The organism is Natronolimnohabitans innermongolicus JCM 12255 (assembly GCF_000337215.1).
GTDB classification, from domain to species: domain Archaea; phylum Halobacteriota; class Halobacteria; order Halobacteriales; family Natrialbaceae; genus Natronolimnohabitans; species Natronolimnohabitans innermongolicus.
Map to the genome: position 1 here is coordinate 1 of NZ_AOHZ01000086.1, position 57,671 is coordinate 57,671.

Genomic DNA, 57,671 nt, shown 5'->3' on the forward strand with positions numbered 1-57,671 from the left:
CCTCGAGTCCGACGGAACCCGCTCTACGGACGAGAGCGCGATCTTCTGTGGCATGTGTATACATTACATGGTGTGGGTTCCGGCCGCTTGTATGTTTCCTCTGCAGTAAAACGCGTTTGCGGTCCCCGTTCTTTCCCACGTCGTTACCGTCTCCACCAGCGAGTGGTCCCGAGCGTCGGTCGAGAACGAAAGTATTAGCTGTTCGACAAACTCGAACGATCCAGCTTTGTGAGCGTCGGCTGTCAGCACGATCAATAACGGGCTAAGGGTGTTATCAGGCTGGGTGGTGACAAAGTATGCTCGTGATAACCAAACACAATGAATGCTTGTTACAAATTATCATAGGGCTGCGTTTCCCCTTTCGTTCACCCAACTGCTGTCCGATCCGGCGCGTACCGGGCCGGTGACAAAACCTATTACGGCCACGGTTGTAACTAGCACCCGTGTCAATGAAAGACGCACTAATCGTCGATGCGGTACGGACACCGTTCGGTAAACGAGACGGATCGTTTCGCGACACACACCCGCAGGACCTCGCTGCAGAGCCGCTGAAAGCCCTTCGAGAGCGCAACGGCTTCGAGCCGGAGACGATCGAAGACGTCATCTACGGCTGCGTATCGCCGGTCGACGAGCAGGGGCTGAACGTGGGTCGACTCGCTCCCATGGTCGCCGGCTGGGGTGACATCGTGCCGGGCGTCCAGCTCAATCGGATGTGTGGCTCCGGTCAGCAGGCGACGAACTTCGCCGCGGCGAACGTAATGGCTGGCCAGCACGACGTCCTGATCGCCGGCGGCGTCGAGCACATGACCCGCGTGCCGATGGGCTCCGACGGGGACGACGAAAACCCACTCACGGACACCTATTTCGAGCACTTCGACGAGCGAACGCACCAGGGCGAAGGCGCCGAGCGCATCGCCGAGGAGTACGACCTCTCGCGGGACGAACTGGACGAACTCGCCGTCGACTCCCAGCAGCGCTGGGGCGAAGCCTGGGAAGACGGTCGGTACGACGACCAGGTCGTTCCCGTCGAGACCGAACTCGACGGCGAGACGGTCACCGTCGAGGAGGACGAACACCCCCGACCAGGGACCGACCTCGAGACGCTCTCGAGCCTGCCGCTTGCGTTCCGCGAGGAGGGCGACGGGTTCCACCACCCCGGTAACTCCTCGGGCATCGTCGACGGCTCGTCGGCGCTTCTGCTCGCCAGCGAGGACGCCGTCGAGGAACACGACTGGGAGCCGATGGCCCGCATCGTCCAGACCGAAGTCGTTGGCGTCGATCCCGTGACGATGCTCAAAGGCCCCATCCCGGCGACCGAGCAGGTTCTCGAGAAGGCCGACCTCGAACTCGAGGACATCGACCTCTTCGAGGTCAACGAAGCGTTCGCCTCCGTCGTCGCCGCCTGGCTCGAGGAGACCGGCGCCTCNGGCGCCTCCTGGGAGGATACGAACGTCAACGGCGGCGCCATCGCCCACGGTCACCCGCTGGGCGCGACCGGCGCGATGTTGCTGACGAAACTCGCTCACGAACTCGAGCGAACGGGCAAGGACCGGGCGCTGTCGACGATGTGCATCGGCTTCGGGCAGGGCGTCGCGACGATCATCGAGCGCGTCTGAACGGCCGTCGGGACCCGCTCGAATCGAATCGATTTTTCGCGGTCGTCAGTCACACGCTGCTCGAAACGCCGTCTGGCGAGCAGCTGTACGGTGGCGGTCGGTGGCGACTCTCACAACGGCTGGCACCCCGTCGTCGCTCTCGTTTCGGCGGCGTCGCGGAGGCTTCCGCCCGTTCGCCTCCGACCGTCCGACTTCGACTGTTCGTTTCCGACCGTCAGGGCTCGACGACGAGCTTGCCGACCGCGTTCCGATCGTCCATGTCGGCGAACGCGCGGTCGGCGTCCTCGAGCGAATAGCGTTCGTACACGACCGGCTCGAGTCGCCTGTCGGCGACGAGGTCGACGAGGCGCTCGAGATCCCGCTGGGTTCCCATCGTGCTCCCGATGACTCGCTTGTGGTTCAAGAAGAGATCGCCCATGGTGAGCGTCGAGGTCGGGCCGGCCGTCTGTCCGCAGATCGCCATCCGTCCGCCGCGTCGCAACACGTTCAGCCCCACCTCGGAGTACGGACCGCCGAGGTGGTTGATCGTCACGTCCACGCGGCCGATCTCGGTGACCGCCTCACGGATCTCGTCGGGATCGCCCGACTCGACGACGTGGTCGGCGCCGAGCGTCTCGAGGCGATCGAGTTTCTCCCGCGACGTCGACGTCCCGATCGTGCGGGCGCCGAGGACGTCGGCGAGCTGGATCGCGGCGACGCCGACGCCGCCGGTCGCGCCCGGGACGAACACGAGGTCTCCGGGACCGACCTCGGCTTCCTCGAGCATGCGAAACGCCGTCATGTACGCGACGGGAATCGCCGCCGCGGCCGCCGGCTCGACGCCGTCGGGGAGCGCAATGAGTCGATCGGCTTCCACCGCCGCGTACTCCGCGAGGCCGCCGTGGTAGAGGTCGAACCGTTCGCAGAGATTCTCCGGTCCCTCGCGACAGTACCGACAGGACCCGCAGGTCTGATTCGGACACAGGAGCACCTCGTCGCCGGGCTCGACGCCGTCGACGTCGTCGCCGATCGCCGAAACCGTGCCGGCGACGTCCATCCCCGCGACGTACGGCAACTCGTCCTCGTCGATCCGGAAGCCGTCGCGGAGGATCCACAGGTCGTGGTGGTTGATCGAGCAGGCCTCGACCTCGAGGACCGCCTCGCCGGGGCCCGGCTCGGGGTCGGGGAACGATTCGACGTCGACGTGCTCCGGACTACCGATTCCGGTGAACGCTGCGGCGCGCATGCCAGCTTCGTTTCACAGCCGACTGTATATAGCTGCCGTTCACCGACGGTTTCGGCGGCGCTATGCCCCGGAACGATCGGTGACGCCTTCTCGAACTGAGCGGCAAAGACGGCGTTTCACGGGGCGTCGACTCCGGTCAGTCTTCCTCACGGAGCCTGTACTTCTGGATCTTTCCGCTGGGGTTTCGCGGAAGTTCGTCGCGGAACTCGTATCCTCGAGGTCGCTTGAACGCCGCGAGGTCGTCGCTCTCGCGACAGAACTCGTCGAGTTCGTTCGCGGTCAACTCGCCGTCCGGAACGACGTAGGCGACGACGCGCTCGCCCCAGTCCTCGTCGTCCTCGCCGATCACCGCGACCTCGACGACGCCGTCGTGTCGGTAGAGGACGTTCTCGACGTCGGTTGGGTAGATGTTCTCGCCGCCGCTGATGATCATGTCGTCGATCCGGTCGACCAGGAAAAGATAGCCGTCCTCGTCGAGGTAGCCCGCGTCGCCGGTGAAGAACCAGCCGTCGCGGATCGCGTCTGCCGTCTTCTCCGGGGCGTTCCAGTACTCCTCCATCATCGGTGGTCCCTGCAGGATGATCTCGCCCGTCTCGCCGGTTTCGACGGTGTCCTCCGGTCCGACGGGATCGTTCGGATCCTCGTCCTCGGTCGGTTCGACGATACGGACCTCGTGGTTCGGCGCGGCGCGGCCGACGCTCTCGATGTGTTCGCGGACCTCGAAGGGGAGGATGAACGTCGCACACGGCCCCATTTCGGTCATCCCGTAGGCCGTGGCGTAGTCCTCCGTGAACGTCTCGATGCACTCCTCGAGCAGCGACGGCGGCATCGGCGCCGCGCCGTAGACGCCGAGCTCGAGCGAGGCGCCGTCGAACGAGTCGAGGTCCCGCGAGGTCTCGAGGAGCTGCCGCCAGATCCGAGAGGCCACGAAGAGGTGGGTCGCGCGCTCCTCGTCGACGACCTCGAGGGTTCGCCGGGGGTCGAAGTCGTGGAGGATCACCGTCTTCGCGCCGAGGTTGATCCGCGCGAGGAGCCCGCAGTTGAGTTCGGCGTTGTGATACAGCGGCATCGCCGAGATTCCGACGTCCGTGAAATCGAGTCCCATCTGGCCGGCGTAGAGCATGTTGTGATAGGTCGCGTCCCGGTGGGAGTGGACGACCCCCTTCGGCCGACCGGTCGTCCCGCTCGTGTACATGATCGCGTACTGGTCCGTCGGCTCGACCGTCACGGACGGCGCGCCGGCATCTGCGTTCTCGAGGAGGTCGTGGAAGCCGGCGGCGTACTCGGGAGCGTCTTCGACGTCGTCGTCGACGTACACGTAGTCCTCGACCGTCGAGAACTCGTCGCGCCCGTTCTCGACCGTCTCTCGCGTCTCCGCTTCGAAGAGGAGGGTCGTCGACTCGGAATCGTCCAGGATGTACGCGACTTCGCTGGGCGCGAGGCGGTAGTTGATGGGGTTGAACACGGCTCCGGCGCGCAGCAGTCCGAACAGTGCGACCGCGAACTCGGCGGAGTTGTGAAGCAACAGCGAGACGCGGTCGCCCGGCTCGACGCCGCGGTCTCGCAGCGCGTTCGCGAACCGATCGACGCGCTCGTCGAACTCGGCGTAGGTCAGCCGAACGTCTTTTCGGGGGTAGACGACGGCCTCTCGGTCCGGGTACTTTTGCGTCGTCCGCGACAGCGTCTCCGGTAGCGTGGGGAGATAGCCCATACCACTACGTTCCGGGATCGGCGTGTTAGCTTTTACGTCGATTCCCCAGCCCTCCGTCGGATCGCAGCGTGCCGAGAACGGGTGACTGACGGACGAGCGGCGTCGCGGGCCTGTACGTTTATCACTGATCGACTGGAATTACGAGTGATGTCTCGGTCACAACCGACGTTCAGTGGCGGTGTTTTCGGATGAACGCCGCTCTCGATCTGGTCGTGATGACAGGCGACCACGACTCGCACGGATCGATCGTCGACCGGGCTCGTCGGGCCGAAGAACTCGGATACAGTCGCGTCTCGATGGGTGAAGCGACGGGGTGGAGTATCGTCCCCACGCTCTCACTGATCGCGAGCCGGACCGACGAAATCGGGATTTCGAACGACGTCTTCTCGCCGTACGGCCGGTCGCCGGCGGTCCTCGCTCAGACGACCCTCGCTCTTTACGACCTCTCCGGCAGTCGGTATCGGCTCGGGCTCGGTCCGAGTTCGCCGGCGCTGACCGAGCAGTGGCACGGCGCGTCGTTCGATCGACCGTTGCGACGCCTTCGCGAAACGCTCGAGTTGATCCGGACGATCTGTACCGACGGAACGTCGGCCTACGAGGGCGAGATATTCGACCTCGACGGCCTGTCTTACGACCGGGAACGTCCCGAGACGCCCCCGAGCATCGACCTCGCGACGCTCGGGCCGAAAGCGACGGAGCTAACCGGCCGATTCGCGGACGGATGGGTTCCGCAACTGTTCTCGACGACCGGGCTCGAAGAACGGCTGGACGATCTCGAACGGGGGCTCGAACTCGGGGGGCGCGACTCGAGTGACGTCCGCGTCAGTCCGATCCTGCGGTGTATCGCGAGCGAAGACCGCGAACGGGCCCGCGCCAAGGCGCGATCGATGCTGGCGTTTCTGATCGGCGCCTACGGTCCGTACTACGGTGATTCGGTGGCTTCGCAGGGGTACGAGGACGCCGTCGACGCGGTGCGAGCGGCGTGGAACGACGGCGATACCGCGGGGATGGCCGACGCGCTTCCGGAGGCGGTCGTAGACGAGTTCGCAGCCGCGGGGACGCCGGACGAGGTTCGATCGCAGGTGACGCGATACGCCGATGTCGACGGCGTCGACGCGGTTCGGGTCGGCTTCGTCGGCGGCATGACCGACGCCGAAAAGGAGACGACGATGACGGCGCTGGCAGAGTTGCTGTAGGTTCCGCCGATCTCCGACATCTTTCCAACCGCCTCTTTCCGGCTGTCGCCGCTGTCGCCGCTGTCGACCTATCCGGTGATCTACTCTGCGACCTCGCTTGCCAGGAAGATGACGGTGTTAGCGATAGCCTCGAGTCGATTCGACCGTCCGTACGCGTGGGTCCTGAAGCGCTAACGCTACACCGGGACACCTGGCTGGACGCCGTCTCGGAGTAGCCTGCGTATGTACTGACCGGTTCTAGACCGGCCTGGGGGCTGGTCCATCAGACGTGGTCGTTCGTTTTTCACTTCACATACCTCTTTTCAGTATGTTTCAGCACTTACCCGGTCCACTTTACTCGTGACTCGCAATTTACCGACGTATCCCGCAATACTCGATACTACCTATGGAAAACGCTTCGCTCTTGAGTCTAATTGTCGCTCGCTAAGCAACAATACGGAGTATCTGAATAATAAAAACACCAACAAAAATTTCAAGTGGTATCTGAGAGAACGAGTGAGTATGGTTAACAATAATCACTGTGTGAGCCGGCGAACCTATCTGACTGTCGCGGGAGCAAGCGTAGTCGGGTTGGCTGGTTGTGTGGGCGAAGAGGATCCCGACGGAAACGGCGACGGTCCAGCGGCAGATGAAGAGGAACTAATCTGGACCTGTACATCTGAAGGCAGTTCGACTACGATTTCGATACAGGGGATCGCACCGGTCGTCAACGACACCACCGACGGTATCTATATGGAAGGACGGCCGAGTGAGGGAACAGGTGCAAACATGGGTCGTCTCAACCGAGACGAAGCACAGGTTGCGTACACACAGAACTTCGACGCCGCACGCGTCACCAACGAGATGGAGCCGTTCCACGATCTGGACTTCGAACTCAACGAGGTCATGCACTGGTTGACGACACCCTGGCTCTTCATTACGACTGATGAGGATCTAGAATCCGTAGCGGATATCGAACCGGATCATCGAGTGTCCGCCACCCAGACTGGTGCGGGAACGAGGGACAATCTCGAGCATGCACTCGACTACGTTGTCGACGATTACGACGACGTGAGCGTCGACTTTACCGATCAATCCGGTCCATTCCAAGAGGGAACGTTAGATGTCGGCGTCGTCCCGATCATGAATTTCGAGGTCGAAGGAGCATACGCAGAAGAGCAAAAGAGCATCGTCGACCTCCACGTTCTCGAGTGGCCCGACGACCCGGTCGCTGAACTCGAGGACGATCCGATGGTCGAGATGATGGAAATCGACGCGAGCGAGTTGGAGGGCTATGCCTCAGTTCCCGACGATCAGCCGATGATGACGCCCGGAAACGCGTACAACTTCGTCACTCGAAACGACGTCGACTACGACGTGCTATACGATACATTACACGCGATGTGGGATCACCGTGACGAATACGGTGATATACACGATCTAATGACATACCACGAAGATCCCGAGATGTGGACAGACTGGTCGTATCCAGACGTTCCTTACCATCCCGCTGCAGCTGATTTCCTCGAGGATATCGGTGCCTGGGACGGTGCTGAAGGCGGTCGAGCGGACGAGTAGACGCCGAGCAGTTATAGGAAAATCAACACCAAAAATGAGTGTTTCCCAGCCCCTCTCTCCCAGTTCGGTTACACCACGAGCAGTATTGCGCGGCAGTATTTTCGTCATCGGCGCCTCGATGACGCTATTTACGCTATACTTCGCATGGCAAATACCGATGGACCAACTCAGGTATTCGAACATCTTCCTGGGGCTGGGGTTGTCGTTATTTTACTTGGTCGAAGCACGAAAGCACCTTTATCCAGACGTTGATAGCGATCCCGTACCGGATACAACCGGCGATACCGTAACGGAAACCGACAAATCATCGCCGATCGGTGGTCGGTTTTCAGCAGTTGCTAGACCGTATCGGAAGACGGTGAGTGCTGCGTATCAACGGGCCACTCCTGCGATCTGTCTGGCACTCGCTATCCTCGCTGTTATCGCGACCGGCTACGTCGAGTTCCACTTCGATCGGCTACTGCACGAAGCTCGGATGGTCGGGNGTCTGGCACTCGCTATCCTCGCTGTTATCGCGACCGGCTACGTCGAGTTCCACTTCGATCGGCTACTGCACGAAGCTCGGATGGTCGGGTGGACGCAGACTGATCTTTTAGTCGGACTCCTTATCATCGGACTCGTAACCGAGGCGACCGGACGAGCCTACGGGAAAACGATCGCGGCAGTCGTACTCGGCTCGGTGCTGTATGCGACGACTCTCGTCGGTACGAACATGCCGGGGCTGTTTCGACACACCGGAATGGACTGGCAACAAATCAGCCGCGAGGGGGCGATCTCGCTGACTGGAACGTACGGGTTTATTTTCGAAGTCGGAGCAACGTGGGTCGCGATCTTCATCATGTTCGCCGGGATGGCCAAGGTGTACGGTTTGATGGATTTCATCATCGAAACCTCCCAAGAAGTTCTCAAAGTCCTCGAGAGCGGCGTCGTCCATATCGCGATTATCAGTAGCATGGTCATGGGATCGATCACGGGTAGTGCTGCGGCTAACACCGCCACGACCGGTAGCTTCACGATTCCGATGATGCAAAATCAGGGTATTCGTGATGATTTCGCTGCGGCAATCGAGAGCGTCGCCTCCACCGGTGGACAGATGTTGCCGCCGGTAATGGGCGTCGCGGCGTTCCTGATGGCGGATATCTTGGGTGTCTCGTACCTCAGGATCATCCAGGCCGGCATCGTTCCCGCGCTCTTGTTCTACTTCAGCGTCATGGTCGCGACGCACCTCCTCGTGATTCGTCACGATTGGAAGGCGACCGAAACTGGATCATTTGACCGCAGTGTCCTGTTGAAAGGTGCTCATTTCGCAGTCCCGCTTGCCGTCCTCATCTACACGCTCGTGATAATGCGCCTGACCCCGCTCGGTGCCGGTTTCTACACGATACTTTCTCTCGTCGGAACGATGTACGTGCGAAACGCCATCGTCGACGGCATCTCGATTGGGACGGTCCTCGAGACGACGAAACAGACTCTCCTCGGCTTACGTCAAGGGGCCGTCGAAATGGCGCCGCTGGTCGGTATTCTGGCGTCGCTTGGCGTCGTCATCAACATGCTACAACAGACAGGACTCACACAGAAGATTAGCGCCCAGATGATCGGACTGTCCGGTGGTGTGTTCGTTATCTTACTCCTGCTCGCAATGATCGCGAGTATTCTCTTCGGACTCGGCATGCCAACGCCGGCGGCGTACATTCTGGTCGTAGTACTCGTCGCGCCTGCGATGATCCAGTACGGCGTTGCGGAGATCACGTCTCACATGTTCGTTTTCTACTTCGCGATGCTCTCGGCGATCACCCCACCGGTTGCAATCGCGGTGGCGATCGGCTCTCAAATATCCGGAAGCGGATTCCTGATTGCGTGTAAACAAGCGTTGCGCATCGGTGCACCGGGATTCATTATTCCGTTCTCGTTCGTCGCGAACGAGAGTCTGATCTACTGGTCGTTCCCGAACACGGTGATTTCGCTCGTGCTCGTACTCGCCGGTATCGTCGCGTTGATCGTAGCGATGGTTGGGTTCAACGGAAAGGAAGTGCTGTCTCGTCCCAAGCAGGGAGTCTACTTAGTGTTGGCACTAGTGGCGATGGTCGCTCCGACCGCAGCCCAGGTCGGAGCCGTCGTCCTTATCGGCCTACTACTCGCGAGCGTACACCTTCGGTCAACTCCCAAACTCCAGCCGGTAGCTGACGACTAGGCCGTCGATTTGTTCGCTTTCGGCGCGACGATGTGCATTCCTGGGGCCATACCGTCATCTGCTCTCGGGTTACTCCCGCGGTTTACGCGATCTGAGTACCGGAGTGTTATTGTAGTCCCTCAGCTATCGATTATGTCGGACGATGTCTGCTGCAACTTCAGAGCCGCCCACGACCGACCGTCTTCTGTCGGGGTACTCCGGTCGACTAATGGCGCTGATAGCGCTCGGCTCTGTCGCATCACAGATCGGGTGGCTCGTTCTCCCCCCGTTGCTTCCCTCGATCATCGACGACCTCGGTATCTCCGCTGTACAGGCCGGTGTCGCGCTGACGCTGCTGACACTATTTGCGGCTGGTGGGCGCTACCCCGGCGGTCGAATCGCCGATCAACTCTCCCGAAAAACGGCGCTTGGAATCTGCTTTCTGGCCTGGATAATCGGGTTTTCGATACTCGCGGTGGCGACGACGTATCCGCTCTTTCTTCTCGGCGTCTCGGTCGCCGGAGTCGGAATCGGCATGTACGTTCCAGCGGCCTTCGCACAGCTTTCCGATCTCTTCGTTCGGAAACGCGGGCAGGCATTCGGGGTGAACAACGCTGCGTACAACCTCGCCGGTACCGCAGCGCCCGGTCTCGCGTTCGTCGTTCTCCTCGTCGGCCCGTGGCGGCTGTCGTTTGCGTTACTGGTCGGGTTGTTGCTTGTCCTTGCATTCCTGGTTCACTCGCTACACGAGGAGGAGTACGTCGTTCGCCGACTCGAGTTCGGGTTTACAGCGACCGTCGCACGTACCGTCTTCGATCCGCAGGTCCGCCTCGTGTTGATCGCCGCGTCGCTGGTCTCGTTCGTCTGGAACGGATCGATCAGCTTTCTCCCGATCTTCCTCGAGACCGAACGGGGGGTATCGACTCAGATGGCCGGCGTAGCGTTTGCGGGGCTATTTCTCGTCGGCGTCGCCACGACGCCGACGACCGGGTGGGTCGGCGACCGCATCGGGCCGCTGCCGACGATCCTCGGCACGCTCTGTGCCGCAAGTATCGGACTGGTAGCGATGACGGTATCGACGTCGACCGCGGGCATCATGCTCGGCGTCGGGGCATTCGCCGTCGGGTTGCTCGGATTCTGGCCGGTGATGACCGCGTATATGATGGCGATCGTCCCCGAAGAAAGCAAGGGCGGCGATTACGGTGCTATCGGGACGGTGTACGCCGGCGTCGGGAGCCTCGGGCCGACGTTCGCCGGAACGATGGGACAGTACGGCTCTTATACCACGGCCTACGTCGGATTCGTCGGCTGTCTCGTCGTCTGCCTGGCAATCGTTCTCTACGCACGGGCGACGTGATGGCGATACGATGAGAGCGGCTCGGTTTTCTTCCCCCCCAACTACTTGATCGAACGGGACCACACTACCGAGTAATGCGTTACTACGAGGACATCGAGATCGGTGAAACGAAGGAGTTCGGCGAGTTTCACGGTACCGAAGCGGAGATCGTCGAATTCGCCGAACAGTACGACCCACAACCGTTTCACACTGACGAGGACGCGGCCAAAGAGTCGGCATTCGGCGAACTGGTCGCCTCCGGCTGGCACACTGCGTCGATCTCCATGCGCATACTTGCGGATGGACCGATCACGGAACGGGCGGGGATGGGGGCTCGAGGTGTCGACGAACTCCGATGGAAACGCCCTGTCAAGCCCGGCGATACGCTTTCCGTCCGAACCGAGGTCGTCGACAAGCGCGTCTCCGACAGTGACCCGAAGCGAGGGTACGTCGACAGCGACACCGAGACCATCGATCAAAACGACGAAGTCGTCCTTTCCTGGATCGGACTCGGGATGGTCGAACGGCGAACTCCCGGTGAGTTACCGGAGTGACGATAGTCGTCGAGGGTGAGCGCTGACCGAACCCCCACCCGAAACCGATAGCGTATCGTCCACTACCGCCGCGACAGCGACCGAACCCGTACCCGTCGATCCAGTGTGAACGCCCTTCGAGAACGACGAGGGTTCGGTCGTCGGCGTTGTCACTCTGCGAGACGCGAGTAGTCAGCGCCTTATCCCGTCAAATAACCCAAACATTTATTCGTTATATTGTGGTGTGTGGTCACATGGCAATCGGCAAATATCGCGACGAACCGACCGAAATGGACGAGTACGAGGAGGAGATCGCGGCCGCTCAGTACCCCGAAGGTGGACTCGTCGTCGGCATCGGCGCGGGGATCGCCGTCGCGATGGTGACGCTCGAGGCGCTGCTCGTCCTGACGCCGTTCCTCGGCGGGCTGGTCGGATACGCGCTGGGCAGACGACTCCGACGGCAGAGAGTCGACCGGGCGGAGCGCCGCCTCACCGACGGCGGCAGTGAGCGCCGTGACTGAAACAGCGTCGGATACCGATACGCTCTCGCCGAGCGTCGGCATACTGGGGGTGCTAGCGCTTCTGGTCGGGAACGCTATCGCAGTCCCGATATTCGTTCTTCCGGGCCCGCTCGCGGGGAACGCGGGCCCGTCGATCGCGCTCGCGATCGTTCTGGCCGCGATTCCGGCTAGCTTCGTCGTGCTCTACAACGCCCTGCTCGGATCGGCGATGCCGGTCGCCGGCGGACTCTACGTCTATATCTCTCGGCTTACGGCACCGTTCTGGGGATTTTTGGTCCCGTTTACGATCCCGCTCGTCGCCTGGGCGTCGCTGCTCATCACGGCGACCGGATTCGCCGAGTACACTCGCGTGTTCTTCGACGTCCCGTCGTTGGCGCTTATCTACGCGCTTCTCGCGTTCGTACTCGGTATCAATCTGATCGGGCTCAAAGTCGTCGTACAGGTCCAACTCGTGTTCTTTCTCGGTCTCCTCGTCGCGTTACTGACGTTCATCGTTCCCGGCTCGACTGCCATCGAAGCGACGAACTATCAGCCGTTTTTCCCCGACTACGGCGCGTTCGCGCTGGCCGTCGTCGCCCTCTTTTACCCGTTTCTCGGATTCGGCCTCCTCGTCGAACTCGGGGAGGAAATCGAGGACCCCGGTCGAACGATCCCGCTGGTTCTCGGCCTCGGTATCGGGTTCGTCGCGCTCATCTACGTCGCACTTATCGCCGTTCTCGTCGGTGCCGTGCCGTACACACAGCTCGGAAGCGAGGCGGATCTCGCGCTGGTCGCCGCCACGTTCCTGCCGTGGTGGGGCCAGTACGTCGTCGCCTTCGGCGCGATTTTCGCCGTCATCACGACGGTGAACACGACCTTGCTCGTCTTCTCCCGGACGCTGATGCGGGCGAGCCGTGACGGTATCGTCCCCGAACTGTTCGCCGAGATTCATCCCCGTTTCCAGACGCCCCACTACGCGGTTCTGGTCCTCGGTCTTCCGCCGTTCGTTCTCGTTCCGCTCGCCGATCAGATCGTCGGTCTCTCGACGTTCATCGGTCTCGCGAGCCTGACGGCGTATTTCTTCTGTGCCGTCGGTCTCTGGAACCTGCCACGGGAGTTCCCACAGCACTACGCCAGCGCGCCGTTTCGGCTCCGACGGTACCGGGGACTCTTGCTCGCCGTCGCCGGCGGTGCGGTCGCGACGGGTTCGTTCTGGGCGATCACGCTGTTGCAACAACCGATCGTCGGCGGCGTGCTGATCGGCTGGTTCGTGGTCGCCTACGGCTACTACCGGTACCGACTGACGAAGGTCGATCCGGTCGAACTCTACCGGACGATGACCTCGCTTGACGCACACGAGCGCCAACGCGACCACGGCGATTGAGGTCCGTACCGGAACATCCTTCATCGAAGTCGTCGTGTGGTCCCACATGACTGACTACGGCTATCTGTTGCCGACGCGGGGCGCCGTCCTCACGAGCGACGATGAACACACGTTGACGGCGAAAACGGCCGCCGACGTACTCGGGCTGGCGCGGCGGGCCGAAGCGGCGGGGTTTCGATCGGTCTGGGTCGGAGACAGTGTCCTCGCGAAACCGCGTCACGAGCCGCTGTCGACGCTCGCTGCGATCGCCGCGGAGACCGACGCCGTATACCTCGGCACCGCGGTCTACCTTCCGGACCTCCGAAACCCGGTTCACGTCGCCCACCAGGCCGCGACGGTCGACCAGCTAAGCGGCGGCCGACTCCGACTCGGCGTCGGCGTCGGGATCGGACCGGACGTCGAGGCGGAGTACGAGAACCTCGATCGGTCGTTCCACGAGCGCGGGGCTCGCACCAACGAACTCCTCGAGATCGCCACCGAACTCTGGGACGGTAGCGCCGTCGACCACAGCGGGGAGTACTACGACCTCGAGGACGCGAGCATCGGATTCGAACCCGTCGGCGAGCTGCCGATATACGTCGCTTCGGCGGCGTTCGATCCCTCCGACGGCTTCCCGAAACTGATCGAAGAGCGCCTGCGGCGGTACGGCGACGGCTGGCTTCCGATCGCCGTCGGTCCCGAGCAGTATCGCGAGGGCGTCGCCGAGATCGAAACGATGCTCGAGGAGAGCGGCCGGTCGAGCGAGACGTTCCACGGGGGCGTCTATCTCGACGTGGTCATCGACGACGACGAGTCCCGCGCGATCGATACTGCCAGGTCCTTCTACGAGCGCTACTATCCGGCCTGGCCGTCGCTCTCGGACGAGCAAGTTCGGAGCAAGGGCGCGTTCGGATCGATCGAAACCGTCCGGGAGACGATCGAGGCCTACGAAGCCGCGGGCGTCGAAACGATCACGGTCAGGTTTACCACCGATACCCAGCGCGAGCAGTTCCGAAAATTCGCACCGCTCGTGTAACGGGCGCGCAATCCGTTGTCGTACCGCCGACGCGGCTCGGGAGTGATCGCGCCCCGAGAGAATCGGCCGCTGAGACACCAAGAACTATGCTCTTACAGACAGTGTGAAAAGACATCGCATGGCACAAGAAGTCTCCACGCCTACACACCGAGAGCTCAGCGACGGGCTCTACTGGACCCAGGAGTGTCTCCCGCTGGGCACGCTCAGCGAACTGCAACAGTTCGATCTCGACGAGTGGGTCGGACCCGACGAGGACGTTCACGGCTGCCAGAACGCGTATCTCATCTCGGACGATCGAAATCTGTTGTTCGATACCCTCACGCAGCCAAACGGCGACCACGTCGTCGAACTGATCGACGACGTGCTCGAGGGAGAGGACCTCGACTACCTCGTCATCTCGCATCCGGAAGCCAACCACGCGGGCAACACCTTCACCATCCTCGAGGCGTACCCGGACGCGACGCTGCTCGTTCCCGGCGAAGCGGCCGGCTACGGAAGCGGACACGGCGCCGAGCACGAACTCTATCACATCGCGGCCGAGACGCCGGACGACGTCGAGGGAGTACCGAACGAGATTCGGTACGTCGAGCCCGGTGAGACGATCGATCTGGGGACGCACACGGTCGAGTTCGAAGCGCCGCTGTTTCCGGACCACTCGTTTACGCTGTGGATGAGCGAACGGACGACGAACACCCTGTTTACCGTCGATTGGATGGGGTTTCTCCACCAGAGTTCGAACTGCGTGACGGTCGCGGGCGACCTCGACCGCGACGTCACCGTCGAACAGGTGTTCCGATTTCACGCGCTGGCGTTTCCCTGGATGCGGTTTGCTGACCTCGAGGCGATCGAACGCGCCGTCGACGACGTCAGGGAGCGACTCGACCCGGACGTCATCGCACCAGCACATGGAATGGTCATGAACGAGAATCTGGATACGTCCCTCGACCGGTTCCTCGAGGCGGCCAGAGCGCTGTCTCGCGAGGGTGAGCCGAGTAACATGGAGAGCAAACTCGAGTACATCCTGCGGCCGCCGGAGGTGGGCCAATGACGAGGAAACTCACCGACGACGTCCACTGGATCTCGAGTTGCCACCCGGACGACGAGTACCACATGCACATGTCCGAATACCTGATCCAGGGCGAGGACGGGACCGTACTCGTCGACTCCGGCTCGAGTCAGTACCGCGACGAGATCGTCGAGGAGATCGATCGGCTCACCGACGGACGCGGTCCGGACGTCATCTTGCTCACGCACTCGACGCTCCCTCATACGGAGAACGTTCCCGCGTTCGAGTCGGAGTGGGGCGAGATCACGACGGTCGCCGCGACGGGGCGCTATCCCGAAATCGTCGGACTCCCGAACGCCGAACCCCGACGGCTCAACGCGCCGATCGAGTTCGCCGGTCGGTCGATTACCTGCGTCCATCCGTTGCTCACCGACGTGACGGTCTCCCAGTGGGTCTACGACCACGAGTCGGGCGTCCTGTTCACGGCGGAGGCGTTCGGACACTACCACGACCCCGGCGACTGCGAACTGACGACGGGCGAGATCGACGGCGGCCTGTCGGCCGACCAGATCGACGCGTTCTACCTCGACAAGATCCCGTTCGTCGACTACCTCGACCGCGAGCGCCTCGGTAACGCTTTCGAGACGCTCTTTGACACCCTCGACGTGAGCTACGTCGCGCCGATCCACGGCAATCCCGTCCCCGGCGAGCGGATCGACCGCTACATCGACGACGTGATCGCGGCGCTCGAGCCGCCGACGACGGCGTAGTACGGAGGGCAACGTTTCCCGCAGCCGGATACCCGAATCGGACCGTCGCCTATCCGCGCTCGGTCCAGTATCGAATTCGGAACCTCGATCCGTGGAGAACAACACGGGGAGGTCGCTCCGACGGTTCGAACCCGGGATCGTCTCTCGCCGAAACGGGTAGATACATAGGGAATCTCTTATATGATCTGTCGTCGATATCACCGATCGGAGACGAAGAACCGACCATGGACTTTAGCTACACGGACGAACAGGAGTCGTTTCGCCGCGAACTGCGCGCGTGGCTCGAGGAGAACGCGCCGGACGGCTGGCTCGAGGATCCGGAACTGCCCGACGACGACGCCGAACGCGTCGAGTTCCTGCGAGACTGGCAGCGAACGCTCGCCGACGGCGGCTGGGCGGGCGTCCACTGGCCCGAGGAGTACGGCGGCCGGGGCGCGTCGCTGATCGAGCAGACGATCTACCGCGAAGAGATGGCGCGGATCAACGCGCCGCCACAGATCAACCTCATCGGCATCAACCTCATCGCGCCGACGCTGATCGAAGTCGGGACCGAGGCACAGAAACAGCGATTCCTGCCGAAGATCCTCAGTGCGGAGGAGATCTGGTGTCAGGGCTACTCCGAGCCGGAGGCGGGCTCTGACGTCGCGAGTCTGACGACGAGCGCGGAACCCGCCGGCGACGGCGAGTGGCGCATCGACGGACAGAAGATCTGGACCAGTTACGCCCACGTCGCCGACTGGTGTTTCCTCGTTGCGCGGACCGATGACTCCGGGACGAAACACGAGGGGCTCACCGCGTTCCTCGTCGAGATGGACCAGGACGCGATCAGCACGGAGCCGATCCATCAACCACACGACGACCGGACGTTCAACCAGGTCTATTTCGACGATGCGGTTGCAACCGACGACCGCGTCGTCGGCGAGGTCGACCAGGGCTGGGACGTCGTGATGACGCTGTCGGCGTTCGAGCACGGCTCGACGTCGATCTACTCGATCGAACAGCGGTATCTGGACCTCCTCGAGTACTGTCGGACCGAGACGCGAAACGGGACGCCGCTGATCGAACGGGACCGAGTTCGCCAGCGGCTGGCGGATTTCGATGCGCGCATTCAGGCGGCGAAGGCGGCCCACCGTCGGAACGTCAGCAAACAGATGGAGACGGGAACCCCCGGACCGGAGGGGTCGATGGACCTGCTCGTCAGCGACGAACTCAGACACGACCTGCTCAACTTCGCGGTGAACCTGCGGGGGCCGGCCGCGGCCCTGTGGGAGAACGGCCACAACGCCTTCGACGACACCTCCGGCTACATCCGGTCGTACGGCGCGTGGATCGCCGCCGGAACGGGCGACATCCAGCGAAACATCATCGGCGAGCGGGTGCTCGGCTTGCCGAAGGACGACAAGAGCAAAACGAGCCACCGGAGTGAGTGACGATGGACGCGAGACTAACCGACGAACACGAGCGCGTACAGGAGACCGCACGGGAGTTTATCGAATCCGAGGGCGGAATCGACCTCGCGAGACGACAGATCGACGGCGAGAACGTCGTCGACGACCTGTGGAACGAACTCGCCGACCTCGACTACACGGCGATCACCGTCCCCCTCGAGTACGACGGGTTCGGCGAGGGGATGGTGTACCTGGCGGCCCTGCTCGAGGTTGCGGGTCGCTACGCGCTTCCCGGGCCGCTCCCCGAGACGGCGGCCGTCGCCGTGCCGCTGATTCGCGACCTCGGCACCGAAGACCAGCGGTCGCGGTTCCTGCCGTCGGTCGCCGACGGCGACCTCCGCATGAGCGTCGCCGTCTACGACGACGAAACCGAACCCCTCCCGGGCGGTATTCGGATGGGAGCCGAGCGACGCGGCGACGAGGGGACGACCGAGTTCCGACTCGAGGGGACGAAGACGCTGGTTCCGTACGCCGCGGAAACCGACGTGGTGATCGTCGCCGCGCGAACGCGCGAAGGCCAGGGATACGACGGCGTCTCGCTGTTCGCGGTCGAAACCGATCACGACGCCGTCGAGGCGACCCGGATGGACAGCCTCGACTGGGCCCGACCGATGTACGAGCTGTCGATCGACGGACTCACCGTCGGCGAGGACGCGCTGCTCGGCCCGCTTCACGGCGGCGGGAGCGCGCTCGTGACCGCGATGGATCGGTTTTCGGTCGCGGGAACCGCGATGCTCGTCGGCGCCGCCGACAGGGCGGTCGAGCTCTCGGTCGAGTACGGCACCGAGCGCGAACAGTATGGGCAGCCGATCGGCCGGTTCCAGGCCGTCAAACACCGGACGGCCGATATGTGGGTCGACATGCAAAGCGCCCGCTCGCTGGTCTACTATGCCGCGTGGGCGCTCGACGAAGACGAACCCGACGCCGCGCGCGCCGCCGCCGCGACGAAGGCCTTCGCGGCCGACCGCTTGCACCGCGTCTTCGGCGACGACATCTGGAACCACGGCGGGATGGGCTTCACCTGGGATCACGACGCCCACATCTACCTGAAACAGGCCAAGAGCTGGCGGAACTTCCTCGGCTCCCCCGAAGCGAACCGGGACCGACTCATCGACGCGCGACTCGCCGCCGAGCGGAACCGGTAGGACGCCGCTCGAGCGGTGCGATCTCCGCCGTCGATCCCTGGCTCGGTTCGACCGGCTACGATCGCGAACGATCGGCACGCGGCGCCGCCTGGTTCTCGCGGATTCGTCGGCGTCGAAACGGCGGTTCGTCGTCTTGTCCCGCCGTCCTGTCGTCTCGTCGTTTCGTCGGTCCCTAGGATTATATGCGAGATCGTTGTTACCTAGTGCCATGACACACCGGTACGTTTCGAACGGGACGCTCGAGCCGGAACGTCTACAGCCGCTCGAGCGACGCGACCGACCGCTCGGAGAACGGGCGAAACGTTCACTCGCCGGGGTCTCGGCATGACTCGCACGGACGACTCCGACTACCTCGACCGGCTGATCGACGACGACGCGCTCCGCCGGTACCTGGAGTCGACCCTCGGCCCCGCGGACGGGCTCGAACTGACGTACCACCGGGAGGGCCAATCGAACGAGACGCTCTTCGTCCGGTGGGGCGAGCGGGAACTCGTGCTTCGGCGACCGCCCGCCGGCGCGACGGCCGACTCCGCACACGACGTGCTCCGCGAGTATCGCGTCCTCGAGGCCCTGCAGGACGCGGACGTGCCGGTCCCGCGGACGGTCGCGGGCTGTGACGATCACGGCGTCCTCGGCGCCGATTTCTACCTGATGGAACGGTGTCGCGGCGACGTGCTCAGAGACGAGGAGCCCGAACGGTTCGCGCGACCGCGGCGCCGCCGATCGCTGGCGGAGCGGTTTATCGACACGCTCGCCGATATCCACGAGACCGATCCCGAAGCGGTCGGACTCGGGGAGCTAGGTCACCCCGACGGCTACACCGAACGGCAGATCGATCGGTGGACCGAGCAACTCGAGTGGGCGTTCGAGCGAACGGAAGCGGAGCGGTCGGTTCCGCTGCTTCGGGAGATCGCCGACTGGCTCGCCGCGAACGTTCCCGAGGCGTACGACCACACGCTGGTCCACGGCGATTACAAGCTCGACAACGTGATGTTCGCGCCGGACGGCGGTCGCGACGCGTCCTCGGACGAACGGGCGGACGGCGCCAGCGAACGGCCGCCGACGGTCGAAGCCGTCTTCGACTGGGAGCTCTGTACCCGCGGTGACCCCGCGATGGATCTCGGCTGGATGTTGGTCTACTGGCCCGATCCGGGCGATCCGTCGCTGGAGGACGGACTGTTGCCCCGGTTTCTGGTTCGGGAGGGGTACCCGACGCGGCGGGAACTCGTCGAGCGATACGAAGCCCTGACCGGCCGCACGTTCGACCACCATCGGTTCTACCGAACGTTCGGCGTGTTCAAGATGGCCGGCGCCTGCGAGATGATGTACCGCCGGTATCTCGAGGGGAACGCCGACAACGAGTCGTATCCCCTGATGGAACGGCGGGTTCCGAAACTCGCCGAGCGCGCCGACCGAATTCGGACGGGCGAGGAGCCGCTGTAGGCGGGGACGCCACTCGAGGAGTAGACGTAATACCGATCAGCGGAAACAACAACCACGACAGTACATGGAAGCCTCACGAACGCCGATGGTCGCAGGGACGGCACAACTGCCGAACGGAACGTACTCGGTCCCCGAGCGGGACCTCGCGATGACCGTCGTGCGGGACGTCCTCGACGACGCGGATATCGCGCCGTCGGCCGTCGACGGTCTCTACATGCCGTCGCCGCGACCCTGGACGGAGCAGAAGTTCTTTTCGACCGCCATGATCCGCCTGCTCGGTATCGAAGCGGATCGAACGCTCGAGGTGTCGACCGGCGGGACGAGCGGCGGAAAGGCGTTTCAGGCCGCCGTTCGGGACGTCCAAAGCGGCGCGGTCGACACGGCGCTCGTCTTCGCCGTCGAGCGCAATTCGACGGTCGAAACGACCGGCCCGTACTTCGAGTACATCCTGCAGACGTTCGAGTCGGAGTTCGAGTCACCGATCGGGATGTCGATCCCGGGAATCTACGCCCAGAGCATGCAGCGATACTGCCACGAGTACGACGTCGATCGCGACGACCTCGCCGAAATCGTCGTCAAAAACCGCGACAACGCGACCGACGATCCGGAGACGCTTTTCGACAGTGCCGTCACGCGAACGGCGGTGCTCGAGTCGCGGCCGGTCGCGGAGCCGATCCGACTGTTCGAGTGTCCGGCCCCGTGCGACGGCGCCGCGGCGATCGTCGTAACCGCCGACCCGGACGTTGCGGCGGCTGTCGACGACCCGGCTACCGTGGCCGGAATCGGCTCGCACCACGCCGCGAGCCACCACCTCGCGTCCCGTCACGGGTCGATGACCGAACTCTCGGCCGTTCGCCGCGCCGCGTCCGAGGCGAGCGCGGCGGCCGGTCGCTCGCGCGACGAGATCGACGTCTACGAGCCGTACGCGCCGTTCCCGCACGTCGAAGCGATCGTCACGGAGGAACTCGGCCTCGTCGACCGGGGCGAGGGCGTCGCCGCCTGTCTCGACGGTCGGACGGCGCCAGACGGCGAATTTCCGATCAGCCCGTCCGGGGGCTGTCTCGGTCGCGGCCATCCGCCGATGGTGACGCCGCTTCACAACTACGTCCACGCCGTCCGGCAGCTCCGGGGAACGGCCTCGAGTCAGGTTCCGGACGCGACGACGGTCATGACGACGAGCGAACACGGCCACGTCAACGGCGTGACGGCGACGGTCTTCGAACGGGGTGACCGCTGATGGAGCGCACGCCGTACACCGAGCCGTTCTGGGCGGCCCTCGCCGACGACCGATTGCTGATCCACGCCTGCGAGGACTGCGCCGAACGGTTCTTTCCGCCCGCACCGCTGTGTCCAGCCTGCGGGTCGGACGCGGTCGACTGGGAGGAGTCCTCGGGCCGCGGCACGCTCTACTCGGTTACGCGCCAGCACGCGACGGCCGACGGCTTTCCGGATCGGATCGTCGCGGGGGTCGTCGAACTCGACGACGGGCCGCGCATCCTGACGCCGATAGACGCGAGCTACGAAGCGCTCTCGATCGGCGACCGGGTCGTCGTCGAAGCGTGTGACTACCCCCACGAGTACGATCGCGGCCGCCTCGAGTCGGCGCCGTTCTTCGCGGCGACGACTCTCGAGGAGTGAAGAAGCGGTCGGTCGAGGGCGGCGATGGCGGCCTATCGGCCTTCGAACTCCGGTTCGCGTCCCTCGATCCGCGCGGTGAACCCTTCCGTGTAATCGTGCGTGTCGTCGAGTTGGTTTCCGAGCGCTCGTTCGTACGCGAGCCCTTCGTCGAGGGGCACGTCCAGGGCGGCGTTCAGCGCTTTCCGGGCGTTTTCCATCCCGAGCGGCGCGTTCTCGGCGAGTTCGTCGGCGAGTTCCCGGGCGCGCTCGTCGACGCGCTCGGGGTCGCAGATTTCGTTTACCAACCCGATCTGTTTCGCCTCCGCCGGATCGATGAACTCGCCGCTTAACACGAGTTCCTTCGCTTTCGCCAGTCCGATCAGTCGCGGGAGGCGCTGGGTCGCGCCGCCGTGGGGGAACGTGCCGAGTTGCACCTCGATGACGCCGTACTTGGCGTCGGGAGAGATGACCCGGAAGTCAGCCGGAAGCGACAGCTCGAACGCGCCCGCGGGCGCCGCGCGCTTGATCCCGACCACGGTCGGGACGCGTGCGGTATCGATCGTTTCGATCACCTCTCCCAGCAGATTTCCGTTCTCGTCGCCCGCATCCGCCTGCTCGCCTCGATCGCGCATCATCTCGAGGTCCATCCCCGCACAGAAGACGGGTCCCTCTCCGAGCAACGCGATGGCGCGGACGGAGTCGTCGGCGAGCACCTCCTCGAACGCCTGTTTGAGGTCCCGAAGGACGTCCTCGTTCATCGCGTTCCGTTTCTCCGGCCGATTCAAAACGACGTCGGCGCGGTGACCGTCGACGTCGACGAGCGCATTCCCTGTGCCAATCTCTCGCATAGTATGATACTCTACCATCGCGGTGATAATAATGTCGGTCTCTTTCGGACGGTCTGCTGTACCGATGTCTCGCCCGCAGGACGGCTCGCGCTCTGGACGGACTGACCGACAGTAGTCCGTAGCAGCCGCCAGGACGGCTGTATCCGCACGGGTGGGTAGGTTTCACCTCGGACAGGGTCGGGTCACGGTCGCCCCGGCTTCCCGCACCGATTCGCCTTTCGCGATGTGTGGGTGTGAGATACACTTTGGTACACAGTCTCACACAAAATCTCTGTCTGTTATGGTAACACCCTAAGGGTGTTATAGTTGTGGTGGGCGGACAGCTCTGGGGGACGAATACCCATTCTATCCGAACTGAAACGCCGTTCCACGAGAGACTGGATCGGAACGTAACGCAACGGGCTGTCGGACGGCGACGGCTCGAGACGAACGCGTACGCGTCAGTGGTTGAAAACCGACCGTGGCCGTGAGTGCTGCCTCCCGAAAACGAGTACAGTAGCGCAAACGGGACGCTGACCTCCTCTCTGCGACGGAACCGAACCTGCGTTACTCGAGTTCAATCTTTCGTACCTTTCCGCTCGCCGTCCGCGGGAGTTCGTCGATGAACTCGATCTTGCGGGGGTGCTTGTAGGCCGCGAGGTTGTCGAGCGAGAAGTCCCTGACGTCGTCGGCCGTGATGTCCTCGCCGACGGTCGCGTTCGGCGCCGGGACGACGAACGCCTTCGGGACCTCGTTTCGCCGTTCGTCGGGGACGCCGACGACGGCGACGTCGGCGATGGCGTCGTGCTCTCGCAGCAGATCCTCGACCTCGCTCGGGTAGACGTTGTAGCCCGCGGTCACGATGACGTCTTTCGCCCGGTCGATGATCTCGTAGTAGTTGTCCTCGTCGCAGCGAGCGATGTCGCCCGTACGGAAGTAGCCGTTCTCGTCGAACGCCGCGTCCGTCTCCTCGGGGAGGTTGTGGTATCCCTTCATCACGTGCGGGCCGCGAATCAGTAGCTCGCCCTCCTCTCCGGGTTCGACCTCGTCGCCGCTCTCGTCGACGATCTTGCAGTCGGTCATCCGGAACGGCTGTCCGATCGTTCCCAGTCGCGGCCCGAACGTGGAGTCGTGGCCCGCGTGGGTCGCGCCGCTGGTTTCTGTCAGCCCGTACCCCTCGTACATATCGACGCCCGCGACCGACTCGAACTCCTCTTGTACCGTTACGGACATCTTCGCCCCGCCTTCGCCGACCGACTCGAGACTCGAGAGATCGTACTCGCCGAACGAGTCGTCGTTGATCATGTCGACGAACATCGCGGTGACGCCGTTGAACGCGCTGATCTCGTGTTCTTCGATCGCCGCCATCGCGTCGGCCGGATCCCACTCGCTGGGGTCGCGGAGATAGACGCACCCGCCCTTGATCAGCGGTTGCCACGTGCAGTGGTAGACGCCGGTCGTGTGGTACAGCGGCAGACTCACGAGCACCCGTTCGTCGTCCGGCTCGTCGACGCCGGTGGTCAGTCCCGCGAACGCCTGCGTTCGGAGGTTCTTGTGGGTCGAGAGGACGCCTTTCGGCTTTCCCGTCGTGCCGCTCGTGTAGAGTTGCGTGGAGATGTCGTCGTCCGCGCGGTCGACGCAGATCGGGTCGCCGTCGACCGCTTCGAACGGCACGTCGTCCGGGCGGGCGTCTCCGACGGTGACGACCAGCGGGTCGGCCCCGGTCGCCTCGAGGGTCTCCTCGACGACGTCGCGTAACTGTTCGTGCGTCACGATCACCTGCGCGTTCGAGTCGGTGAGCTGGTGTTCGAGTTCCCGCGACCGGTACTGGGGATTGGCCGGCGAGACGGGCGTGCCCGCTTTGAGACCGCCGAAGAACGCGATCAGGAACTCCGGACAGTTCGGGACGTAAAGCAACAGCCTGTCGTCGGGTTCGATCCCGCGTTCGGCCAGTCCGCCGGCGAAGGCCGCGGATCGATCGCGGAGTTCGGCGTGTGTCAGCGTCCGCTCGCCCATTTTGATCGCCGGCTCGTCGCCGCGCTCTGCCGCCGTGACGTCGTGGAGTGCACCGGCGTTACCGGTGGCCACGTCTTGAAAGTCGGTCCGTTCCATGCCTACGAATGACACTCTCCACGAGACAATGTGAAACTACCGCTCACCGAACACCAAAGCGGAAAAGCGGCGAGTCGACCGTGCTCAGCTGCTGATCCGGTCACCGAGGACGCTCACGATAATCATAATTGCAACGAGCGTCGTCGCGAGGGCGCTGATCTCCGGGCTGAGGCCGGTCTGAATCTGGTTGAAGATGATGATCGGAACGGTCGTCGTACTCGGCGTGACGAGAAACTGTGTCGCCGTGAACTCGCCGAACGAGATGACGAACGCGATCAGCATTCCGGCGATCATCGCCGGCGCGATGACCGGAATCGTGACGTTGAACGTCGTCTCCAACCGGTTCGCTCCCATGATCATCGACGCGTCCTCGAGGCGTTCGTCGAAGGTCAACAGCCTGGACCGAACGATGAGGAATACGAACGGGAGCGCGAGTATCGAGTGTGCGAGGATGATCTGCGGGTAGCCTCGCGGAATCGCGAGGAGGCCGCCGAATCGGAGGAATGCGACGCCGGTAATCACCGGGGAGATCATCAGCGGCAGTAGCATGAGCGTCGCGAACGTCTCTTTCATCCGCACCTCGGCTCGCACGAAGCCGAACGCGGTAATCGTTCCGACGATACCGGCGACGACGGCGGTCGCCGAGGCGACGATCGTACTCACGATCATCGCGTCGATGAGCCGCTGATTCTGGAAGAGCGAGACGTACCAATCGAGCGTCAACCCGTCGGTCGGAATCGTCGGTGCCGATTGCACGGTCAACGACGTCGCGATGACGATCACGAGCGGGACGAGCAGTATCGCGTAAACCAGTACGATCGCGGGGTAAAACGCCAGTCGCGTCCTGAGTTCCGTCATAGGTCACCAAGCACCTCCGAGATGTTCGCGTAGTGGTTGAATATCCCGATGAGGATCAGCAGGGCCACGGTGAAGACGACCGAAAGCGCCGCTGCCAGCGGGATGCTGTACGAGAACGACTGTTCGATGACGTTCGCCATCATGAAGTCGCCGGGACCGCCCAGAATCGCCGGTGCGAGGAACGAACCGGCGGCGAGAATGTAGACGAACAGTGCGCTGGCGATGACGCCGGACAGGCTCAGCGGGAAGATGACCGTCCGAAGCGTGGACATCGGTCTCGCACCGAGCACTTGCGAGGCGTTGATGAGCTCCTCGTCGATCGACTGCAGGGAGTTGTATATCGGGAGAATCGCGAACGGCAGTAGCGCGCTCGTGAGCCCGACGATAACGCCGGTCGTCGAGAAGAGAACCCCGAAGTCCGTTCCGAACGTTTGCTGGACGGGGCCGGTCGGCAGGAAGAACAGCGACACGCCGAAGTACCGGATAATGATCGCGACCCACAGCGGCAGCAGGACGAATCCGAGCATCAGCATTTGTCGCTTGGCTTTAAAGGCGATGTAGTAGGCGATCCAGTACGCCAGGACGAGACAGACGATGGTCGTTATGAACGCGTACGCCATCGTTCGGCCGAGGGTTCGGAGGTACGTTCCGCTCAGCGCCGTGCTGTAGTTCTCCAGCAGCGATCCCTCGCCGAAGTTCAGGCTCTCGAAGAGCAAGACGACAACTGGAACGATAAAGAAGATCGTCAGCCAGCCGAGGCCGATCGCCATCAGTAGCTTCGCCGTCGATCGATCGCGCAGCATCGACAACGACGGCATCTCCGGCAGTCGAACGGTCCCGAGATTCATACGCAGATCACCTTCTCTGGATCGAATTGGACCGCTACTTCGTCGTCGATGTCCAACTCGTCGGACGTTTGGCTAAACGCCGTCACTACCGTTCCGTCGCCGAGTTCGATCTCGAGTTCGGCGCGGTGACCGAGATACTCGATGTCTCTGACTGTTCCGGTAAACGTGTTGACGTCCCCGTTGGCCTGTGGCGATCGGTATACGGTGATCTCTTCCGGCCTGATGTACGTCGATACTTCCTCGCCGTCGGCGGGGTCGAAGCGGCCGTTCGTCTTCACGTGGATCTCCCGCGACCCCGCTTGAACGATCGGGGAGGGGGAGTCGACCAGTTCTCCCTGGAACTTCGTCGACTGGCCGAGGAACTCCGCGACGAACTCCGTCTCCGGTCGCTCGTAGAGTTCGGTCGGATGCCCTACCTGTTCCTTTCGGCCGTCGTTCATGACGATCACCCGGTCCGACATCGAGAGCGCTTCGGACTGGTCGTGCGTGACGTGCAGCGTCGTCACGTCGACCTCCTGTTGGATCGATCGAATCTCGTTTCGCATGTCCTCCCGGAGCACGCGATCGAGTCCCGTCAGCGGTTCGTCCAGGAGGAGAATGTCGGGTTCGTAAACGAGCGCTCGCGCGAACGAGATGCGGCGTTGCTGCCCGCCGCTGAGTTCGTCGGGCTTGTGATCGGCGTGATCGGCCATCTGGACCATCTCGAGGTACTTCTGGACCTGATCGTCGTGATCGCCGTCGAAGTTCTGCATCTTCAGGCCGTACCTGAGGTTCTCTTCGACGGTCATGTGGGGAAACAGCGCCGAGTGCTGGAACACTAACCCGATGTTTCGTTCGTACGGCGCAACGTCCGAGACGTCTTTTCCACGAAGGTGGACCGAACCGGACGACGCGTCGATAAGCCCCGCGATCGCGTGTAACGTCGTACTCTTCCCACAGCCGCTCGGTCCGAGTAGCGTGGCGAACTCTCCCTCTTCGATACGGAACGAAACGTCGTCGACGGCGAGTAAGTCGCCGTAGTATTTCGTGAGGTTTTTGACTTCTAACATATTTGTGTGGTTTCGGTGGTGTGGTGTTGGCCCGATCGGTTGTTGGCTTGTGTTGGTTTCTGTGGCCCGCTCTCATCGGCGGTTCGTAGCGAACGATTCACCCACAGTATGTGCACTGATCGGGGGTTGCGTTCCCGTTTCATCGGCCTCCGGTCCAAAAAATGGCCGACGCGATGGCGGATGTGACGGGATAGCAGCACACATATCTCACTGTAAACCCGTCCTCCTGTATTAATCATTTTGTGTATGAACTGACAATATTGGTGCAGATATTTTCTACGACGCGACGCGTCGGTCGAGCCTCGAGTAGGTTCGGACGATCGGGTGAGAAGTGCCGCATACGGGCCGATCGCCGGTCAGCAGTGACGTGAGTTGGGGCAACGAACACGGGAGAAAGCGTTTTACCATGTAATATGATAGGGTGTATCATGGACAGTAACGATTCCATTCGCTGTAGCTCCAGGCGTCGAGTACTTCAGGTAGGCGCTAGCGCCGTTGGGCTCTCCATCGCGGGGTGTCTCGGCGGAGACGGCGACTCGATCACGTTCCTCTCGCGTGGCGGATCGACACAGGAGGCGGAACGGGAGATCATGGAGGAGTGGACCGAAGAGAGCGACATCACCGTCGAACACCAGTCGGCGCCGAGCGACCAGGAGATGATTCAACTGATCGCGGAGAACCCCGGGTCGATCGACTTCACCAACTTTTCGGCCTCGGGCCTCGGGCTGGCTCGCGGCGAACACGACGACGAACTGCTCGCCGAGATCGACTACGGCGAGATCCCGAACTACGAAGAACACGTGCAAGACGAGTGGCAGTCGGCACCGCCAATCGACGGCCACGACGACGGCCTGGCATATCACATCTCGACGCACGGACTCGCGTACAACACCGAGATGGTCGACGAAGAGCCGACCTCGTGGGATGTGACGCTCGAGTCCGAGTACGAGGATCAGGTCGCCTTTTCGGACATCTCGTACGCCCGGTTCGGCGTCGGTGCAGCACACGCCGGGTTGGACGTCAACGAAGCGCTCGCCGACGAGGAGCTTCGCAACGAGGTGTACGATCAGTTGCGCGAACAACACCAGAACGTGTTCACCTACTGGGCCAGCGGCGACGAGTTCATGCGATTGCTCCGAGAGGACCAGGCCGCCTTCACTACCGCCTGGGGCGGCCGTATCGAGCAGCTCCAGGAGGACGACTACCCGGTCGACTACACGATTCCGGAGGAGGGAACGCCGTCGTTTTCGAGCTTCATGGTGGTGACCGAGGAGAGCGAGAACAAAGACGCCGTCTACGACTTCCTGAACTGGTACTACGAGCCCGAACACGCCGTTCAGCACTCGCTGAACTACAACTATCCGACGCCGCTCGAGGATCCGCCGGCGGAACTCACGGAGCTTCTCGAGTACGTGGAGGATCCCGACGAGTTGCTGTGGATGGACTTCCAGCTCGTCTTCGAACACCTGGACGAAATCGAGCAGAACTGGAACGACATCAAAGCCGAGTAGTTTCCGTCTCCCATTCGGCGACATCGAGGCGCGGCGAGATCTGGTCGGCCGGACGCCGACCCGGTCAGTAGCCGACGAAGTCGGGCTCTCGTTTCTCCTTGAACGCGCTCACGCCTTCCGCGTAGTCGTCCGTCGTCGCCGCGGTCGCAATCTGTTCGGCCTCGTCGGCGAGCTGTTCGGATAACTGTCGAGCGTACGCCTCCTCGAGCTGTCGCGAGACCGCTCCGAGGGCCTTCGTCGGGCCCGTCGCGAGCGAGGTCGCCAGTTCCTCGAGGCGATCGTCGAACGACTCGTCGTCCGCGACCTCCGTGACGAGTCCGATCTCCGCGGCCTCGTCGGCCGGGATTCGCTCGTTGAGCAACGCGATGCGCTTTGCCTCCTGGAGTCCGACGAGGTGCGGGAGGAAGTACGTCGCCGATCCGTCGCCGGTCAAGCCGACTCCGGGGTAGCCGTACTGAAGGTACGCCTCCTCGTGGACGAGGGTGATGTCTCCCAGCAGTGCGAGGGCGAACCCGGCGCCGACGGCCGGTCCGTCGATTCCGGTGACGATCGGCGTTTCGCCGCGTTTCAGCTGGTAGACGACGTTGTTGAGGAAAGACGCTCCTCGGCGGAGTTGCGCCGGCGCGCTCGAGTCCTCGTCGAATGACGTGATGTTGCCGCCGGCACAGAACACGCCGTCGGAGCCCCGCAGGACGATACAGCGGACGTCGTCGTCCTCGTTGAGCTCCGTCCCGAGCCACAGGAGTTCCTCGGTCATTCCGTCGTTCAGGGAGTTCATCGCCGACTCGCTCTCGATCGAGAGAGACGCGATACCGGTCTCGGTTCGTTCGACGTTGAAGTTGTCGAATTCGTTCATTATCGTGGGTAAACGTTGATTGATTGCCTGCCGTGTTCGCGGTTCAGGTCGGATCGTCGCGTCTCACTCGTCGAGTGCGTCCACGCGTCGCTCCTCGTCGAATCGAAGGACGTTCTCGAGTTCTTCCTCTTTGACGTCGTCGAAGGCCCACCGCGCGATCGAACGTCGGTGGACCTCGTCGGCGCCGTCGACGATGCGGAACGGCCGGACGTTCTCGTAGAAGTGCGCCAGCGGCAGATCCTTCCCGATCCCGTTCGCACCGCAACACTGGACCGCGAGGTCGATGATCTCGTTTGTGGCGTTGGCGGTGAAGTTCTTGGCCATCGCGACTTCGATGCGGGCGTCGCTTCGATCGAGTTCGCGGGCAGCGTGGCGAGACATGGTGCGTGCGGCGTGTAAGCGCGTCTCCGCGTCGGCGATGCGGTGTCGCAGCGCCTGCTTTTCGGACAGCGCCGAGCCGAACCCTTCGCGCTCGCTAACGTAGGCTTTCGCGATCTCGAGCGAGCGCTGGGCCATCCCGGAGTAGCGCATACAGTGGGTGAGTCGACCGCCGCCCAGTCGCATCTGCGCAACTTTGAAGCCGGCGCCCTCTTCGCCGACCGTGTTCTCGACGGGAACGCGGACGTTCTCGTACTTCACTTCCGCGTGGCCGCCGGTCCGGTCGGTGATGCCGTGGCCGCCGAGGTGACCGACGTTTCGAACGACGTTGACGCCGTCCGTATCGGTCGGAACGAGGATGATCGAGGTCCCTTCGTACGGGTGGGCGTCGAGGTCGGTTCGAGCCATCACCAGCAGGAAATCCGCGTCGGCGCCGTCGGAGGTCCACCACTTGTGGCCGTTGATCACCCACTCGTCGCCGTCCTTCTCGGCCGTCGTCTGCAGCATCTTCGGATCCGAGCCGCCGCCACCCATCGGTTCGGTCATCGAGAACGCCGAGGAGATTTCGCCCTGGACGAGCGGTCGAAGCCACTCCTCTTTCTGCTCTTCGGTGCCGACCATCTCCAAGGTGTGCATGTTCCCCTCGTGCGGCGCGTTCGCCCGAATCGAGAGCGCGCCGATGAGCGACCGTCCGACCTGCTCGAACGACGGCAGCATGTCCTGGAAGTCCAGTCCCTGTCCGCCGTACTCCGTCGGCATCTGCGGCGCGAAGAGGTCGCGCTCTTTCGCCATCTCCCACAGCTCTTCGATCTCGTCTTGGGTGATGTTCTCGCCGGTTCGGAGCGCTTCCCGCTCGCGCGGGATCACTTCTTCGTCCATGAACGATTCGACGCGCGAAGCTACCTCTTGGGCCGTCTCGGAGTCGTGGTACTCCATACCACGTGATCCAGATGCGCATTTGTAAATCTATGCTATTACGGAACGTTATCCGGTTTCCGAATGTCGGGCGGAGCGGCCGATCGCCGATCAATCGCTTTTGAGATCCTCGAGAACCGCTTTCCAGTACTCGTTGCCGTCGAAGGAGAGTTGAATGCGGTCGGCGATGCCGCCGTATTTGTCCTCGATCTCGGCCGCGAGCTCGTCCGGCGGGGCCTCGATCGCGAACGCGTCGATCATGTCGTCCGTGACCAGCTCCGTCATCTCGCCCCACTCGCCCTCTTTCGAGAGCTCGTGGAGTTCCATTCCGACGTCTTTCCACCCGTGGAGTTCGAGGACGTCGTGGTAGGTTCTGGTCGAGCCGTAGAACGCGATGCGCTGTTTCGCTTCCTGGCGCATCTCGGCGCGTTGCTCTTCGGTTTCACCCGTGATGAGGAACGGGCTGGCGGAGAGCGTCACTTCGTCTGGATCGCGATCACCGATTTCGGCGCCCTTCTCGACCATCGGATCGATGACCTCCTCGGTGTATTTCGGCGTGTTGAACGCGTGCATGCAGAGCCCGTCCGAGACGTCGCCGGCCATCTTGAGCATGTACTCGCTGACGCCGGCGACCCAGATCTCCGGCGGCCCCGCCTCGAGCGGGCCGGGGTTGAACTCGTCGGTCATCAGCGAGAACTGGTAGAACTCGCCGTCGAAATCGAGTTCGTCTTCGTTGCCCTGGAAGACGTCGAAGATGTGTCTGAGGGCGAGGACCTCTTCGCGAAGCCGAGAGCCCGGGCTCTCCCACTCGAAGTCGACCGAAAACCGACGTTCGTTGTGTCCCTTGACCTGCGTTCCGAGCCCGAGGATCATCCGGCCGTCGGAAAACCGCTGCAGGTCCCACGCCTGATAGGCCAACACCATCGGAGACTTGGTGAACGACGTCGTGATTCGGGTGCCGATGTCGATGTCGTCGGTCCGATCGGCCACGAGCGGGAGCGGAAGCAACGGATCCTCGTCGGTCTCGGGCGTGAACACGCCGTCGAAGCCGAACGATTCCGCCGTCGCTGCGAGCTCCGCTGAGTCGTTCGACAGTCCCTTCACTGCCGTATCGATTTTGAGATCTGTCACGTTCGGCTACACCATCGTCGGACGGAAAGATAATAGTACCGCTGAGCGCCCCGCTCTCGATCGCACGCGATCGGTTACGAACCGCTCAACCGCGGTGTGGAACGCACAGCGCCGGCTGTGGCGTGGATCCACTCGCGCGTTCGATCAGTTCGACTGGCGGCCTTCGCTCGGCAGCTATCTAATTCCCTGGGAGTAGGCGCTAATATTATTCAAACAACTTAATACGGATCACCCGAAACGTGACTGTGTATGTCATTAGATAACGAGAGTCGGGGCTCCCGAGACGGGCGCCCGATCACTCGGCGGCGGGTGTTACAAACTGGTGCTGTGGTCTCCGGTATCACGATCGCTGGCTGTATCGGCGGCGGCGACGATACGCTCAGATATATTAGCCGCGGCGGGACGACCCAGGATGCCGAACGGGAGATGTTCGAGCGGTGGAGCGAGGAAAGCGGCATCGACGTCCAGCACCAGGAAGCGGCCGACGACACCGAGATGATAAACCTCATCGCGGAGAATCCCGGCGACTTCGACTTCACGAACCCGGCGCAGTTCGGCCTGGCGCTCGAGCGACTCGAACACGAGGGCGAACTGTTCGACGAAATCGATACGGGCGAGATTCCGAACTACGAGGAACACGTCCAGGACCAGTGGAAGGAGGCGCCGCCGATCGAGGGGGAAGACGACGCCATCTTCTACTACATGTCCTCGCAGGGAATCGGCTACAACCGGGAGTACGTCGACGAGATCACGTCATGGGACGATCTCAAGGACGACGACCTCGATGGCAATATCGCGCTGTTCTCGTCGCCGCCGACTCGATTCGGGAACTGTTGTGCCGCCCTCGAGTACGACGTCGGCGAAGTCTTCGAAGACGAGGACATGTTCGAAGACGTCTTCGAGGAGATGGAAGAACAACACGAGTACGTCTTCAATTACTGGGACGCCGGCGACCAGTTCATGCAGTGGATGCGAGAGGAGCAAGCCTACGCGTGCTCGGCGTGGGGCGGCCGTGTACAGGTGCTAAACGAGGACGGCATGGATACCGAGTACGTCATCCCCGACGAGGGTGCAGTCGCGCACACGAACTATTTCGTGATGACCCAGGAGAGCGACAATCAGGAAGACGTCTACGACCTCCTGAACTTCCTCTACGATCCCGAAAACGCCGTCGAGTTGAGCACGACCCACAACTATCCGATGGCCATGGAGGATCCGGGAGACGACATCACGGAACTGTTCGAGTACGTCGAAAGTCCCGACGACCTCCTCTGGATCGACTGGGATTCGATGATTCCGAACCTCAGCGAAATCTCGGAGCGGGTCAACGACGTGATGGCGGGGTAGCGGTCCACTCGTTCGACCATCGGTACCGTCTCGAGCGGTCGACGACCGGAATCGGCCGCAGTCGACTCGACCGCGAACCCGCCACTCGGTTTCGTCGTTCTGTACTATGATTTTAAACATCTGATTGTCGACCCGCTCGTATGGACTTCAGCGAACCGGACGAAGCCACGCGTCTCAAATCGGCGCTAGCGGAGTTCATCGAAACGGAGATACGGCCGCTCGAGGACGAACACGAGCGCTTTTTCGACCCGGATTCGGAACGAGAGATCTTCGACGACGGGTTTAGACAGGTCCCCGAGTATCTCGAGTTGAAAGCGACGATTCGCAAACGCGCCGCCGAGGCCGGGTTCTGGGGGCTGAACATGCCGGAGTCCGTCGGCGGCCGGGGCGTCAGCGCGCTCACCGATGCCATCGTGGCCGAATACCTGGCCGATGACCCGCCCGGACTCCACACCTACGCGGTCCGGGGTGCCGGCGCGGACCGACGCCGATTTTGCTCAACTGCGACGAACGGCAGCGCGAACGTTACCTCGAGCCGCTCATGGCCGGGGAGAAGACGACGTGTTTCGCGCTGAGCGAACCCGACGCCGGCAGCGATCCGCAGTTCATGGAGACGACGGCCGAGACGGACGGCGACGAGTGGGTGATCGACGGCCGGAAGTCGTGGATCAGCAACGCGCCGTACGCCGACTTCGCGATGGTGTTCGCCCGGACGAGCGGCGAGCCGGGACGGATCGGCGGAATCTCGTGTTTCCTCGTCGAGACGGACGCGCCGGGAGTCGGTCGGCGACATCCACCGGCCGATGGGTCACGCCTGGGTCGCCCCGGCCGAACTGGAGTTCGATGGGTGTCGAGTCGGCGAGGAGGCGCTTCTGGGAGACGAAGGCACGGGATTCTATCAGGCGATGGAGTGGACGGAAACGCGCGATTGGGCGTCGCCGCCGGCTACTCGCGACGGGAGCCGATCGAAACGCGGTATCGGACCACTCGCGAGAAACGGCTCACGGAGGGATCGGACGAGATGCAGAAACAGACGATCGTTCGCGAACTTCGCGAGTGAGTCGGTGGCGGGTCGAGCGCCCGCGTCAGTCCTCGCCGTCGATAATGCGCAGCGCTTCTCGAGCCAGTTCCGGGACTCGCTCCTCCATGAGCGGATAGTGGTCGTCGTCGGCGTTGCCCTCGAGGTGGCGTCGGAAGAACATCTCGCCGATGCCGCCCAGCTTGTAGTAGGCCAACGCCCGGTAGAATCGGTCGTTCTCGAAGGCGTAGCCGGTCGCTTGTTCGTACCGCTCGATGAGCTCCGACCGCGTGTGATAGCCCTCTCGCAGCAGGTATTCGGCATCGCCGGCGGTACCGACTTTCGTCGTCGCGTCGTCCTCGTCGGGCCAGTAGGAGAGGTACCAGCCCAGATCGGTAAACGGGTCGCCGATCGTCGACATCTCCCAGTCGAGGACGGCGATGATCTCCGGCGGCGCCTCGGGCCCGAACATCACGTTGTCGAGTTTGTAATCGCCGTGGACGAGCGTGTGCGGATGATCCGACGGGACGTTCGCTTGCAGCCACTCGGTTAGCTCGTGTACTTCGGGGATCTCGCGTGCTTCGGCCGTTACCTCGAACGCCCACTCGTACTGCTGTTCCCACCGGTCGACCTGCCGCTGCGTGAATCCGTCCGGGCGACCGAACTCCTCGAGTCCGACCGCTTCGTAGTCGACGGTGTGAATCGCAGCGAGCGTGTCGACCATCTCGGTGCCGAGTTGCGTTCGGTCCGCCGGCGAATCGAACTGGTCGGGTTCTCCGTCGCGGATGACGATGCCGTCTAGCTTCTCCATCACGTAGAACTCCGATCCGATAACGTCCTCGTTCTCGGTCGCGACGACCGTCGTCGGGACGGGGACGTCGGTCTCCTGGAGCGCCTCGAGGACGGTGTACTCGCGGATCACGTCGTGTGCCGTATCGGCCGTCTCACCCGGCGGCGGACGGCGGACGACGAGGTCGTGATCGTCCCACGTTACGAAGAGCGTCTCGTTCGAGTGTCCGCCCGGATGGCGGTCGACCTCGAAGACGTCGGCCGGACCGAGGTGGTCGGTCAGAAACGCCTCGAGGGAATCGAGATCGACGAGTCGGTCGAAGTAGTCGGTCTGTTCGTCGGACATCTTGGGTAGCTCCGGTTGTCTCATTCAGGTACACCCTTAAAATCTCTCGTGTCCGCCGCCCGGGCTTCCTCGAGTATCGACCCGAGTCGGCCGTCGGAAACCGGAGCGGAGGGTAATTTTTTGGTACTGTACGAGTAATCTTGACGACATGGATATCAGTCCATCCGAAGAGCTACAATCATACCTAGACGAGCTCGACGAATTTATCGACGACGAGATCAAGCCGCTCGAGGAAGAACACGAGCAGTACTTCGACAAGCGCCGCGAGCACGCACGCACCGACTGGGAGTCGGGCGGCGAACCGGACGAAGAGTGGGTCGAGCTCCTTCAGGAGATGCGAGAGCGCGCCGACGAGGCGGGGTTCTTCCGGTTTGCCCTCCCCGAGGAGGTCGGCGGCGACGACGGATCGAACTTCGCGATGGCGGTGATCCGAGAGCACCTGGCCCACAAGGGACTCGGCCTGCACAACGTCCTCCAGAACGAGGCGTCGGTCGTCGGTAACACCGTCTTTCCCCAGATCCTGCTCCGATTCGGCACCGAGGAGCAACAGGAGATGATCGAGGACGTCATCACCGGCGAAACCGGGGTCGCCTTCGGGCTCACCGAACCCGACCACGGCAGCGACGCGACGTGGATGGATACGACCGCCGAGAAAGACGGCGACGAGTGGATCATCAACGGCGCGAAGCGCTGGAACAGCGGGATGCACGCCGCGGAGTACGACCTCGTGTTCGCTCGGACCAGCGGCGAGGACGGCGACGCCGACGGCATCACGGCGTTTCTGGTGCCGACGGACACCGATGGTTTCGACGTCGACTACTTCTGGTGGACGTTCAACATGCCGACCGACCACGCGGAAGTGTCGATCGACGACGCCCGCGTCCCCGACTCGGCGATCCTCGGCGAGGAGGGACAGGGGCTGCACATCGCGCAGTTTTTCGTTCACGAAAACCGCATCCGGCAGGCCGCGGCGAGTCTCGGCGCCGCGCAGTTCTGCATCGACGAGGCCGTCGACTACGCGAACGAGCGGGAGACGTGGGGCAAACCGCTCTCGACGCGCCAGGCCATCCAGTTCCCGCTCGCGGAGTTGCACACGGAAGCGGAGATGCTCCGTAACACGATCCGCAAGACGGCTCGTCTCCTGGACGACGAGGGCGAGATGGTAACCGAATCGGACTCCTCGATCAGCCAACTCGTCGCGATGTGTAACTACAAGGCCAACGACCTCGTCTGCCGGGCGGCCGACCGCGCGATGCAGGTCCACGGCGGCGTCGGGTACAGCCGACACAAGCCCTTCGAGCACATCTATCGCCACCACCGCCGGTACCGCATCACGGAGGGCTCCGAAGAGATCCAGAAGCGTCGCGTCGCCGGCCACCTCTTCGATTTCATCTGAGCTTCGCCCCGCCGACGCGACCCAGGATCCCGCCGGCGACTACGCGAGTTCCGATTTGAGCACTTTCCCGGTCGGGTTCCGCGGCAGTTCCGAGCGGAACTCGATCTCTCGAGGCGTCTTGTAGCCGGCGATCCGTTCCTCGACGTGCGAGGCGACCTCCTCGGCGTCGAGGTCGGTCGCGTCGGCTCCGGGGACGACGACCGCCTTGACCCGTTCGCCCCACGTCTCGTCGGGGACGCCGACCACCGCGACCTCGTCGACGTCGGGATGCTCGTGGATGACCTCCTCCACTTCGGCCGGGTGGACGTTCTCGCCGCCGGAGACGATCATGTCGTCCGCTCGGCCGACGAAGTAGACGAACCCCTCCTCGTCACGTCTGATGAGGTCGTCCGAGACGAACCAGCCGTCCTCGTCGAACGCCTCGTCGGTCTTCTCCGGCATGTCGTGGTAGCCGTCGAACACCGTCGGCCCCTTGTACGCCGCGCGACCGATTTCGCCGCGGGGAACCCGGTTTCCGTTTTCGTCGACGACTTTCATCCGGAGGGACAGCGCCGGTCGGCCCACGCTCTCTGCCTTCTCGAGCGTCCGCTCGGGCGGGAGTCGGGTCGCCAGCGCCTCCGTCTGGCCGAAACTTTCGACGAGGTCCGTCTCGAAGGTCTCGATGAGTTCGCGTTTGAGTTCCGCACCCGACGGCGCGGCGCCGGTGCCGTAGCTCTCGAGCGCCGAGAGGTCGTACTCGTCGACGTCGTCGACGGACAGGAGCATTCGGCTCTGGGTTGGCACGAAGTACGTGGAGTTGATCGACTCCTCCTCGAGCAGGGTCAGGACGCGCTCCGGATCGAAGCCGTCGGTGACGACCGTCGTTCCGCCGGCGTAGAGGTTCGTGATGAACGGAACGAACGCGCCGACGTGAAACAGCGGCGTGACGATCAGGTGACGGTTGCCGGGCTCGAGGTGGTCGCCCTCGTAGACGCCGTCGGCCGCGAGCGTCAGCAGGTTGTCGTGCGTGAACCGACACCCCTTCGGGCGACCCGTCGTCCCGCTCGTGTACATGAGCGCGGCCTGATCGCTGCGGTCGGGAACGACGTCGACGGCGTCGTCGGACGCGCTCTCGAGGAACGCCTCGTACGAGTCGGCGAACGCCGGGGGGTCCTCGCCAACGTAGAGAAACGTTTCGACGGGAACGAGCGGATCGTCGTGAATCTCCTCGACCGTGTCGGCCCCGAACCCGTCGACTACCGCGACCTCGGGGCCGCTGTCGTCGAGGACGTATCGCACTTCCTGGCCCTTGAACCGGTGGTTCACCGGGACCGGGCGCGCGCCGAGAATCATCGCGCCGACGAAACACTCGAGCGTTTCGACGTTGTTCTTCATGTACAGCGCGACCGTGTCGCCGGCCTCGACGCCGAGATCGGCGAGGCCGTTCGCGACGCGGTTTACTCGTCGCTCGAATTCGGCGTACGTGCTCTCCGCGACTCGTTGCCCGCCGGATCGGTGAACGGTCGCTTCCCGATCCGGGTGCTTCCACGCGTTGCGCCGTACCAGGTGGCCGACAGTCTGCCCTCCCATATGCCATCAATTGACACGCTTCGGGATAGCTGTTGTCCTTCGACAGGTTCGGTGCGGGACGAACTCGTCCGGTCGGGAGACTGAGGACGAATCATCGACGAACTGGTGTCTGCGAAAGCCGTCGCCGTCAGGTTCGATCGGCTTCGATCAGGTCCAGCATGTCCTCGATCAGTCCGGGGACGATGTACTGGAACCACGCGGTTCGGACGTCGTCGCTCTCGCCGGTGTGGTACCGGTAGGCGCCGTTGACGCCGCTGTTCATCATTCGGAACGCGCCGAACACCCGCCAGTAGCGCAGCCGTTCAGGATCGACCGTTCGCCCGGTTCGCTTCTCGTACTCGTCGTAGAACCACTCGCGATCGACGAGCGACCCCGCCAGGTTCGGCCGTTCGATCGGATCGACGAGCTTCCCCGCGAAGTACTTCAGCGAGCAGTACGCCAGATCGAACATCGGGTCGCTGATCGCCGACATCTCCCAGTCGAGCACGGCGGAGACCGACTCCTCGTGGAGCAACATGTTTCCGACGCGCAGATCGCCGTGAACGAGCGTCGTTTCGGGAACCTCGGGCTTGTTCGCCTCGAGCCACCTGATGATCTCGTTTACCGCCGGCTCGTCGACGAGGTTCATCTCCTCGAAACTGCGCCGCTGTAGGTCGAGCGTCTCGTCGACGACCGTCTGTGGATCCTTCGCCTCGAGGCAGGGCACGTCGTCGCCGTCGAGTTCGTGGATGTTCGCGATGACGTCGACGAACTGGTTCGGCAGGGGCTTGCCCTCGCGGTCCCAGGAGTCGTACAGCGACTGCCGGTCGCGGGGGTTCCAGGTGACCGGGGCCGTGCCCGGCCGGTGGCTAACCAGGAAGAACGGACCGCCGAGCACCGACTGATCGGCTTCGAACCAGTAGGTCTCCGGAACGGGGACGTCGACGTCGGCTTCGTCCACCGCTTGCATCGTCTCGAACTCGGTCTGGATATCGTTGCGGTAGTCGAACGTTCGCTCCTCGCCGTAGCTGGGATCGACGCGCGCGACGAGTCGCTCCGATCGTTCGGTGCCGCCGTCGGTCCAGCTGGCCGTAAACGACATCGTCTGCCGGGACCACCCCTCCGTGTGCCGCTCGAGGTCGGTCACCGTCACGTCGCCGTCGGCCAACCGTCCCGAGAGGTACGGCGCGAGTTCGCCCGTGATGTCGTCGATCTCGAGCGTCATGTCCGATCACGTCCGAGCATCTCGAGTTGTCCCTCTACGCGGACCCGCAGGTAGTCGTACAGCGGCTCCCGTGCCGCTCTGGCCGCGTCGCCCTCGAGTTCCGCATCGATCGTCTCGAGAACGTCGTTGCACGCCGAGACGAGGACGGTCTCGAGTTCGTTACTGTTGGCCGACGCGTTCTCGATCCGGTCGCGAGCGTCCGCGGCCGACTCGACGACGGCCGTCTCGTCGCAGCGTCCGTCGACGGCCTCGAGTCCCTCGAGCAGCGACGCTCGCTGTCGGCTCGTCACCTCGTCTCTGTGACGCAACTCCTGGGAGAGATACCGCATCGTACTCGACATCGATCCCACCTGTCCGTCGACGAACTCGTCGTCGATCTCCGCCCTGACGTCCTCCTGGAGAAACGATGCGAACTGCTCGAGGACCTGCGCCGGCTGTAGGTGTGGCATTATCACTCACAATCGATTGGAACGTAAAAAGAAGTTTCGCTCGGTGTCACGTTCGACGGACCGCAACGATCCCGTGCTCCGTGATAATTATCTCACTGGATGGCACGGTTGGTCTTCGACTCGGTGGGCGGGGTACGAACGAGTAGATTAATGATCGAGAATGATGGATCGTGTAGTGTATGGCAGGCGATACCAATAGCCAATCGACGCGTCGACAGGTACTACAGACGAGCGGAGCGGTAGTGGGGGTCGGCATCGCAGGCTGTGTCGGCGGAAGCGACGACGACACGCTCAGCTACATTAGCCGCGGTGGAATCACACAGGACGCCGAGCGAGAGTTGATGGCCGAGTGGTCCGAGGAAAGCGGGATCGACGTGACCCACCAGGAAGTCGCGGACGACACCGAGATGGTCGAACTCATCGCAGCCAATCCGAACGAGTTCGACTTCACGAATCCGGTCTCGTGGGCGTTCGAACTCAACCGACTCGAGCACGACGAAGAACTCTTCGCGGAGATCGACCTCGATCAGGTGCCGAACTACGACAACGTCGCCGACAACTGGCAGTCCGCACCGCTCGTCGAGGACAACCCCTACGGGATTTTTTATTACATCTCGACTCAAGGGTTGATCTACAACACCGAACACGCCGACGTCTCGTCGTGGGACGATATCAAAGACGACGAGTACGACGGGCAAGTGACGCTCCAGAACAGCGCCGTTTCGCGGTTCGGCAACTCGTGTGCGAGTCTCGGATACGACATCACGGAGGCCGCAAACGACGACGACCTCTACGAAGACGCCATCGCGGAGATGGAAGAACAGCACCAGAACGTCTTCACCTACTGGACCGCCGGCGACGAGTTCATGCGCTTGCTCCGGGAAGAGCAAGCCGCCGTTTCGGAGGGCTGGGGCGGCCGAGCCGAAAACCTCCAGGAGGACGGCCAGCCGGTCGAGTACGTCATTCCGGAAGAGGGCTGTATCACGTGGTCGACCGCGTTCGTCGTCGTCGAAGAGAGCGACATGAAAGAGGAAGTCTACGACCTCCTCAATTTCATCTACGAACGCGACAACGCCGTCGAACTGACCCAGGCCCACAAGTATCCCATTCCGCTCGAGGACCCGCCCGACGAGATCACCGAGCGCGCCGAGTACACGGAGGATCCGGACGATCTCGTCTGGATCGACTGGTCCGATATCGTTCCGTTACAGCAGGATCTAGAGCAGCGACACAACGAAATTCAGAGTTGACGGACCGAACCGATTTCGACGTTGGTCGCGAGGAGCGAGGTGGTTACTCCTCGAGTCGCGGAACGCCTTTTATCGTCACCGTTTCGCCGACGATGTACGACGACGCCGGACTGGCGAGGAACTGCGCGAGATCGGCGACCTCTTCGGGGCGCCCGATCGTCCGGTCGGCTCTCGCCCGATCGATTGCGTCGGCATCGTCGTCGATCCCCATCTGCGTCCGGACTCCTTCGGTGGCGACGAGCCCGGGTGCGATACAGTTGACCCAGACGTCGTCTTCCGCCCAGTCGGCCGCGACCGAGGTCGTGTAGTTGATGACGCCCGCCTTCGCCGCGCCGTAGTGGCTCATGTTCTGTGAGCCCCGCTGGCCGGCGACGCTTGCGACGTTGACGATGTGGCCGCCGCCGGACTCTCGCATCTTCTCGTAGGCGACCTGCGAGCAGTGGAACGTTCCGTGGAGATTGATGTCGACGATCGTCTTCCAGCCGTTCTCGCTGATCTCGGCCGCCGGCGCCTGAAAACTCGCGCCGGCGTTGTTGACGAGAATATCGAGCCCGCCGAACTCGTCGACGGTCGTCTCCACGAGGTCCTCGACGGCGGCCCGATCCGTCACGTCGCACTCGACGGCGAGCGCCTCGCCGGGGGCGTCGCCCTCGTTGATCCCGTCGGCGACCGGTTCGACGTTGGCCGCCTCCCGCGAGGTGACGACGACGTTCGCACCGTCCTCGGCGAACCGTTCGACGATTGCCTTTCCGATCCCGCTCGAGGATCCCGTGACGACGGCGGTCTTCCCGTCGACGCTGAACTGCGAGAGCGTCATCGGCGCCCCTCCGTCTCGTCGACTCGGGTGGTGCGCGGACGGTACCGCTCGCTGCAGGTCGTGTGATTTGCTACCATCGTTCTGAGTTGTATGCCATCGATAATAAAATCTCGCTCCGACCGATGGGACGCCGACCCGCCATCGGACACGGCGGAGACTCGTACCGGCTACCATGTCGACAAACCGTCGACACCGCAGGACGGGTCGTGGTTATGCCGGAACTGACCGACAGTGGTCCGTCTCAGCTCACCGATTCGGCAACGGGGCGCTTACGCCGGAACGTAGTACCGAACGCCGTCCTCGAGTCGCGAGTCGAGGCGCCCCTCCGTCTCGAGGTGGGCGAGCATGCCGACCGTTTCGACGAGCAGGCGCTCGATATCGTGTTTTCGCCCCGCTCGGCTGGCCGCGAGGCCAAACGCCGTCGTTCCGTCGACCGAGACCGACTCGGCGGTCTCCTCGAGACGCGACTCGATGTCCGCGATCGATCGCGCGACCATGGCCTCGTACTCGGAGTGTACCGGACCGTGGCCGGGGTAGACGCGGTCGACGTCGGCGGACCTGATGCGACGAAGCGACTCGAGGAAGGTCGTGACCGACTCGCGGACGCCGTCGTCGAAGTTGACGAGCAGCGCCGGCGCACGAAACGGTTCCATCGCGACGTCGCCGGAAAACAGCGCCCGCTCGCCGTCGAGTTCCGTTCGGTAGCAGTACTGCGAGACGTGATGGCCCGGCGCGTGGATCGGCTCGACCTCGAGCGGGCCGACGTCGATGGGCGTCCCGTGGTCGAGCCAGACGTCGACCGCCTCGAGCGGCAGCAGGGTCCGGATGGTTCGGTGAAATCCGACGAGTCGCTCGGTCGCGGTATCGAGTACGTCGTCGTCGACGCCGGCCTCGACGAGGTTCGTCCGGGTCGCCGCTGCGACCGTCTCTATGTCTCGCTCGTACCGGGTTGCGATCTCTCGCGGCGCGTACACGGTCGGCGATCCGTTCTCGAGCAGCGTCCGCACCTGCCCGATGTGGTCTCTGTGCGCGTGAGTGAGCAGCAGGTGGTCGACGTCACCGGGATCGCATCGGGAGGCGGCCAGTTCGGCGGCGAGTTCGCTTCTGGCGTCGTCGCCGGGCATTCCCGCGTCGACGAGGACCGGTTCGTCACCGTCGAGGAGGTACGCCGCCGAGTGTCCCGGCGGCCATTCGACCGTGAACTCGAGTCGATGGACGCGCCGCTCGATCCCGCTCGCGGGCGTTCGATCGGGCTCTTCCATGCACCGTCGTTTGCGAGCGGAGTATATAAGCGCTCGCCGTCGGGCTCGGTTCGGGTCGGTCGGGACGGTTAGGACGGTCAGGCCGACTCGAGTCCCTCCCGCTCGCGCAGGTCGAGGCGTCGAACCTTCCCCGTCGTCGTCTTCGGCAGTTCGTCGACGAACTCGATCGCGCGCGGATACTGGTACTTCGCCAGCCGGGAGCGGACGTGATCCCGGAGCGCCTCTCGCATCGAGTCGGTGGCGTCGGCGTCGTCGGCGAGCACGACGAACGCCTTGGGGATCTCGCCGCGAGTGTCGTGGGGGACGCCGATGACGCCGGAATCGGCGACCGCGTCGTGGTCGGCCAGACACTCCTCGATCTCCCGCGGGCCGATCTTGTAGCCGGAGCTGATGATGACGTCGTCCGTTCGACTCCGAAAGGAGAGGTAGCCGTCCTCGGATAACACGCCCAGATCCTCGGTTCGCAACCAGCCGTTTTGCACCTTTTCGGCGTTCGCGTCCGGCCGATTCCAGTACTCGTCGAAGCACATGGGATTGCCGTCGTACTCGAGTGCGATCTCGCCGACCTCGCCGCGGGCTACGGGGTCGCCAGTATCGGGGTCCTGAACGCGGACGGTGTGTCCGGGTGCGACGACCCCCATCTTGCCGAACTCGTGGCCGACGCCGAGCGCCGTGCAGTCGGCGACGAACTGCAGGGCCTCGGTCTGCCCGTAGACCTCGTGGACGACGGCGTTTTCGAAGACGTCGGTCAGTCGCGTGGCCGTGTCTCGGTCGAGGGCTTCGCCGCCCTGGACGATGACGCGAACGCTCGAGAGATCGTACCGGCCGGCGCGGTCGGACTGGATTAGCATCCGAAGCGCGGTCGCCGGGCCGCCGGTCATCGTCACGTCGTACCGGTCGATCAGTTCGAACTCCCGCGTGGGATCGAATTCGCCGCCCGCGTCGATAACCGTCGGCGTCCCGAAGTACAGCGCCGGGTACAGGCTGAGATACAGCGACCCGATCCACGACCACTCGACGACGGTGCGGTTGACGTCGTCCTCGCGCACCTGAAGGTTGTACTGGCCGAGCAACACCGCCGGCAGCGCGCCCAGCATGCTGCGGTGGGGGTGTACCACGCCCTTCGGATTCCCCGTCGTCCCGCTCGTGTAGATCATCATCGCCGGATCGGTCGCCGACGTCGAAACGGTCTCGAACGTCGACGCCCGTCCCTCGAGCGCGTCCCAGAATGCCTCCTCTTCGTCGGTCGGCGTCGCCTCACCGACGACGAACGTCGACTCGAGCGCCGCGAGGTCGCCGGCGACGGGGCGAAGCGCCTCGAGGCTGTCGTCGTGGGCGACGAACGCCCTCGCCTCGCTGTCCTCGAGGCGAAACGACAGCGCGTCCGGGCCGAGGAGGACGCTCAGCGGAACCGAGACGGCGCCGAGTTTCCACGCCGCGACGTGTGCGACGAGCGTTTCGACCCGCTGGGCACCGCTGACGGCGATCCGATCCCCGCGTTCGATTCCGCGGTCCGCGAGGACGCGCGCGAACTGGGTCGCGTACTCGTCGAGTTGGTCGAAGCTGTACCGAGTCGCCGACCCGTCGCTCGCCCCCTCGCTCGAGGCATCGACGAGCGCGGGACGGCCCTCGCCGGTCGCCCATCGCTCACAGAGGTACGTCGCCATGTTGAACGTCTCGGGGATCTCCCACTCGAAGGACTCGTACAGGTCCTCGTAGTCGTCCCACTCCTCGCGGAAGAACCGATAGGCGTCCAGGCGCGGCTCGACGTCGCGATCGTCTCTCATGCGTACCAGCAGCAATGTGGACTGTTGTGTTAAGAGTTACCGTCACACGCACTAGTGCGGGCCGCGCGACAACACGAGACACTCCCGTAATTTCCGAAAGGGTAACTGTTATTGTGGTAGACAGTAACTCACGAGATGGAATGGACCTAGGTATTACCGATAGGACTGCAGTCGTCACGGGCGGTGGCGGCCGAATTGGTGGTGCAGATTGCCGAACGCTCGCCGAGGAAGGCGTCAACGTCGTTCCGCTGGACGTCGACGTCGACGGAGCCCAGAACGTCGCCGAAGAGATCAACGAAACCGCCGGCGGCGGCGACGCCCTGGCGGTGGAGTGCGACCTCACGGACCGAACCGACGTAAGCGAGGCGATGGACGAGGTCAGAGACGAGTTCGGCGGCGTCGACATCCTCGTGAACAACGCGGCGATGGTCGACGCGAGAGACCGCATCGCCACCTTCGACGACGACGTCTGGGACCGCGACGTCGAAATCAACCTCACGGGAACCTACAACATCAGCAAGGAGGTCTTCCCGAACATGTGCGAACGCGGCTGGGGTCGCGTCATCAACATGTCGTCGATGGCCGGCTGGTACGGCGGCTTCGGGCAGTTTTCCTACTCGGCGACGAAGGCGGCGATGATCGGCGTCGGCAAGACGATGGCCCTAGAGGGCGCTCAGTCGGGCGTCACGTCGAACATCATCGCGCCGAATATCGTCGTCGGGGAGTGGTCGGACATGGACCCCGACGAACTCCGAGAGAACGTCGACCCCTACTTCGCCCGGATCGCCGAGGCGACGCCGATGCGACAACTCGGCAGCGAGGACGACGTCGCGGACATGGTCACCTACCTCAGTTCGGAACAGGCCTCCTACGTTACGGGACAGATCATCGGCGTGACCGGCGGCGTCGACCTCTTCTCGTTCTGACTTCTTCGGAACACGTTCCGTTTTTATCTTACCGCTCTCGAGCGGTCACTCGAACACAACGGCTATTAACTCGCGTTCTGTTTTATATCCTGGCATGGAAGGACATGACACTTCACCCGTCACTCGCCGGCGGGTGCTTCAATCCGGTGCGGTTGCGACCGGTGTCGCAATCGCCGGCTGTCTCGGCGGCAGCGGCGATACGATACAGTACATGGGACGCGGTGGTGCAACGCAGGATGCGTTCAGAGACGTCGTAACGGAGTGGGAAGAGGAAAACGACGTGGACGTTCAGCACATGGAGGTCGCGGACGACGCGGAGATGCTCAGCGTCCTCGAGGGAAATCCCGGCGAGATCGACCTCTGTAACCCCTCGCCGAACGGATTCGCACAATTTCGTGACGCGGATATCCTCGCCGATCTCGATTACGGCGAGATTCCCAACTACGACAATATCGACGATCCGTGGCACGATGTCCCGTTCCTCGAGGACCACGAGGATGGCGTCTACCGGTACATCTCGACCCAGGGGCTCGCGTACAACACCGAAGAAGTCGACGAGTTCGATTCCTGGGAGGAAATCGAACAGGACGAGTACGAGGGTCAGATCTCGCTGTTCGCGGGCGCGGAAGTACGATTTGCCAACGCTGCGGCCGCCGCGGGCGAAGACATCAACGAAATCGGAGACGAAGACGTCTTCGACGCGATCGTCGAGAAAGCCGAGGACCAACACGAGAACGTCTTCCAGTACTGGGCGTCCGGCGACCAACACATGCAGTTCCTGCGCGAAGAGCAAGCACTCATCTCCTCGGCCTGGGGCGGTCGAGTCCTCTCGCTGCAGGCTGACGACCAACCGATCGAGTACTTCATCCCCGAAGAGGGTGCCGTCACCCACAGCGAAGGGTACGCGATCCCCGACGGCAGCGAGAATCAAGAGACGGTTCACGAACTCCTCAACTGGCTCTACGAACGGGAGAACCTGATCGAACTGTCGACGAACATCGACTATCCGATCCCGATCGAAGATCCGCCCGACGAGATCACCGAGTTGCCCGATTATACGGAACACCCGGACGATCTGACGTGGATCGACTGGGACGTGGTGTTGCCACACCAACAAGAGATCTCGCAGGCGTTCGACGAAATACGCGGAAGCTAACCTCCCGGCCGCCGAGGCCCTGTTTTTGGGCGACCCACGCCCTCGAGCGACCGGTTCGAACGTCGACGTCTCGTTTCTACCGAGTCGACGTGGGCGTCACCGGATCGCGTCCGCCTCTCGAAGCTCCTCGAGTTCCCCGTCGGAGTATCCCACCGCCGAGAGCAGCGACTCGGTGTGTTCGCCCTGGGCGGGCAGGTCTTCGTTCGTCTCCGCCGGCGTCTCGCTCGAGCGAGCCGGGAAGCCGATTCGGGGCGGCGCGTCGTCGGGGCGTTCGACCAGGTCGCGCGCGTTCAGCTGCGGATGCTCGACCATCTCCGCGGGGCTGTAGACGCCGCCGAAGGCCGCGTCGACGTCGCCGAGGGCGTCCTCCCACTCCTCGCGGGTCCGCTCTGCGAACAGGGCCTCGAGCTCTTCGGCCACGGCCGCGAACGTCTCCGGATCGTGGTCTTCGTGGGCGTCGATGAGGTGTTCTTTGTCCACCGCCTCGCAGAACGCGCGCCAGAACTTCGGCTCGAGGGCGGCGAGGGTCACCCACTCGCCGTCGGCCGTCTCGTAGCTGTCGTACCAGGGGAACGTCCCCGACAGCGCGGTCTGGCCGGGACGCGGTTCGGCGGGGTCGCCGGTGAGGGCCTGATAGGTCACCGACTGCGAGAACGACGCGACGACGTCGCTCATCGCGACGTCGATGTACTCGCCGCCGGTGTTGCCGAGTTCGCGCGACAGCAGCGCTTCGGTGATCGCGAACGCGGAGAACAGCCCGCCGCCCATGTCGCCGATCGGATAGCCGGGCATCTGGGGTTTGTCTTCGGGGGATTCGCGGGTCATATCGAGCAGCCCGGCCAGTCCGACGTAGTTCAGGTCGTGGCCCGCCCGATCCGCCCACGGTCCGTCCTGTCCGTAGCCGGTCAACGAACAGTAGATCAGCTCCTCGTTGTACGAGCGAAGCGTCTCGTAGTCGATTCCGAGCCGGTCGACGACGCCGGGTCTAAACTGTTCGAAGACGACGTCGGCCGATTCGACGAGCCGGTAAAAGGCCTCGGTTCCCTCGTCGGATTTCAGATCGAGCGAGACGCTCTTTTTGCCCCTGTTTACCATCTCGAAGATGGCGCCGACGTCCCGTTCGGAGCGCGGTTGCCCGTGGCGGGCGTAGTCGCCGGCACCCGTGTCTTCGACTTTGATGACTTCGGCGCCGGAGTCGGCGAGCAACTGGGTCGCGTACGGTCCCGGAAGCAAGCGCGTGAGGTCGAGTATGCGTACTCCGTCGAGTTGCATAGTTTACCATACACGTTCCGGTACTTCAACGTAGGGATTGCTGGCGGGTCGAAAACGGGGGGTTGTGCGGCTCGTTAGCGCCCTTTGAACTCCGGCTCGTAGTCGTCCTCGGCGAACGCGCGAGCGCCCTCTTCGTGGTCTTCGGTCGCGAGCAGCGGCTCGAACACCGTGTTGTCGTACTCGATGCCCTCCTCGAGGGTCGACTGGGTTGCCATCCGGGCGGAGTCTTTGATCGCCTGGATCGCCAGCGGCGGCTTCGAGGCGATCGTTTCGGCGAACTCCTGGGTCGTCTCCTCTACGTCGTCGGGGACGCGGTTGACGATACCGAGTTCCTTCGCGCGACTCGCGCTGATGTGCTCGCCCGTCATCGCGATCTCCTTGGCCGCCGCCGGGTTGGCCAGTTTCGCGATGTACTGGACGCCGCCGGCGCCGGGGATGATTCCCAGATCGACCTCGGGGAGTCCGAGGCGCGCGTCTTCGTCGGCGAACCGGAAATCACAGGCCATCGCCGTCTCGAGGCCGCCGCCCAGACAGTAGCCCTCGATCTTCGCGATGACCGGCGCCGGGAAGTCGCGGATAAACCGGTAGTGGTCCCGGCTGGAACTCGCGCCGGCGGCGGCGTCGTCGAACTCGGTGATGTCGGCGCCGGCACAGAAGTTCCCCTCCGCGCCCTCGAGGACGACCACTCTGAGTGCGATCTCCTCGTCGTTCTGGTCCTCGAGCAGTCGAAGGCTCTCGATGATGTCGTCGCGCAGTTGCCCGCTCAGTGCGTTGAGCGCGTCGGGTCGGTTCAGGGTCACGCGGCCAACGCCAGTGTCTTCGTCGAACGCAACCGTCGTCGTATCTAACGATTCCTGCATACAGGTACACGTTTTCGTGACAGCATATAATTATGCCGATGGGTGCCACTGTGAGGTGAACCGCGGTGACGTGGTCCGTTCCGTCGTGCGGGTATAGTTTTATACGGTCCGTCTGCAACCATACTGACGTATGACAGACCGAGACGTCTTTTTGCCAGTCGGTGCACAGCCGACGCTCGACGCGCTCGTCGAGCAGGCGATCGCCGCGGAAGAACTCGGATACGACCGAGCGTGGTTCCCGGAATCGTGGGGTCGAGACGCCGTCACGGCGATTACCGCGGCGGCGGAACGGACCGACGAGATCGGCCTCGGAACGAGCATCGTCAACGTCTACTCGCGTTCGCCCGCGTTATTGGGCCAGACCGCGGCGACGTTACAGGAGGCGACCGACGGCCGGTTCCGCCTCGGCGTCGGCCCGAGCGGACCGATCGTTATCGAGAACTGGCACGGCATGGAGTTCGGCAACCCCCTCCGCCGAACGCGGGAGACGATCGAGGTCGTCAAGCAGGTGCTGAGCGGCGAGATCGTCGAGTACGACGGCGAATACTTCGATCTGGACGGGTTCAAACTACGGTGTGGCGCGCCCGACCCGATTCCGCCGATCGACGCCGCGGCGCTCGGCCCGAAGGCGGTCGAACTGGTGGGTCGCTTTGCCGACGGCTGGCACGCGGTCAATTACACCAGAGGCGGCATCGAAGACCGACTCGAGGACCTCGAGCGAGGGGCCGACCTCGGCGACCGTGACGTCGACGACCTCCGCGTCACTCTGTCGGTCGGATGCTGTGCGCTCGAGGACGCGGAGCGGGCGAACGACCTCGTCGCCCAGCATATCGCCTTCTACATCGGTGGCATGGGGACGTTCTACCGGGATAACCTCGCTCGGCAGGGGTACGAGGACCTCGCTCACGAGATCCACGACTCCTGGCAGGAAGACGAACGCGACCACGCGGTCGAGCTCGTCAAGGCCGAACTCCGCGACCAGATGGGTGCGGCCGGAACGCCGGCCGACGCTCGCGCCCAACTCGAGCAGTTCGAGGAGATCGACGCCGTCGACGCCGTCTACGTCTCGTTCCCGCGCGGAGCGACCACCGAGGAGATCCACGAGACGATGGAGGCCCTCGCGCCGTAGGCGGATCATCCACCTCGCCGTTAACCACAGAATTTTTACACGAAGCAGTGATCTTTATATGCTTATTTCGACAACGTGTAGCCACTAATGGCGAAATCAGTAGATAGTAGTCCAGGCGTCTCTTTCGGCGTCGATCAGGAGACGGAGCTCATCCTCCAGAACATCGACGAGTTCATCCAACAGGAAGTCAAGCCGATCGCCGACGAACTCGGCGAGACGCTGACGAATCCCCGACTCGGCCACGAGCCGGACGGTCGACTGACCGACGAGGTCGTCGAGGCCCAACAGGAGGTTCGACGCAAGAGCGCCGAGGCGGGGTTCTACGCAATGAACATGCCCGAATCGGCTGGCGGTCAGGACGTCTCCGCGATCACCTGGTACCGAGCCAACAAACGCGTCGCGAAGTCCGACGTTCCGCTGGCGACGAACGTCCTCGCCGGCCCGGAGGGTCCGAAACCCCTGCTCGCCCAGGCTGAGGGCGACCAGGTCGAAACATACCTCGAGCCGGCGATGCGCGGCGAGAAGTCGACGGCGTTCGGTCAGACCGAGCCGGGCGTGGGATCGGACTCGCCGAACATGGAAACTCGCGCCGAGAAGGACGGCGACGAGTGGGTGCTCAACGGGACGAAACAGTGGATCACGAACGCGCCCTACGCCGACTTTATCCAGGTGTTCGCGCGGACGACGCCACAGGAGGAAGCCGGTAGACACGGCGGCATCACGTGTTTCATCGTCGAGCCCGACGAATACGAGATCGGCTCGCTGAACAACGCCGTCGGCGCGGAAGGGGTCCAGGCCGAAGTTCACTTCGACGACGTTCGTCTCGCCGAGGACCGCGTGCTCGGCAACGTCGACACCGCCTTCTACGACGCCATGTCGTTTCTGGGCCTCGGTCGGGTGGAGATCGGCGCGACGGCGGTCGGCCACGCCGAGTGGCTCCTCGACGAGGCGACGGAGTACGCCAACAGCCGGGAGGCCTTCGACGAAAACATCGGCAAGTACCAGGCCGTCTCCCACAAGATCGCTCGCGGCCGAGCGAACGCGTTTGCCGCCGACACCGTCGGCCTCAAATGCGCGTGGCTGCTCGACCAGGGCGAGCAAGCGATCGCCGAGTCGTCGATCCTCAAGTGGTTCGCGACGAACACCGTCTGGGAGATCGCCGACGACGTCGTCCAGATTCACGGCGCGAACGGACTGGCCGAGGAGAACCCGTACATGAACCACCTCCACCGCGCGCGAATCCAGCGGATCGTCGAAGGCACCGACGAGATCCAGCTCAACACGATCGCAAAACAGTACGGCGTCGAAACCTGATCTTCCGATCAGGACTCCCAGCCAACCAGTTGGCCCTCCTCCTGCTCGAGGGGCGATTTGAGCACTTTTCCGGTCGGATTCCGCGGCAGCGACTCGATGAACACGAACTCTCTCGGTTTTTTGTAGTCCGCGAGTCGGTCACCGACGTATGCCTGGAGTTCCTCGGCGGACGGCTCCTGGCCGTCGACGGGAACGATCGCCGCCTTGATTCGTTCGCCCCAGGTGTCGTCGGGCGCGCCGACGATCGCCACCTCGTCGACGGCCGGATGTTCGTGGAGCGTCTCCTCGATCTCGGCCGGATAGACGTTCTCGCCGCCGGTGATGATCATGTTGTCGGCCCGACCGACGAATTCGACGAAGCCGTCTTCGTCCTGGCGAACCAGGTCGCCCGAGACGAAAAAGCCCTCCTCGTCGAACACCTCGTCGGTCTTCTCTGACATCCCGTGATAGCCATTGAACATCGTCGGGCCGCGGTAGCAGACCTGGCCGATCTCGCCCGGTTCGACCACCTCGCGAGTTTTCGGGTCGATGACCTTGAGCAGGACGTTGAGAACCGGTTTGCCGACGCTGTCGGGGTGCTCGAGCGCCTGATTCGGCTGGAGGAACGTCGTCGTCGGCGACATCTCGGTCTGGCCGAACGCCTCCTGTAAGTCGGCGTCGAACGCCTCCGAGATCGTCTCCTTGAGTTCCCGCCCGGACGGTGCGGCGCCGATTCCGAACTCCTCGAACGCCGAGAGGTCGTACTCGTCGAAGTCGTCGACCGCCAGCAGCGCTCGCGCCATCATCGGAACGAAGAAGCCGGAGGTCACCGCCTCCTCCTCGATCACGTCCATGACACGGTTCGGTTCGAACCCGTCCATCAGGACGGTCGTCGCACCCGCGTAGTAGTTGTTGACGAACATCCCGAACGCGGCGATGTGAAACAGCGGCGTCACGATCAGTCCGCGTCCGTCGACGTTGACGTCGCGTCCCTCGAGGGCCTTCTCGACGATCCCGTTGACAGTCATCTGGATGATGTTGTCGTGGGTGAGCAGACAGCCCTTCGGATCGCCGGTCGTCCCGGAGGTGTACATCAACATTGCCTCGTCGACCCGAGAAGAGGCGATCTCGACGGAGTTGGTGCCGGACTGCTCGCGGAAGTCGACGTAATCGTCGGCGTAGTCGGGTCGGTCCGTCCCGTAGAACAGCGTCTCGTCGGGCACCGTCGGTTCGTCGTGGATCTTGTCGACGATCTCCGCAGCGTGATCGTCGAACAGGAGCAGTTCTGCGTCGGAGTCCTCGAGGACGTACTGTACCTCCTCGGCCTGAAACCGGTGGTTGACCGGGACCGGCAACGCGCCGATTCGCATCGCTCCGAGGTACGTCTCGAGCGTCGGGATCGAGTTCGTCGTGTAGACGGCGACCTTGTCGCCGCGTTCGATGCCGCGGTTTTGCAGGCCGTTCGCAACCTGATTGATCCGCTTGTCGAAGGTGTCGTTCGTGATGGCGGTCCGTCCCCCGTCGACGGGCGTCATCACGATCGCCTCCTTGTCCGGGAACTTGTACGCGTTCCGCTCGGCGAGCCAGCTAAGGGTTAGTCCTTGCATGAGAGTTACAACCACACATCCCGCCATAGGTATTACGGTCAACACGTTGTGCCGGTTCGGCTGACAAACGGCGGACGTGGAACGGCCGATGGACGACGGTCGATGGATGACGACCGATAAACGAGAGCCGACGAACGAAGAACGGCGGATCGCCGGTATCAGGACCGTTCCTCGCCGCCGCTCGGAACGCGGGACTGTCCTCGTTCACGCTCCTGATACTGGGTTACGCGGGCCTGCTTTCGCTGCTCGCGTTTCCGACGGGCCTCCCCGTCCATCATGTTCTGGCTCCAGTTGATCCCCGAGTCGGTCTCGAGCGAAACGGCGTCGACGCCCTCTATCGACCCGACGCGATCCTCGACCTCGTCGATGAAAAACGGGATCTGCATGCAAAACGGCGACGTCAGGTGCATCGAGACGGTAACGTGTCCGTCGTCGATCTCGATCTCGTCGATCAGGCCCATCGAGACGATGCTGAGGTCGGTTCCGTTCGCGGCGCTACACGGATCGACGATCTCGTCGAGTCGCTCGCGAACGCGGGCTTCGTCCATCAGGCCACCTCCTCGGCCTCGATGGCGTCCGTGGTCGAGTACGGTTCGGCGAGCCCGTCCTCGCTTCGATGTCGGTCGAACTCGTCGCCGTCGATTCGCGACCGCGCGTCGTCGATGTCCAGCCCGATGAGTTCGGCGTAGTTCTCGCCGAGTATCTTCCGTTTGTGCTCGTCGGTGAGCCGTGGCAGTTCGCCCATCGTGCTCGTGTTCTTCCGAACGTCGTCCGGGAACTCGAAGTCGCGAAACGCCTCGAGTTGCGGTCTCGGGTGGACCGACATCGCGCCCGAACTCCAGAACAGCCGATCCATCCCGTCCTCGCCGACGAGGCTGATCAGTTCGGCCAGAATCTCCGCGAAGCGGCGCTCGTTGCCGAGCAGGATCGGCGGCACGCCCTCGAGGTTGACGTGGACGTTCGGAAACCGCGCGAGCTGCCAGGCGGTCTCCTCGGTGAACGCGAACCCGCCGTGGACGATGCTGAAGTCGAGGTCCGGGAAACTCTCGGCGGCGACGTCGACGTCCCGCGGATGGTACGGCCCGCGCGGAACCGGCCCGAACGGGATCGCTTTGTGGATGTCGATGAGGTCGATACCGAGGTCGATCGCTTTCTCGAACACCGGAAACGCCACGTCGGGGTCGCCCATGCTCCAGCCCTCGTGGTGGTCCGCGCTCCAGTGGGACGGGTAGAGCTTGACCCCGATCGGATCGAACGACTCGACCTGTTCCTCGAGCGTTTCCTCCCACTCGTCTCGAAGCGGGTCGACGGCCGCGTACGATCGAAACCGGTCGGGCCAACGATCGACGACGTCGCCGGCTTTCTCGTTGGCGACCAGCCCGTCGTGAAACGCGTACATCGGGACGGGATGGAACGTCGACATGTCCGTGTAGCTCTCCCGGAACAGCATGTTCGCCGTCTCCTCGACGCTCCAGTCGCGAACGAACCCCTCGGGCTCGAGGCTGTACTCTTCGGGCATGACGCCGTCGACGGTGCCGTAGAGCATCTCCGTGATCCCCTCGGCGTGTTGCTCGTTCCGATAGTTCGCCGGTTCCAGGTTGTACGCGTGGGTTACGGCGTCGTAGACGAACGTCTCCTCGAGGTCGATCATGTAGTCTCTCCTCCGGCGAGTACGGTTCGTCCGCTCGACGGTTCGATCCTTATCATGATGTTAGGTACCATGAGTCACAGTAGACCACTCCTGTCATTAAATAGCTATTGGAGGGCTGTAATGAATGACCGGTCCGGTATCGTTGCCACTGAACCAGACCACACACTGGTCGCGACGCTGCCTGTCGGTCAGTTGTGCAGTGACGTTCAGCGGCGGCCATCTCTGGCAGGGGGGTCTGTAGTAGCCACTGAAATGATTTACATACTGATCACAACGCTGTACTGCGATCAGGTGTGCATTGACTTTCAGTGGCTACTATGACTCGAGTGAGGTGTTTCGACACGCTATCCGATCGGTCCTGACAAACCAGTGATACGTACTGGTGGCCGGTAACCGATAGTCTCCACCCCGCTCACCAGACATAGATTTATATGATAACATATGGTGCCTCTCCCCATGGCTGATATTGACAATCAACAGTCAGTAACGCGGCGACAGCTGCTAGGAACCGGCGCAGTAGCATGCGGGATTGCGGTGACCGGTTGCGTCGGCGGGAGCGGTGATTCGATCGCCTATATTAGCCGCGGTGGTGCCACGCACGACGCAGAACGGGAGGTGATGGCCGAGTGGTCCGAGGAGTCCGATATCGAGGTGACACACCAGGAAGTCGCGGACGATACCGAGATGCTCGAACTCATCGACGCGAACCCCGAGGAGTTCGATTTCACGAACCCCGTCCCCGCAGCGTTTGCCCAGCACAGCCTGTTGTACGACGAGGAACTGTTCACCGAGATCGATTTCGGCGAAATTCCGAACTATAGTAGTCAGTGAAACGATTTACACACCGATCGCGACGTCGCCCTGCGATCGGGTGTGCATTGACTTTCACTGACTACTATACGACAACATCAAGGACTCCTGGCAGGAGGCGCCGTTTCTCCAGGGCCACGACTACGGGGCGTTCTACTACAACAACTCCCAGGGGATCGCGTACAACACCGAACACGCGGAGCCGACCTCGTGGGAGGATATCAAAGATCCGGAGCACGAGGGGTAACTCACGCTCCACGACAACGCTCTCGCACGGTTCGCGAACACCTGCGCGCAACTCGGTCTCGACCCGGGCGAAGCGGCCACCGACGAGGCGTTGTTCGACGAGGTGTTCGACGAGATGGCGGAGCTACACGAGAACGTCTTCACGTACTGGGTCGCCGGCGACGAGTGGATGCGATTGCTTCGGGAAGAACAGGCACACCTCGTCGAGGGGTGGGGCGGTCGAACTGAAACGCTCATGGAGGACGGAAATCCCGTCGATTACGTCATCCTGGAGGAAGGCTGTCTCACCTACGCCACCGGATTCGCAATCGTCGACGAAAGCGACATGAAAGAGGAGGTGTACGACCTGCTCAACTTCATCTACGAACGAGAGAACGCCGTCAGCCTGTCGCTCGGCCACAACTACCCGGTGCAACTCGAGGGTCCGCCCGAAGAGATCACCGAGCGGTTCGATTACGTCGAAAGCCCCGACGACGTCGTCTGGTTCAACTGGGAAGAAATCCTCCCGATACAGGACGAAATCGAGGGACGGTTCGATCAGATCAAATCGTTATAGATCGCTGTCCTCGAGCGAGCCGCGACGATCAAGAGGACGGCCAGTAGCCACCATCACCGAACGCGAGTTCGCATTCCTTTCCGATACTGTACTAGCCTGATACACGTTCGTTTTATACAGTAGCTCGCGAAGGAAGTAGTATGCCCACTCTCGAGACTGACGTCCACGAACTGATCCGCGATTCGGTACGGGACCTGGCCGCCGACTTCGATTCGGCCTACTGGCGAGAACACGTCGAGGAGAAACGCTTTCCCCAGGAATACTGGGAGGCACTCGCCGACAACGGCTGGCTCGGCGTCGCGATCGACGAGGAGTACGGTGGCGAGGGGATGGAGATGCACGAGATGGCGATGGTCATCGAGGAACTGGCACGCGGCGGCGGGCAGGGCGGCATCATCTTCATCCTGACGCCCGTTTTCGGCGGGATCAGCATTCAGCGACACGGCACGGACGAGCAGAAATCGACGTATCTTCCCCAGATCGTCGACGGCGAGATGAAGTTCTGTATGGGGCTGACCGAAGCGAACGCGGGGACGAACACCCTCTCGATCGAGACGTCTGCTTCTCGAGACGGCGACGAGTTCGTCATCCACGGGGAGAAGACGTTCATCAGCAGCGTCGAAACCGCAGACGAGATGCTGCTGGTCGCCCGGACGTCGCCGTTCGATCCGTCGAACCCCGTTCACGGCGGCACGCTGTTTCTGGTCTCGGATCCGGCCGAGCGCGACGCGATTTCGCTGTCGACGCTCGACACGGCGGTGCCGTGGTTCGAAC

51 protein-coding genes (1 of these 51 running past the window's edge) are annotated in these 57,671 nt (G+C 63.1%); 29 read left to right on the forward strand and 22 right to left on the reverse strand.

Features of this window, described 5'->3' with window-relative positions; all coding sequences use genetic code 11:
* Window positions 1–449: 449 nt before the first annotated feature.
* Window positions 450–1,616: a thiolase family protein gene (locus C493_RS18465; RefSeq protein WP_007261012.1), complete on the forward strand. Its 1,167-nt coding sequence runs from the start codon at window positions 450–452 to the stop codon at window positions 1,614–1,616.
* 214 nt (window positions 1,617–1,830) lie between these two features.
* Here C493_RS18465 and C493_RS18470 read toward each other — a convergent pair whose 3' ends face one another.
* Complete coding sequence (locus tag C493_RS18470; protein WP_007261013.1) at window positions 1,831–2,841, reverse strand: alcohol dehydrogenase catalytic domain-containing protein; 1,011 nt, start codon at window positions 2,839–2,841, stop codon at window positions 1,831–1,833.
* A gap of 136 nt (window positions 2,842–2,977) precedes the next feature.
* Window positions 2,978–4,552 (reverse strand): long-chain-fatty-acid--CoA ligase, encoded by a 1,575-nt coding sequence (locus C493_RS18475; protein WP_007261014.1) that lies wholly within the window; start codon window positions 4,550–4,552, stop codon window positions 2,978–2,980.
* Window positions 4,553–4,740: 188 nt separating this feature from the next.
* Here C493_RS18475 and C493_RS18480 point away from each other — a divergent pair, with 188 nt between their 5' ends.
* The 15 genes from C493_RS18480 (at window position 4,741) to C493_RS18550 (ending at window position 21,693) form a co-directional block, all read left to right on the forward strand.
* Window positions 4,741–5,748, forward strand: coding sequence for a TIGR04024 family LLM class F420-dependent oxidoreductase (locus C493_RS18480; RefSeq protein WP_007261015.1), 1,008 nt, complete (start codon window positions 4,741–4,743; stop codon window positions 5,746–5,748).
* Window positions 5,749–6,087: 339 nt separating this feature from the next.
* Complete coding sequence (locus C493_RS18485; protein ID WP_152421205.1) at window positions 6,088–7,305, forward strand: TAXI family TRAP transporter solute-binding subunit; 1,218 nt, start codon at window positions 6,088–6,090, stop codon at window positions 7,303–7,305.
* A 34-nt stretch (window positions 7,306–7,339) separates the two neighbouring features.
* Complete coding sequence (locus tag C493_RS18490) at window positions 7,340–9,496, forward strand: TRAP transporter permease (protein WP_049889489.1); 2,157 nt, start codon at window positions 7,340–7,342, stop codon at window positions 9,494–9,496.
* A gap of 208 nt (window positions 9,497–9,704) precedes the next feature.
* Window positions 9,705–10,832 carry an MFS transporter gene (locus C493_RS18495; RefSeq protein ID WP_007261018.1) on the forward strand — a complete coding sequence of 376 codons (1,128 nt, stop codon included), beginning with the start codon at window positions 9,705–9,707 and terminating at the stop codon, window positions 10,830–10,832.
* Between the two features lie 74 nt (window positions 10,833–10,906).
* Window positions 10,907–11,365 (forward strand): MaoC family dehydratase, encoded by a 459-nt coding sequence (locus C493_RS18500; protein ID WP_007261019.1) that lies wholly within the window; start codon window positions 10,907–10,909, stop codon window positions 11,363–11,365.
* Window positions 11,366–11,598: 233 nt separating this feature from the next.
* Entirely contained in the window at window positions 11,599–11,865 is a 267-nt protein-coding gene (locus C493_RS18505; RefSeq protein WP_007261020.1) for a hypothetical protein, read from the forward strand.
* On the forward strand, window positions 11,858–13,228 hold the full coding sequence (locus C493_RS18510) for an APC family permease (protein WP_241430923.1): 1,371 nt from the start codon (window positions 11,858–11,860) through the stop codon (window positions 13,226–13,228). Before C493_RS18505 ends, C493_RS18510 begins: the two co-directional genes overlap by 8 nt.
* 46 nt (window positions 13,229–13,274) lie before the next feature.
* The gene (locus C493_RS18515) at window positions 13,275–14,243 is read left to right on the forward strand and encodes an LLM class flavin-dependent oxidoreductase (RefSeq protein ID WP_007261022.1); all 969 of its coding nucleotides are present in this window, start codon (window positions 13,275–13,277) and stop codon (window positions 14,241–14,243) included.
* A gap of 118 nt (window positions 14,244–14,361) precedes the next feature.
* Window positions 14,362–15,291 carry an MBL fold metallo-hydrolase gene (locus C493_RS18520; RefSeq protein ID WP_007261023.1) on the forward strand — a complete coding sequence of 310 codons (930 nt, stop codon included), beginning with the start codon at window positions 14,362–14,364 and terminating at the stop codon, window positions 15,289–15,291.
* The gene (locus C493_RS18525; RefSeq protein WP_007261024.1) at window positions 15,288–16,019 is read left to right on the forward strand and encodes an MBL fold metallo-hydrolase; all 732 of its coding nucleotides are present in this window, start codon (window positions 15,288–15,290) and stop codon (window positions 16,017–16,019) included. Before C493_RS18520 ends, C493_RS18525 begins: the two co-directional genes overlap by 4 nt.
* 224 nt (window positions 16,020–16,243) lie before the next feature.
* Window positions 16,244–17,449 (forward strand): acyl-CoA dehydrogenase family protein, encoded by a 1,206-nt coding sequence (locus tag C493_RS18530; protein WP_007261025.1) that lies wholly within the window; start codon window positions 16,244–16,246, stop codon window positions 17,447–17,449.
* A 2-nt stretch (window positions 17,450–17,451) separates the two neighbouring features.
* Window positions 17,452–18,612 carry an acyl-CoA dehydrogenase family protein gene (locus C493_RS18535; protein WP_049889491.1) on the forward strand — a complete coding sequence of 387 codons (1,161 nt, stop codon included), beginning with the start codon at window positions 17,452–17,454 and terminating at the stop codon, window positions 18,610–18,612.
* A 324-nt stretch (window positions 18,613–18,936) separates the two neighbouring features.
* Window positions 18,937–20,055 carry a phosphotransferase family protein gene (locus tag C493_RS18540; protein ID WP_007261027.1) on the forward strand — a complete coding sequence of 373 codons (1,119 nt, stop codon included), beginning with the start codon at window positions 18,937–18,939 and terminating at the stop codon, window positions 20,053–20,055.
* Between the two features lie 64 nt (window positions 20,056–20,119).
* The gene (locus tag C493_RS18545) at window positions 20,120–21,292 is read left to right on the forward strand and encodes a thiolase family protein (protein ID WP_007261028.1); all 1,173 of its coding nucleotides are present in this window, start codon (window positions 20,120–20,122) and stop codon (window positions 21,290–21,292) included.
* The gene (locus C493_RS18550) at window positions 21,292–21,693 is read left to right on the forward strand and encodes a Zn-ribbon domain-containing OB-fold protein (RefSeq protein WP_007261029.1); all 402 of its coding nucleotides are present in this window, start codon (window positions 21,292–21,294) and stop codon (window positions 21,691–21,693) included. Before C493_RS18545 ends, C493_RS18550 begins: the two co-directional genes overlap by 1 nt.
* A gap of 32 nt (window positions 21,694–21,725) precedes the next feature.
* Here C493_RS18550 and C493_RS18555 read toward each other — a convergent pair whose 3' ends face one another.
* From C493_RS18555 to C493_RS18575, 5 genes are all read right to left on the reverse strand, one after another.
* On the reverse strand, window positions 21,726–22,520 hold the full coding sequence (locus tag C493_RS18555; RefSeq protein ID WP_007261030.1) for an enoyl-CoA hydratase/isomerase family protein: 795 nt from the start codon (window positions 22,518–22,520) through the stop codon (window positions 21,726–21,728).
* A gap of 546 nt (window positions 22,521–23,066) precedes the next feature.
* Window positions 23,067–24,611, reverse strand: coding sequence for a class I adenylate-forming enzyme family protein (locus C493_RS18560; RefSeq protein WP_007261031.1), 1,545 nt, complete (start codon window positions 24,609–24,611; stop codon window positions 23,067–23,069).
* Between the two features lie 84 nt (window positions 24,612–24,695).
* Window positions 24,696–25,469 carry an ABC transporter permease gene (locus tag C493_RS18565; protein ID WP_007261032.1) on the reverse strand — a complete coding sequence of 258 codons (774 nt, stop codon included), beginning with the start codon at window positions 25,467–25,469 and terminating at the stop codon, window positions 24,696–24,698.
* Window positions 25,466–26,317 carry an ABC transporter permease gene (locus tag C493_RS18570; RefSeq protein WP_007261033.1) on the reverse strand — a complete coding sequence of 284 codons (852 nt, stop codon included), beginning with the start codon at window positions 26,315–26,317 and terminating at the stop codon, window positions 25,466–25,468. The genes C493_RS18565 and C493_RS18570 overlap by 4 nt, the downstream gene beginning before the upstream one ends.
* Complete coding sequence (locus tag C493_RS18575) at window positions 26,314–27,366, reverse strand: ABC transporter ATP-binding protein (RefSeq protein WP_007261034.1); 1,053 nt, start codon at window positions 27,364–27,366, stop codon at window positions 26,314–26,316. Before C493_RS18575 ends, C493_RS18570 begins: the two co-directional genes overlap by 4 nt.
* Before the next feature lie 428 nt (window positions 27,367–27,794).
* Between C493_RS18575 and C493_RS18580 the strand changes: the two genes are divergently transcribed.
* On the forward strand, window positions 27,795–28,877 hold the full coding sequence (locus C493_RS18580) for an ABC transporter substrate-binding protein (RefSeq protein ID WP_083912448.1): 1,083 nt from the start codon (window positions 27,795–27,797) through the stop codon (window positions 28,875–28,877).
* A gap of 64 nt (window positions 28,878–28,941) precedes the next feature.
* Here C493_RS18580 and C493_RS18585 read toward each other — a convergent pair whose 3' ends face one another.
* From C493_RS18585 to C493_RS18595, 3 genes are all read right to left on the reverse strand, one after another.
* Window positions 28,942–29,733, reverse strand: a complete 792-nt coding sequence (locus tag C493_RS18585) for an enoyl-CoA hydratase/isomerase family protein (protein WP_007261036.1) — start codon at window positions 29,731–29,733, stop codon at window positions 28,942–28,944.
* 63 nt (window positions 29,734–29,796) lie between these two features.
* Entirely contained in the window at window positions 29,797–31,047 is a 1,251-nt protein-coding gene (locus C493_RS18590; RefSeq protein ID WP_007261037.1) for an acyl-CoA dehydrogenase family protein, read from the reverse strand.
* 90 nt (window positions 31,048–31,137) lie between these two features.
* Window positions 31,138–32,157 (reverse strand): TIGR03617 family F420-dependent LLM class oxidoreductase, encoded by a 1,020-nt coding sequence (locus tag C493_RS18595; RefSeq protein WP_007261038.1) that lies wholly within the window; start codon window positions 32,155–32,157, stop codon window positions 31,138–31,140.
* A gap of 249 nt (window positions 32,158–32,406) precedes the next feature.
* Here C493_RS18595 and C493_RS18600 point away from each other — a divergent pair, with 249 nt between their 5' ends.
* The 3 genes from C493_RS18600 (at window position 32,407) to C493_RS23945 (ending at window position 34,564) form a co-directional block, all read left to right on the forward strand.
* Window positions 32,407–33,504 carry an ABC transporter substrate-binding protein gene (locus C493_RS18600; RefSeq protein ID WP_152421206.1) on the forward strand — a complete coding sequence of 366 codons (1,098 nt, stop codon included), beginning with the start codon at window positions 32,407–32,409 and terminating at the stop codon, window positions 33,502–33,504.
* A 140-nt stretch (window positions 33,505–33,644) separates the two neighbouring features.
* Window positions 33,645–34,079 carry an acyl-CoA dehydrogenase family protein gene (locus C493_RS23940; RefSeq protein ID WP_049889492.1) on the forward strand — a complete coding sequence of 145 codons (435 nt, stop codon included), beginning with the start codon at window positions 33,645–33,647 and terminating at the stop codon, window positions 34,077–34,079.
* A complete protein-coding gene (locus tag C493_RS23945; protein ID WP_049889493.1) occupies window positions 34,046–34,564 on the forward strand; it encodes an acyl-CoA dehydrogenase family protein in 519 nt (172 codons plus the stop codon). The genes C493_RS23940 and C493_RS23945 overlap by 34 nt, the downstream gene beginning before the upstream one ends.
* A 25-nt stretch (window positions 34,565–34,589) precedes the next feature.
* Here the strand turns inward: C493_RS23945 and C493_RS18615 are convergent, their stop codons facing one another.
* A complete protein-coding gene (locus C493_RS18615; RefSeq protein ID WP_007261040.1) occupies window positions 34,590–35,657 on the reverse strand; it encodes a phosphotransferase family protein in 1,068 nt (355 codons plus the stop codon).
* Window positions 35,658–35,805: 148 nt separating this feature from the next.
* On the opposite strand from C493_RS18615, the gene C493_RS18620 reads away from it, so the two are divergent.
* Window positions 35,806–37,053 (forward strand): acyl-CoA dehydrogenase family protein, encoded by a 1,248-nt coding sequence (locus C493_RS18620; protein ID WP_007261041.1) that lies wholly within the window; start codon window positions 35,806–35,808, stop codon window positions 37,051–37,053.
* Between the two features lie 39 nt (window positions 37,054–37,092).
* Here C493_RS18620 and C493_RS18625 read toward each other — a convergent pair whose 3' ends face one another.
* The 3 genes from C493_RS18625 to C493_RS18635 form a co-directional block, all read right to left on the reverse strand.
* Complete coding sequence (locus tag C493_RS18625; RefSeq protein ID WP_007261042.1) at window positions 37,093–38,622, reverse strand: class I adenylate-forming enzyme family protein; 1,530 nt, start codon at window positions 38,620–38,622, stop codon at window positions 37,093–37,095.
* A gap of 127 nt (window positions 38,623–38,749) precedes the next feature.
* Entirely contained in the window at window positions 38,750–39,826 is a 1,077-nt protein-coding gene (locus tag C493_RS18630) for a phosphotransferase family protein (RefSeq protein WP_007261043.1), read from the reverse strand.
* A complete protein-coding gene (locus C493_RS18635) occupies window positions 39,823–40,275 on the reverse strand; it encodes a hypothetical protein (protein WP_007261044.1) in 453 nt (150 codons plus the stop codon). Before C493_RS18635 ends, C493_RS18630 begins: the two co-directional genes overlap by 4 nt.
* Before the next feature lie 179 nt (window positions 40,276–40,454).
* Between C493_RS18635 and C493_RS18640 the strand changes: the two genes are divergently transcribed.
* Window positions 40,455–41,525, forward strand: a complete 1,071-nt coding sequence (locus tag C493_RS18640) for an ABC transporter substrate-binding protein (RefSeq protein ID WP_083912449.1) — start codon at window positions 40,455–40,457, stop codon at window positions 41,523–41,525.
* 43 nt (window positions 41,526–41,568) lie between these two features.
* Here C493_RS18640 and C493_RS18645 read toward each other — a convergent pair whose 3' ends face one another.
* The 3 genes from C493_RS18645 to C493_RS18655 form a co-directional block, all read right to left on the reverse strand.
* On the reverse strand, window positions 41,569–42,342 hold the full coding sequence (locus tag C493_RS18645; protein WP_007261046.1) for an SDR family NAD(P)-dependent oxidoreductase: 774 nt from the start codon (window positions 42,340–42,342) through the stop codon (window positions 41,569–41,571).
* Between the two features lie 269 nt (window positions 42,343–42,611).
* The gene (locus C493_RS18650) at window positions 42,612–43,604 is read right to left on the reverse strand and encodes an MBL fold metallo-hydrolase (protein ID WP_007261047.1); all 993 of its coding nucleotides are present in this window, start codon (window positions 43,602–43,604) and stop codon (window positions 42,612–42,614) included.
* 77 nt (window positions 43,605–43,681) lie between these two features.
* Window positions 43,682–45,391 carry an acyl-CoA synthetase gene (locus C493_RS18655; RefSeq protein ID WP_007261048.1) on the reverse strand — a complete coding sequence of 570 codons (1,710 nt, stop codon included), beginning with the start codon at window positions 45,389–45,391 and terminating at the stop codon, window positions 43,682–43,684.
* 140 nt (window positions 45,392–45,531) lie between these two features.
* Between C493_RS18655 and C493_RS18660 the strand changes: the two genes are divergently transcribed.
* Both C493_RS18660 and C493_RS18665 read left to right on the forward strand, forming a co-directional pair.
* Window positions 45,532–46,317, forward strand: coding sequence for an SDR family NAD(P)-dependent oxidoreductase (locus C493_RS18660; protein ID WP_007261049.1), 786 nt, complete (start codon window positions 45,532–45,534; stop codon window positions 46,315–46,317).
* Window positions 46,318–46,411: 94 nt separating this feature from the next.
* On the forward strand, window positions 46,412–47,473 hold the full coding sequence (locus C493_RS18665) for an ABC transporter substrate-binding protein (protein ID WP_152421207.1): 1,062 nt from the start codon (window positions 46,412–46,414) through the stop codon (window positions 47,471–47,473).
* A gap of 96 nt (window positions 47,474–47,569) precedes the next feature.
* Here the strand turns inward: C493_RS18665 and C493_RS18670 are convergent, their stop codons facing one another.
* Complete coding sequence (locus tag C493_RS18670; RefSeq protein WP_007261051.1) at window positions 47,570–48,745, reverse strand: CaiB/BaiF CoA transferase family protein; 1,176 nt, start codon at window positions 48,743–48,745, stop codon at window positions 47,570–47,572.
* Between the two features lie 74 nt (window positions 48,746–48,819).
* Entirely contained in the window at window positions 48,820–49,605 is a 786-nt protein-coding gene (locus C493_RS18675) for an enoyl-CoA hydratase/isomerase family protein (RefSeq protein ID WP_007261052.1), read from the reverse strand.
* Window positions 49,606–49,735: 130 nt separating this feature from the next.
* On the opposite strand from C493_RS18675, the gene C493_RS18680 reads away from it, so the two are divergent.
* Together C493_RS18680 and C493_RS18685 are read left to right on the forward strand one after the other, a co-directional pair.
* Window positions 49,736–50,734, forward strand: coding sequence for a TIGR04024 family LLM class F420-dependent oxidoreductase (locus tag C493_RS18680; RefSeq protein WP_007261053.1), 999 nt, complete (start codon window positions 49,736–49,738; stop codon window positions 50,732–50,734).
* A gap of 87 nt (window positions 50,735–50,821) precedes the next feature.
* Complete coding sequence (locus C493_RS18685; protein ID WP_007261054.1) at window positions 50,822–52,048, forward strand: acyl-CoA dehydrogenase family protein; 1,227 nt, start codon at window positions 50,822–50,824, stop codon at window positions 52,046–52,048.
* Between the two features lie 8 nt (window positions 52,049–52,056).
* Here C493_RS18685 and C493_RS18690 read toward each other — a convergent pair whose 3' ends face one another.
* The 3 genes from C493_RS18690 to C493_RS18700 form a co-directional block, all read right to left on the reverse strand.
* Window positions 52,057–53,634, reverse strand: coding sequence for a class I adenylate-forming enzyme family protein (locus C493_RS18690; protein ID WP_007261055.1), 1,578 nt, complete (start codon window positions 53,632–53,634; stop codon window positions 52,057–52,059).
* Between the two features lie 158 nt (window positions 53,635–53,792).
* Window positions 53,793–54,182 carry a metal-sulfur cluster assembly factor gene (locus C493_RS18695; protein ID WP_007261056.1) on the reverse strand — a complete coding sequence of 130 codons (390 nt, stop codon included), beginning with the start codon at window positions 54,180–54,182 and terminating at the stop codon, window positions 53,793–53,795.
* Entirely contained in the window at window positions 54,182–55,285 is a 1,104-nt protein-coding gene (locus tag C493_RS18700; protein WP_007261057.1) for an amidohydrolase family protein, read from the reverse strand. The genes C493_RS18695 and C493_RS18700 overlap by 1 nt, the downstream gene beginning before the upstream one ends.
* Before the next feature lie 456 nt (window positions 55,286–55,741).
* Between C493_RS18700 and C493_RS22830 the strand changes: the two genes are divergently transcribed.
* The 3 genes from C493_RS22830 to C493_RS18715 form a co-directional block, all read left to right on the forward strand.
* Entirely contained in the window at window positions 55,742–56,116 is a 375-nt protein-coding gene (locus C493_RS22830) for a hypothetical protein (RefSeq protein WP_152421208.1), read from the forward strand.
* 340 nt (window positions 56,117–56,456) lie between these two features.
* A complete protein-coding gene (locus C493_RS18710; RefSeq protein WP_394295416.1) occupies window positions 56,457–56,897 on the forward strand; it encodes a hypothetical protein in 441 nt (146 codons plus the stop codon).
* Window positions 56,898–57,037: 140 nt separating this feature from the next.
* Window positions 57,038–57,671, forward strand: the 5' portion of a protein-coding gene (locus tag C493_RS18715; RefSeq protein WP_007261060.1) for an acyl-CoA dehydrogenase family protein. 533 nt of this gene lie beyond the right edge of the window; the window shows 634 of its 1,167 coding nt (coding positions 1–634); the start codon lies at window positions 57,038–57,040; the stop codon falls past the right edge of the window.

Bases quoted from the DNA above. Each gene is read 5' to 3' on its own strand.
- C493_RS18505 (WP_007261020.1), top strand. From the start codon at position 11,599: ATGGCAATCGGCAAATATCGCGACGAACCGACCGAAATGGACGAGTAC.
- C493_RS18640 (WP_083912449.1), top strand. From the start codon at position 40,455: ATGGCAGGCGATACCAATAGCCAATCGACGCGTCGACAGGTACTACAG.
- C493_RS18530 (WP_007261025.1), top strand. From the start codon at position 16,244: ATGGACTTTAGCTACACGGACGAACAGGAGTCGTTTCGCCGCGAACTG.
- C493_RS18525 (WP_007261024.1), top strand. From the start codon at position 15,288: ATGACGAGGAAACTCACCGACGACGTCCACTGGATCTCGAGTTGCCAC.
- C493_RS18540 (WP_007261027.1), top strand. From the start codon at position 18,937: ATGACTCGCACGGACGACTCCGACTACCTCGACCGGCTGATCGACGAC.
- C493_RS22830 (WP_152421208.1), top strand. From the start codon at position 55,742: ATGGCTGATATTGACAATCAACAGTCAGTAACGCGGCGACAGCTGCTA.
- C493_RS18520 (WP_007261023.1), top strand. From the start codon at position 14,362: ATGGCACAAGAAGTCTCCACGCCTACACACCGAGAGCTCAGCGACGGG.
- C493_RS18655 (WP_007261048.1), bottom strand. From the start codon at position 45,391: ATGAGAGACGATCGCGACGTCGAGCCGCGCCTGGACGCCTATCGGTTC.
- C493_RS18575 (WP_007261034.1), bottom strand. From the start codon at position 27,366: ATGTTAGAAGTCAAAAACCTCACGAAATACTACGGCGACTTACTCGCC.
- C493_RS18665 (WP_152421207.1), top strand. From the start codon at position 46,412: ATGGAAGGACATGACACTTCACCCGTCACTCGCCGGCGGGTGCTTCAA.
- C493_RS18650 (WP_007261047.1), bottom strand. From the start codon at position 43,604: ATGGAAGAGCCCGATCGAACGCCCGCGAGCGGGATCGAGCGGCGCGTC.
- C493_RS18600 (WP_152421206.1), top strand. From the start codon at position 32,407: ATGTCATTAGATAACGAGAGTCGGGGCTCCCGAGACGGGCGCCCGATC.
- C493_RS18620 (WP_007261041.1), top strand. From the start codon at position 35,806: ATGGATATCAGTCCATCCGAAGAGCTACAATCATACCTAGACGAGCTC.
- C493_RS18500 (WP_007261019.1), top strand. From the start codon at position 10,907: ATGCGTTACTACGAGGACATCGAGATCGGTGAAACGAAGGAGTTCGGC.
- C493_RS18660 (WP_007261049.1), top strand. From the start codon at position 45,532: ATGGACCTAGGTATTACCGATAGGACTGCAGTCGTCACGGGCGGTGGC.
- C493_RS18635 (WP_007261044.1), bottom strand. From the start codon at position 40,275: ATGCCACACCTACAGCCGGCGCAGGTCCTCGAGCAGTTCGCATCGTTT.
- C493_RS18590 (WP_007261037.1), bottom strand. From the start codon at position 31,047: ATGGAGTACCACGACTCCGAGACGGCCCAAGAGGTAGCTTCGCGCGTC.
- C493_RS18695 (WP_007261056.1), bottom strand. From the start codon at position 54,182: ATGGACGAAGCCCGCGTTCGCGAGCGACTCGACGAGATCGTCGATCCG.
- C493_RS18710 (WP_394295416.1), top strand. From the start codon at position 56,457: ATGGCGGAGCTACACGAGAACGTCTTCACGTACTGGGTCGCCGGCGAC.
- C493_RS23940 (WP_049889492.1), top strand. From the start codon at position 33,645: ATGGACTTCAGCGAACCGGACGAAGCCACGCGTCTCAAATCGGCGCTA.
- C493_RS18675 (WP_007261052.1), bottom strand. From the start codon at position 49,605: ATGCAGGAATCGTTAGATACGACGACGGTTGCGTTCGACGAAGACACT.
- C493_RS18545 (WP_007261028.1), top strand. From the start codon at position 20,120: ATGGAAGCCTCACGAACGCCGATGGTCGCAGGGACGGCACAACTGCCG.
- C493_RS18615 (WP_007261040.1), bottom strand. From the start codon at position 35,657: ATGTCCGACGAACAGACCGACTACTTCGACCGACTCGTCGATCTCGAT.
- C493_RS18630 (WP_007261043.1), bottom strand. From the start codon at position 39,826: ATGACGCTCGAGATCGACGACATCACGGGCGAACTCGCGCCGTACCTC.
- C493_RS18470 (WP_007261013.1), bottom strand. From the start codon at position 2,841: ATGCGCGCCGCAGCGTTCACCGGAATCGGTAGTCCGGAGCACGTCGAC.
- C493_RS18680 (WP_007261053.1), top strand. From the start codon at position 49,736: ATGACAGACCGAGACGTCTTTTTGCCAGTCGGTGCACAGCCGACGCTC.
- C493_RS18580 (WP_083912448.1), top strand. From the start codon at position 27,795: ATGGACAGTAACGATTCCATTCGCTGTAGCTCCAGGCGTCGAGTACTT.
- C493_RS18565 (WP_007261032.1), bottom strand. From the start codon at position 25,469: ATGACGGAACTCAGGACGCGACTGGCGTTTTACCCCGCGATCGTACTG.
- C493_RS18645 (WP_007261046.1), bottom strand. From the start codon at position 42,342: ATGACGCTCTCGCAGTTCAGCGTCGACGGGAAGACCGCCGTCGTCACG.
- C493_RS18535 (WP_049889491.1), top strand. From the start codon at position 17,452: ATGGACGCGAGACTAACCGACGAACACGAGCGCGTACAGGAGACCGCA.
- C493_RS18585 (WP_007261036.1), bottom strand. From the start codon at position 29,733: ATGAACGAATTCGACAACTTCAACGTCGAACGAACCGAGACCGGTATC.
- C493_RS18625 (WP_007261042.1), bottom strand. From the start codon at position 38,622: ATGGGAGGGCAGACTGTCGGCCACCTGGTACGGCGCAACGCGTGGAAG.
- C493_RS18515 (WP_007261022.1), top strand. From the start codon at position 13,275: ATGACTGACTACGGCTATCTGTTGCCGACGCGGGGCGCCGTCCTCACG.
- C493_RS18700 (WP_007261057.1), bottom strand. From the start codon at position 55,285: ATGATCGACCTCGAGGAGACGTTCGTCTACGACGCCGTAACCCACGCG.
- C493_RS18685 (WP_007261054.1), top strand. From the start codon at position 50,822: ATGGCGAAATCAGTAGATAGTAGTCCAGGCGTCTCTTTCGGCGTCGAT.
- C493_RS18670 (WP_007261051.1), bottom strand. From the start codon at position 48,745: ATGCAACTCGACGGAGTACGCATACTCGACCTCACGCGCTTGCTTCCG.
- C493_RS18495 (WP_007261018.1), top strand. From the start codon at position 9,705: ATGGCGCTGATAGCGCTCGGCTCTGTCGCATCACAGATCGGGTGGCTC.
- C493_RS18550 (WP_007261029.1), top strand. From the start codon at position 21,292: ATGGAGCGCACGCCGTACACCGAGCCGTTCTGGGCGGCCCTCGCCGAC.
- C493_RS18480 (WP_007261015.1), top strand. From the start codon at position 4,741: ATGAACGCCGCTCTCGATCTGGTCGTGATGACAGGCGACCACGACTCG.
- C493_RS18475 (WP_007261014.1), bottom strand. From the start codon at position 4,552: ATGGGCTATCTCCCCACGCTACCGGAGACGCTGTCGCGGACGACGCAA.
- C493_RS18555 (WP_007261030.1), bottom strand. From the start codon at position 22,520: ATGCGAGAGATTGGCACAGGGAATGCGCTCGTCGACGTCGACGGTCAC.
- C493_RS18570 (WP_007261033.1), bottom strand. From the start codon at position 26,317: ATGAATCTCGGGACCGTTCGACTGCCGGAGATGCCGTCGTTGTCGATG.
- C493_RS18690 (WP_007261055.1), bottom strand. From the start codon at position 53,634: ATGCAAGGACTAACCCTTAGCTGGCTCGCCGAGCGGAACGCGTACAAG.
- C493_RS23945 (WP_049889493.1), top strand. From the start codon at position 34,046: ATGGCCGGGGAGAAGACGACGTGTTTCGCGCTGAGCGAACCCGACGCC.
- C493_RS18560 (WP_007261031.1), bottom strand. From the start codon at position 24,611: ATGGAACGGACCGACTTTCAAGACGTGGCCACCGGTAACGCCGGTGCA.